The 57,671-nt window shown below is 34.2% G+C and carries 50 protein-coding genes (2 of these 50 cut by a window edge); 19 read left to right on the top strand and 31 right to left on the bottom strand.

Features of this window, described 5'->3' with window-relative positions; all coding sequences use genetic code 11:
* The 3 genes in view from rimO to FLP_RS20440 are tightly spaced (at most 42 nt apart) and all read left to right on the top strand, a layout consistent with a single transcriptional unit that may run on beyond the window.
* Window positions 1-1,248 carry the 3' portion of a 30S ribosomal protein S12 methylthiotransferase RimO gene (rimO, locus tag FLP_RS20450; protein WP_065451358.1) on the top strand. 66 nt of this gene lie to the left of the window's left edge, so 1,248 of the gene's 1,314 nt are visible here — the last part of the coding sequence; its start codon lies off the left edge, out of view; its stop codon occupies window positions 1,246-1,248.
* Window positions 1,249-1,290: 42 nt separating this feature from the next.
* Window positions 1,291-1,848 carry a hypothetical protein gene (locus FLP_RS20445; protein WP_065451357.1) on the top strand — a complete coding sequence of 186 codons (558 nt, stop codon included), beginning with the start codon at window positions 1,291-1,293 and terminating at the stop codon, window positions 1,846-1,848.
* 32 nt (window positions 1,849-1,880) lie between these two features.
* On the top strand, window positions 1,881-2,786 hold the full coding sequence (locus FLP_RS20440) for an N-acetylmuramoyl-L-alanine amidase (RefSeq protein ID WP_065451355.1): 906 nt from the start codon (window positions 1,881-1,883) through the stop codon (window positions 2,784-2,786).
* A 604-nt stretch (window positions 2,787-3,390) separates the two neighbouring features.
* Here FLP_RS20440 and FLP_RS20435 read toward each other — a convergent pair.
* The 9 genes from FLP_RS20435 to FLP_RS20395 form a co-directional block, all read right to left on the bottom strand.
* A complete protein-coding gene (locus tag FLP_RS20435; RefSeq protein ID WP_065451354.1) occupies window positions 3,391-4,485 on the bottom strand; it encodes an outer membrane beta-barrel protein in 1,095 nt (364 codons plus the stop codon).
* A gap of 646 nt (window positions 4,486-5,131) precedes the next feature.
* On the bottom strand, window positions 5,132-6,151 hold the full coding sequence (locus FLP_RS20430; protein ID WP_065451352.1) for a glycoside hydrolase family 5 protein: 1,020 nt from the start codon (window positions 6,149-6,151) through the stop codon (window positions 5,132-5,134).
* A 10-nt stretch (window positions 6,152-6,161) separates the two neighbouring features.
* Window positions 6,162-7,397 (bottom strand): glycoside hydrolase family 27 protein, encoded by a 1,236-nt coding sequence (locus FLP_RS20425; RefSeq protein ID WP_065451351.1) that lies wholly within the window; start codon window positions 7,395-7,397, stop codon window positions 6,162-6,164.
* Window positions 7,398-7,523: 126 nt separating this feature from the next.
* Window positions 7,524-8,486, bottom strand: a complete 963-nt coding sequence (locus FLP_RS20420; protein ID WP_065451349.1) for a T9SS type A sorting domain-containing protein — start codon at window positions 8,484-8,486, stop codon at window positions 7,524-7,526.
* 203 nt (window positions 8,487-8,689) lie between these two features.
* Window positions 8,690-9,943, bottom strand: coding sequence for a fasciclin domain-containing protein (locus FLP_RS20415; RefSeq protein WP_065451348.1), 1,254 nt, complete (start codon window positions 9,941-9,943; stop codon window positions 8,690-8,692).
* A gap of 87 nt (window positions 9,944-10,030) precedes the next feature.
* A complete protein-coding gene (locus tag FLP_RS20410) occupies window positions 10,031-11,095 on the bottom strand; it encodes an IPT/TIG domain-containing protein (protein ID WP_065451346.1) in 1,065 nt (354 codons plus the stop codon).
* Window positions 11,096-11,113: 18 nt separating this feature from the next.
* Window positions 11,114-12,676: a RagB/SusD family nutrient uptake outer membrane protein gene (locus FLP_RS20405; RefSeq protein ID WP_065451345.1), complete on the bottom strand. Its 1,563-nt coding sequence runs from the start codon at window positions 12,674-12,676 to the stop codon at window positions 11,114-11,116.
* Window positions 12,677-12,687: 11 nt separating this feature from the next.
* Window positions 12,688-15,855 carry a SusC/RagA family TonB-linked outer membrane protein gene (locus FLP_RS20400; RefSeq protein ID WP_065451344.1) on the bottom strand — a complete coding sequence of 1,056 codons (3,168 nt, stop codon included), beginning with the start codon at window positions 15,853-15,855 and terminating at the stop codon, window positions 12,688-12,690.
* Window positions 15,856-16,168: 313 nt separating this feature from the next.
* The gene (locus FLP_RS20395) at window positions 16,169-17,047 is read right to left on the bottom strand and encodes an AraC family transcriptional regulator (RefSeq protein ID WP_065451342.1); all 879 of its coding nucleotides are present in this window, start codon (window positions 17,045-17,047) and stop codon (window positions 16,169-16,171) included.
* Window positions 17,048-17,352: 305 nt separating this feature from the next.
* Here FLP_RS20395 and FLP_RS20390 point away from each other — a divergent pair, with 305 nt between their 5' ends.
* From FLP_RS20390 to FLP_RS20370, 5 genes are all read left to right on the top strand, one after another.
* Window positions 17,353-18,483 (top strand): glycoside hydrolase family 26 protein, encoded by a 1,131-nt coding sequence (locus tag FLP_RS20390; protein ID WP_065451340.1) that lies wholly within the window; start codon window positions 17,353-17,355, stop codon window positions 18,481-18,483.
* Window positions 18,484-18,598: 115 nt separating this feature from the next.
* Window positions 18,599-19,990, top strand: coding sequence for an MFS transporter (locus FLP_RS20385; protein ID WP_065451338.1), 1,392 nt, complete (start codon window positions 18,599-18,601; stop codon window positions 19,988-19,990).
* A gap of 28 nt (window positions 19,991-20,018) precedes the next feature.
* Window positions 20,019-21,209: a glycoside hydrolase family 130 protein gene (locus tag FLP_RS20380; RefSeq protein WP_065451336.1), complete on the top strand. Its 1,191-nt coding sequence runs from the start codon at window positions 20,019-20,021 to the stop codon at window positions 21,207-21,209.
* Window positions 21,210-21,214: 5 nt separating this feature from the next.
* Window positions 21,215-22,408, top strand: coding sequence for an AGE family epimerase/isomerase (locus FLP_RS20375; RefSeq protein WP_065451334.1), 1,194 nt, complete (start codon window positions 21,215-21,217; stop codon window positions 22,406-22,408).
* Between the two features lie 312 nt (window positions 22,409-22,720).
* Window positions 22,721-24,007: a glycoside hydrolase 5 family protein gene (locus tag FLP_RS20370; RefSeq protein ID WP_065451333.1), complete on the top strand. Its 1,287-nt coding sequence runs from the start codon at window positions 22,721-22,723 to the stop codon at window positions 24,005-24,007.
* Window positions 24,008-24,126: 119 nt separating this feature from the next.
* Here FLP_RS20370 and FLP_RS20365 read toward each other — a convergent pair whose 3' ends face one another.
* Window positions 24,127-25,083 carry an aldo/keto reductase gene (locus FLP_RS20365; RefSeq protein WP_065451331.1) on the bottom strand — a complete coding sequence of 319 codons (957 nt, stop codon included), beginning with the start codon at window positions 25,081-25,083 and terminating at the stop codon, window positions 24,127-24,129.
* A gap of 114 nt (window positions 25,084-25,197) precedes the next feature.
* Here FLP_RS20365 and FLP_RS20360 point away from each other — a divergent pair, with 114 nt between their 5' ends.
* Both FLP_RS20360 and FLP_RS20355 read left to right on the top strand, forming a co-directional pair.
* Window positions 25,198-25,428: a DUF433 domain-containing protein gene (locus FLP_RS20360; protein WP_065451330.1), complete on the top strand. Its 231-nt coding sequence runs from the start codon at window positions 25,198-25,200 to the stop codon at window positions 25,426-25,428.
* Window positions 25,428-25,763, top strand: a complete 336-nt coding sequence (locus tag FLP_RS20355) for a DUF5615 family PIN-like protein (protein WP_065451329.1) — start codon at window positions 25,428-25,430, stop codon at window positions 25,761-25,763. Before FLP_RS20360 ends, FLP_RS20355 begins: the two co-directional genes overlap by 1 nt.
* Before the next feature lie 114 nt (window positions 25,764-25,877).
* On the opposite strand, the gene bglX is transcribed toward FLP_RS20355, so the two are convergent.
* The 3 genes from bglX to FLP_RS20340 all read right to left on the bottom strand — a co-directional run bounded on the left by bglX (window position 25,878) and on the right by FLP_RS20340 (window position 30,859).
* Window positions 25,878-28,172, bottom strand: a complete 2,295-nt coding sequence (bglX, locus tag FLP_RS20350) for a beta-glucosidase BglX (RefSeq protein WP_065451327.1) — start codon at window positions 28,170-28,172, stop codon at window positions 25,878-25,880.
* Between the two features lie 223 nt (window positions 28,173-28,395).
* On the bottom strand, window positions 28,396-29,775 hold the full coding sequence (locus FLP_RS20345; protein ID WP_065451326.1) for a sialate O-acetylesterase: 1,380 nt from the start codon (window positions 29,773-29,775) through the stop codon (window positions 28,396-28,398).
* Window positions 29,765-30,859 (bottom strand): SGNH/GDSL hydrolase family protein, encoded by a 1,095-nt coding sequence (locus tag FLP_RS20340; protein ID WP_065451325.1) that lies wholly within the window; start codon window positions 30,857-30,859, stop codon window positions 29,765-29,767. Before FLP_RS20340 ends, FLP_RS20345 begins: the two co-directional genes overlap by 11 nt.
* 218 nt (window positions 30,860-31,077) lie before the next feature.
* Between FLP_RS20340 and FLP_RS20335 the strand changes: the two genes are divergently transcribed.
* Window positions 31,078-31,587, top strand: coding sequence for a C40 family peptidase (locus FLP_RS20335; RefSeq protein WP_065451324.1), 510 nt, complete (start codon window positions 31,078-31,080; stop codon window positions 31,585-31,587).
* Window positions 31,588-31,697: 110 nt separating this feature from the next.
* Here FLP_RS20335 and FLP_RS20330 read toward each other — a convergent pair whose 3' ends face one another.
* On the bottom strand, window positions 31,698-33,275 hold the full coding sequence (locus FLP_RS20330) for a L,D-transpeptidase family protein (protein WP_065451323.1): 1,578 nt from the start codon (window positions 33,273-33,275) through the stop codon (window positions 31,698-31,700).
* A 162-nt stretch (window positions 33,276-33,437) separates the two neighbouring features.
* Window positions 33,438-33,854: a DUF1573 domain-containing protein gene (locus FLP_RS20325; RefSeq protein ID WP_065451322.1), complete on the bottom strand. Its 417-nt coding sequence runs from the start codon at window positions 33,852-33,854 to the stop codon at window positions 33,438-33,440.
* 161 nt (window positions 33,855-34,015) lie between these two features.
* On the opposite strand from FLP_RS20325, the gene FLP_RS20320 reads away from it, so the two are divergent.
* Together FLP_RS20320 and FLP_RS20315 are read left to right on the top strand one after the other, a co-directional pair.
* Window positions 34,016-35,278 carry a sensor histidine kinase gene (locus FLP_RS20320; protein WP_065451321.1) on the top strand — a complete coding sequence of 421 codons (1,263 nt, stop codon included), beginning with the start codon at window positions 34,016-34,018 and terminating at the stop codon, window positions 35,276-35,278.
* Window positions 35,275-35,958 carry a response regulator transcription factor gene (locus FLP_RS20315; protein ID WP_065451320.1) on the top strand — a complete coding sequence of 228 codons (684 nt, stop codon included), beginning with the start codon at window positions 35,275-35,277 and terminating at the stop codon, window positions 35,956-35,958. The genes FLP_RS20320 and FLP_RS20315 overlap by 4 nt, the downstream gene beginning before the upstream one ends.
* A gap of 503 nt (window positions 35,959-36,461) precedes the next feature.
* On the opposite strand, the gene FLP_RS20310 is transcribed toward FLP_RS20315, so the two are convergent.
* Window positions 36,462-36,767 carry a GIY-YIG nuclease family protein gene (locus FLP_RS20310; protein ID WP_065451319.1) on the bottom strand — a complete coding sequence of 102 codons (306 nt, stop codon included), beginning with the start codon at window positions 36,765-36,767 and terminating at the stop codon, window positions 36,462-36,464.
* Window positions 36,768-36,863: 96 nt separating this feature from the next.
* Between FLP_RS20310 and FLP_RS20305 the strand changes: the two genes are divergently transcribed.
* Window positions 36,864-37,628 carry an MBL fold metallo-hydrolase gene (locus FLP_RS20305; RefSeq protein ID WP_065451318.1) on the top strand — a complete coding sequence of 255 codons (765 nt, stop codon included), beginning with the start codon at window positions 36,864-36,866 and terminating at the stop codon, window positions 37,626-37,628.
* A gap of 2 nt (window positions 37,629-37,630) precedes the next feature.
* Here FLP_RS20305 and FLP_RS20300 read toward each other — a convergent pair whose 3' ends face one another.
* Complete coding sequence (locus FLP_RS20300; RefSeq protein WP_065451317.1) at window positions 37,631-39,835, bottom strand: B12-binding domain-containing radical SAM protein; 2,205 nt, start codon at window positions 39,833-39,835, stop codon at window positions 37,631-37,633.
* Window positions 39,836-39,958: 123 nt separating this feature from the next.
* Between FLP_RS20300 and FLP_RS20295 the strand changes: the two genes are divergently transcribed.
* Window positions 39,959-42,553 (top strand): T9SS type B sorting domain-containing protein, encoded by a 2,595-nt coding sequence (locus FLP_RS20295; RefSeq protein ID WP_065451316.1) that lies wholly within the window; start codon window positions 39,959-39,961, stop codon window positions 42,551-42,553.
* Between the two features lie 97 nt (window positions 42,554-42,650).
* Here FLP_RS20295 and FLP_RS20290 read toward each other — a convergent pair whose 3' ends face one another.
* Window positions 42,651-43,928 carry an MFS transporter gene (locus tag FLP_RS20290; protein ID WP_065451315.1) on the bottom strand — a complete coding sequence of 426 codons (1,278 nt, stop codon included), beginning with the start codon at window positions 43,926-43,928 and terminating at the stop codon, window positions 42,651-42,653.
* A 270-nt stretch (window positions 43,929-44,198) separates the two neighbouring features.
* Between FLP_RS20290 and bshC the strand changes: the two genes are divergently transcribed.
* From bshC to FLP_RS20275, 3 genes are all read left to right on the top strand, one after another.
* Window positions 44,199-45,788, top strand: coding sequence for a bacillithiol biosynthesis cysteine-adding enzyme BshC (gene bshC / locus FLP_RS20285; protein WP_065451314.1), 1,590 nt, complete (start codon window positions 44,199-44,201; stop codon window positions 45,786-45,788).
* Window positions 45,789-46,015: 227 nt separating this feature from the next.
* Window positions 46,016-47,287, top strand: a complete 1,272-nt coding sequence (locus FLP_RS20280) for an acyltransferase family protein (protein WP_065451313.1) — start codon at window positions 46,016-46,018, stop codon at window positions 47,285-47,287.
* Window positions 47,288-47,503: 216 nt separating this feature from the next.
* Window positions 47,504-47,923: a nucleoside-diphosphate kinase gene (locus tag FLP_RS20275; RefSeq protein ID WP_065451312.1), complete on the top strand. Its 420-nt coding sequence runs from the start codon at window positions 47,504-47,506 to the stop codon at window positions 47,921-47,923.
* 98 nt (window positions 47,924-48,021) lie between these two features.
* On the opposite strand, the gene FLP_RS20270 is transcribed toward FLP_RS20275, so the two are convergent.
* The 3 genes from FLP_RS20270 to FLP_RS20260 are packed head-to-tail and all read right to left on the bottom strand — an operon-like array spanning window position 48,022 to window position 49,242.
* A complete protein-coding gene (locus FLP_RS20270; RefSeq protein ID WP_065451311.1) occupies window positions 48,022-48,492 on the bottom strand; it encodes a hypothetical protein in 471 nt (156 codons plus the stop codon).
* Window positions 48,493-48,524: 32 nt separating this feature from the next.
* Window positions 48,525-48,821: a DciA family protein gene (locus FLP_RS20265; RefSeq protein WP_065451310.1), complete on the bottom strand. Its 297-nt coding sequence runs from the start codon at window positions 48,819-48,821 to the stop codon at window positions 48,525-48,527.
* On the bottom strand, window positions 48,802-49,242 hold the full coding sequence (locus tag FLP_RS20260) for a lipocalin family protein (RefSeq protein ID WP_065451309.1): 441 nt from the start codon (window positions 49,240-49,242) through the stop codon (window positions 48,802-48,804). Before FLP_RS20260 ends, FLP_RS20265 begins: the two co-directional genes overlap by 20 nt.
* A 414-nt stretch (window positions 49,243-49,656) precedes the next feature.
* On the opposite strand from FLP_RS20260, the gene FLP_RS20255 reads away from it, so the two are divergent.
* Window positions 49,657-50,154: a hypothetical protein gene (locus tag FLP_RS20255; protein WP_065451308.1), complete on the top strand. Its 498-nt coding sequence runs from the start codon at window positions 49,657-49,659 to the stop codon at window positions 50,152-50,154.
* A gap of 12 nt (window positions 50,155-50,166) precedes the next feature.
* On the opposite strand, the gene FLP_RS20250 is transcribed toward FLP_RS20255, so the two are convergent.
* The 10 genes from FLP_RS20250 to FLP_RS20205 form a co-directional block, all read right to left on the bottom strand.
* Window positions 50,167-50,763, bottom strand: coding sequence for a Zn-dependent protease (locus tag FLP_RS20250; protein ID WP_065451307.1), 597 nt, complete (start codon window positions 50,761-50,763; stop codon window positions 50,167-50,169).
* A 260-nt stretch (window positions 50,764-51,023) separates the two neighbouring features.
* A complete protein-coding gene (ftsY, locus tag FLP_RS20245; protein ID WP_065451306.1) occupies window positions 51,024-51,977 on the bottom strand; it encodes a signal recognition particle-docking protein FtsY in 954 nt (317 codons plus the stop codon).
* A gap of 180 nt (window positions 51,978-52,157) precedes the next feature.
* The gene (locus FLP_RS20240) at window positions 52,158-52,310 is read right to left on the bottom strand and encodes a DUF4295 domain-containing protein (protein WP_007805819.1); all 153 of its coding nucleotides are present in this window, start codon (window positions 52,308-52,310) and stop codon (window positions 52,158-52,160) included.
* Window positions 52,311-52,408: 98 nt separating this feature from the next.
* Window positions 52,409-52,591, bottom strand: a complete 183-nt coding sequence (gene rpmG, locus FLP_RS20235; protein ID WP_008253902.1) for a 50S ribosomal protein L33 — start codon at window positions 52,589-52,591, stop codon at window positions 52,409-52,411.
* A 27-nt stretch (window positions 52,592-52,618) separates the two neighbouring features.
* Window positions 52,619-52,855, bottom strand: coding sequence for a 50S ribosomal protein L28 (rpmB, locus tag FLP_RS20230; RefSeq protein WP_007805815.1), 237 nt, complete (start codon window positions 52,853-52,855; stop codon window positions 52,619-52,621).
* Window positions 52,856-52,926: 71 nt separating this feature from the next.
* Window positions 52,927-54,180 (bottom strand): CinA family nicotinamide mononucleotide deamidase-related protein, encoded by a 1,254-nt coding sequence (locus FLP_RS20225; protein ID WP_065451305.1) that lies wholly within the window; start codon window positions 54,178-54,180, stop codon window positions 52,927-52,929.
* A gap of 229 nt (window positions 54,181-54,409) precedes the next feature.
* Entirely contained in the window at window positions 54,410-54,754 is a 345-nt protein-coding gene (locus FLP_RS20220; RefSeq protein WP_065451304.1) for an Hpt domain-containing protein, read from the bottom strand.
* A complete protein-coding gene (locus FLP_RS20215; RefSeq protein ID WP_065451303.1) occupies window positions 54,754-55,365 on the bottom strand; it encodes a fumarylacetoacetate hydrolase family protein in 612 nt (203 codons plus the stop codon). Before FLP_RS20215 ends, FLP_RS20220 begins: the two co-directional genes overlap by 1 nt.
* A 92-nt stretch (window positions 55,366-55,457) precedes the next feature.
* On the bottom strand, window positions 55,458-56,228 hold the full coding sequence (locus FLP_RS20210; RefSeq protein WP_065451302.1) for a 3'-5' exonuclease: 771 nt from the start codon (window positions 56,226-56,228) through the stop codon (window positions 55,458-55,460).
* A gap of 216 nt (window positions 56,229-56,444) precedes the next feature.
* On the bottom strand, window positions 56,445-57,671 hold the 3' portion of the coding sequence (locus tag FLP_RS20205) for a dihydrolipoamide acetyltransferase family protein (RefSeq protein ID WP_065451301.1). It continues 93 nt past the right edge of the window; 1,227 of the gene's 1,320 nt are visible here — the last part of the coding sequence; its start codon lies off the right edge, out of view; the stop codon is at window positions 56,445-56,447.

The raw sequence follows: 57,671 nt of genomic DNA, 5'->3' as shown, positions 1-57,671 counted from the left end.
TATGACAGTGAAGTGCTGATGGGACAACTTCGTGCAAACGGAAAAGAAGTTGAACACGAAGCACCAGCAGAAAGAGAAGGAAACATTATCGTAATTAACACTTGCGGTTTTATTGATAACGCAAAAGCAGAATCAGTAAACATGATTTTGGAATATGCAGACAAAAAAGACAGAGGATTAGTTGACAAAGTTTTTGTGACGGGTTGCTTATCTGAGCGTTACAGACCAGATTTAGAAAAAGAAATTCCCAATGTAGATCAATATTTTGGTACCACAGAATTACCTCAATTATTGAAAGCTTTAGGAGCTGACTATAAACATGAATTATTAGGAGAGCGTCTGACTACTACTCCTAAAAACTATGCTTACCTAAAAATTGCCGAAGGTTGCGACAGACCTTGCAGTTTTTGCGCTATTCCGCTAATGAGAGGTTCGCACGTTTCGCAGCCAATTGAAAAATTAGTTAAGGAAGCACAAGGTTTAGCAAAAAATGGCGTTAAAGAATTAATACTGATCGCTCAGGATTTAACTTATTACGGCCTTGACATTTACAAAAAGAGAAATCTTGCTGAGTTATTAGAAGAATTAGCAAAGGTAGAAGGCATTGAATGGATTCGTTTGCATTATGCGTACCCTACAGGTTTCCCGATGGATGTTTTGGAATTAATGAAGCGCGAACCTAAGATTTGTAATTACATCGATATTCCGTTACAACATATTTCAGATTCTATTTTAAAATCAATGCGTCGTGGTACTACACGTGCTAAAACAACACAATTATTGAAAGATTTTCGTGCTGCTGTTCCAGGGATGGCCATTAGAACTACTTTAATTGTTGGATATCCCGGCGAAACTCAGGAAGATTTTGAAATCCTGAAAGATTTTGTACAGGAAATGAAATTTGACAGAATGGGATGTTTTGCTTATTCTCATGAAGAAAACACACATGCCTATTTATTAGAAGATGATGTTCCGGACGAAGTAAAACAAGCGAGAGCAAATGAAATAATGGAATTGCAATCGCAAATTTCATGGGACTTGAATCAGGAAAAAGTTGGTCAGGTTTTTAGATGTATTATTGACAGAAAAGAAGGCGCACACTTTGTTGGAAGAACTGAGTTTGACAGTCCGGATGTTGATAATGAAGTCTTAATTGATGCCTCTAAACATTATGTAAAAACTGGCGAATTTGTTAATATAAGGATAATAGAAGCAACAGAATTTGATTTATACGGAGAACCTGCTTAAATTTACGCTAAACAATTATTAATTTAAGATAAAAACACTTTTATGAAACCTACTCAATCTTTATTTCTTTTAGTTTTTACCTTATGCTGTTTCAATTTTGCTTCGGCTCAATACGGAAACGGATATAATAATGGCTATGGCGGCGGCGGTTACGGAAATGGTTATGGACGCGGTGGCGGAATGGACAGAAGTATGATGTCAGGACCTCAGCCTAATACCAGCAAACCCAAAGAAACGCCTCCCGAAGAAACTGCAGCTAAAATTGTAGAGCAAATGAAACCGGCAGTAAATCTTGATGAACTTCAGGCTATTGCCATTGCAAATGTTTTTACTGACAGCATGAAAGAACAAGGTATTCTTTTGAAAAACGAAAGCAGCAGTCAGGATCAAAAGGTAGAACAAATAAAAGCGCTAAGAGAAAGTACGACTAAAAAAGTAACTGCTTTTTTGAACCCGGATCAAATTGAAAAGTATACTGCCTTTATGGCCGACTTTAAAGAGATAAAAAAACCTTCGAAGTCAAAAAAGAAAAAAGACTCTAAAGATAAAGACACAAAAGAAGTAAAAGAAGATACTGAAGCAACCAAAGTTCAGGAATAATTGTTTCAACCTCATCTTAAAATATAAGCACTATGACAAAAAAACACTTTTGTTATCTAATTTTAGCCCTTGTTATTACCGCTTGTTCGACAAACCCTTATAAAACTACAGAAAAGGTCTACGATCAGCAGCTTAAAACTTTAGAAAATCAAATTACAAGCAAAGAGGTCAAACCGATACCTGCTGTTAGCCCTGTAGTGATCGACACTAGTTATGCTGCTCAATTAGGCATTGTAAAAGACACTTTGTCGAAAACAGGATCTACTTATTTACTAAATGGAGTAAATACTGAATGGGTTGGAACTGTAAATTTTAACTTAAGAAAACCTAGTTTTATTATTATTCATCACACTGCTCAGGATTCTTTACAGCAAACTATAAAAACATTTACCTTGACAAAAACTCAGGTAAGTGCTCATTATATTATTTCTGAAAACGGAAAAGTAGTTCAGATGTTGAATGATTATTTGAGAGCATGGCATGCCGGCGCAGCAACTTGGGGAAAAAACACTGATATAAACTCTTCGTCTATAGGAATTGAACTTGACAACAATGGTTTTAAACCTTTTACAGAAGCGCAAATTAGCAGCTTAGTTGCTCTTTTAACAAAACTAAAAAAAGACTACAACATTCCTACTCAAAATATATTAGGACACTCTGATATTGCACCAGGACGAAAACAAGACCCAAGCGCTTTATTTCCGTGGAAAACTTTAGCAGAAAAAGGATTTGGTATCTGGCCGGATGAAATTCTGGAAGAAGCTCCTTTTGATTTTAAAATTGAGCCTGCGTTGAGAATTATTGGTTACAATACCAAAAATCTTTCGGCAGCAATACAAGCTTTTAAACTTCATTATATTCAAACTGATGTTACGGCTACTTTAGATCGAAAAACAATAGATACTATTTACTCGATTTATAAAAAGCAAATTCAGTAAAAAGAATACAATACCAAAATATATAAAACGCGTTTCTAAATTTAGAGACGCGTTTTTTATTTACTGCCACGTTGCCACAACCAAAAGAAGAGTCTTGCCACAGATTAGAATGATTAAAAAGATTAATACTTCTCTTTATGCATAATTTTTTTACCACAAATTACACAAATTTGCACAAATTGAGAATGTAAAATTTAGCTACTCCTGAGGTCTATGAGAATAGAAAGATCAATACTTCTCTTTATCTATACTCCTTTTTTGCCACAACCCGAGCGACAGCGAACAGGCGAAGCAATTATACCAATTTGCACAACTTGAAATAAAAACTTAATATCAGATACTGCACAAAAAGCTAAAATGATTTTGTTTCACGCAGATTAAAAGAGATTAAAATGAATTTAATTTTTAAACTTTATTAATGAATATATTTGCGCAGATCTGCCCAAATCTTTTTTAAATCTGCGTGAAAAAAGAATTTGCAAATTACTATATCTCTTCTCTATTACTCTAATCTTCACAAAAAGACTTCGAATAAAAAAGCTGCCAAAACATTAGTGTGTTTCGACAGCTCCAAAAAAAAAAAAAAAAATATCAATCTTTATCTCTAGAAAGAGTACGTTGTAGCAATTAAAGCGTAGAATGATCCTCCTGTTGGCAAAGCATCTTTATCTAAAAAGATATCTTCTGAGGCTGAATCGTATCTTAACTCAGGGATTATAGTTAGTTTTCCAACTTTGTAATTTAAAGAAACTGTATTTGCAAGAACACTTGATCCCATTAGCGCTCCTACATTGGCAGCAGCATCCTTAGCATCAAAATATTCTATTCTGTAAGCTAAGCTCAATGATGGTTTGAAAGCATAATTAGCATAACCTACTACTGAAAACCAATCACCATCTAACTCACTATCGAAGTCATTTTTAGTTTTAGCATATGTTGCATTAAACCCTAAAGAAAAAGCATCCGTTATTGTTTTTGATGCTACAAAATCGATTTGCGTCTTATTTTCATCAGACGGGATTACTATAGTTCCCGGAGTAGGATTTGTACTTCCTGATGTGAAATTCAAATAGGCACTTCCTGTTTCGCCAATATAACCCAATTGTGCTATATAAGTTTTTTGAGTTGAACCGGCATCCATAGCTGATTTAAAATCGGTAGGATTTGTAATTCCTGCCATCGCAGTAAACTTTCCTGATGTATACTGTGCTTTTACTCCAGTATTAAAGAACGGCCCATAAGAAAAGGCGTATGACATGCTGTAGTTTTTATTACCTACCGCATCTAATACCTCATATCCTATATGTGTACCAAAACTACCTGCCACTACTTTAAATTCATCTGTTATCTGATAAGTGAAAAACAATTGTTTAATTAAAAATTTTGCATTAATATCTTTATCTGTTGTTTCATTATACGAAAATTCTCCTGCTCTTTTTCCAAAACCTAAGTCTACAAAAACAGAGGCTTTCCCAAATGTGTGTGCTGCCTGAACAGAAGCCATTCCTAGTTCGAATGAATCTTGAGAGTTGGTAAAGCTCGTTAATCCATTCATTTGTTTTGAAAAATCATATTTATAGTAAGCATCTGCGGATCCTCCCCAAGTTGTTGCTGGCGAAGTCGTGGTTTCAGTATCTTCTTGAGCAAAAGCAAAAGAACTCGTTAACATCGCGGCAAAAATGTGTAATACTTTTTTCATGTGTAATTGGTTTTTGGTTATTAATTGATTCTGGTTAGTTAATCTTTTATATATGTATTGTAATACTATAAGTCCCTTTTTAAAACCTCTTTTCTGCCTCTAAAACATCTTCATTTTCATTAGCGAATTTATTAACTTTTGTATGAGTAGAATAATTGAAGACTATTTTTTTGATGTTTTGATAGCAGAATTATGGATTACAAAAATTAAATTAACAATAATCGTGATTTGACATTTATACAGAATATTTTTTGAAAATTCAACAACGAATTTTATCGTGTTTTTAGCAAAAAACACATACTTCATAAAAAATATACATTAAAAATAAAGACAAAACCACCAAAAAACATATATTAAAATAAAATACCCCTAAAAAATTAGGGGGTACTATTGAAAAACAAAATAAAATATAATTAAAAGGAAAATTTATATAACAAATAAAGCAGCACAAGTTATAAAGTCCAAATTCCTACAAAAACACAATGCTAAAAATCTCATTTTGACAGATAACAAAACAAAATTTATAGACGCGAATAGTACCAAATGATCCAAAAAAAGGAACAAAAAAAGGACGCACAATTGTGCGTCCTTATATCGATAAATTACCATTAAAATTAATACCACGAATTTCTTCCTGGTCGCTTACCTATTTTTTATCACTGGAAAACAAATAAATTTGCTTGTGCACAGGTATATATCTACTAAACTCCCATGTATTATATTTTTTGAAATATTGACGGGCAATGATTCCGGATTCTTTTAAGTCTTCCATTTTCCATTTACCGGTAGATTTAGCTGATTTTTTCAATATAGAACAGGTTTCATCTTTATCAGAAACAGACCAGGTAATCCAGCTTAGTTTTCTGGCTTCCATCCAATCGATATATTCCTGCCATGCTTTTAGATCTAATGGGCCATCACCAGTCGCTTCCATTCCGGCAGATTCTGATACAAAAATGGGTAAACCTTTATTTATAGCTGCATCTGTTTTATCTCTAAGTTCCTTGCCATGTGTTGCAGCATAAAAATGCATTGTATACATTATATTGGTATAACCCAAAATAGGATCGGCTGCAGCAAGGTCAACATCCTGATCCCAATGTGGCGAACCAACCAAAATAATATTTTTAGGATCATTTTCTCTGATCACTTTTATTACTTCTTCAGAATAGGCTTTTACTTCAGCCCAGCTTTCGTGATCCGGCTCATTAAATATCTCATATATAATATTAGGATATTCAGAATACTTTTTAGAAATCTCTGCAAAAAATTCTTTGGCTTCTTTTAAATTAATATTATGACTGTGCCAATCTACAATTACATAGATATCAGACTTAATCGCTCCTTTTATAACGGCTTCAATTTTTTCTTTCGAAAATTTCGGATCCTTTAGATATGAATATTCTCCGAGTTCAACTCCCATTGCGGCCCGAACAACATTACAGTTAAAATCTTTTTTTAGCCATTTAACTGCTTTTTCATTATAAAACCTGGGCCACATACTGTGCCAGCCAAAACTCATTCCTCTTAAAACAACAGGTTCATTAGAACTATTTACTAATTGAGTGCCCGAAACACTAAGATATTTATGTGTCTGAACCTGGGCATTTAAAAAGGTAAAAGCTAAAACAAAAGCGACAATAAATAATTTATTCTTCAACTTCATAATAAAAGGTTTAACGATATAATTTTAGTGTAATCACATCATGAGAAGCAAGTTCAGAGACAAAACTCTTCTTAGTATTGCCAATTTCCTTATTCTTCCAAAGATCTTTCAATTTGTAAACTGTTTTACTAAAATCAGCTTCATAACCAAAATCTGTATCTTTTATCAGGTGTTTTTTCCAATCGAAATTGATCTTTTTATTCACTTCACTTCTATTCAAAAAAGTAACTGCCCAATTTCCATCTGATAAAGGTTTTACCCAAACTTCCAATCCATCTTCAGCTGAATATTTAAAACCCTGAATTCCTAATTTATCCTGATTGATTGCAATCAAATCTTTATTGGTTAAAATCGCCAGAGTTTCTTTAGACATTTTTCTGAAATCATTTCCGGCAACAAGCGGTGACGAAAGCATACACCAAATAGCAAAGTGCGATTTATCTTCGGTATCATTCATTTCGTTTCCAACTTCCATCATATCAAAATCATTCCAATGATCAGGACCTGAATATTTACGAATATCTTTTCTCATTTCGGCTATTTTCATGAATCCCCATGATGACCAATTTTCAGGATGTTTGAATTCACAATCAAAACAAGGATAAATATCGCCCGAGATTCTCCAAAGGTTCCCAACTGGTTTCCCCCACTCCCATGGCTGATTGTCTCCCCATTCGCAAAGACTGAAAACAATAGGTCTTCCGGCAGTTTTTAGTGCATTACTCATTGTAGTATAAGCTTCCGGCGCAGTAATTCCTTTTGTATTGCACCAATCATATTTAAGAAAATCAATTTCTAATTTAGCATAAAATCTTGCATCCTGATACTCATAGCCACGAGTTCCCGGATAACCGGCGCAGGTTTGCGTTCCGGCACAATTGTACAAACCAAATTTTAATCCTTTGCTATGCACATAATCTACGACAGCTTTCATTCCGTTTGGAAACTTAACCGGATCCGGAACCAAATCTCCGTTGGCATCTCGTTCTCTGGTCATCCAGCCATCATCGAGTACAATATAATTATATCCTGCTGCTGCCATTCCTGACGAAACCATTATATCCGCGGTTTCTTTTACTAATTTTTCGTCGATACTTGTTCCAAAGGTATTCCAGGAATTCCAACCCATAGGAGGTGTCATGGCCAAACCTTCAAATTTTCCTGCTGTTTGTGTATGTGTATTCCCCTGGCCAAAGCTACAGTTGCACCAGATTGTAAAGGCTAATAGTACGATTGTTTTTTTCATTATAATTTATTTTTGATTTTTTTAATGTTGGAAACCTTTTTTAATTTAATACATTAATAATTAAGGATATAAAAAACTCCAAATCGATTATCTCGAAATGGAGTTCTTTTTAAGAACAACTTTTTTTTAATTCACAACTAAATTTTTAGTTTTTACAATTCCATTTGGATACGTTACCTGAACAATATAAATCCCTGCAGTCAAAGAGGGTCCTACAGCCGTTTTAAGCGGAATATAAGTACTTGGTCCCAGCAATGAAAATGTAATTTTTAAAGCACCTGAACTATTATAAATTTTGCAAGTTGCCGGAGCTTGCGATGAAACTGCAGTTGCTACGATAGTGATATAACCATTACTATATGGATTTGGCGATACCGTAAATTCATAATTTGGCCCCGGATTAGGAGTGTTGTTTAAACAACCTGTTAAGTTTAACGAAACCGAATTACTATATGTGGTTGATGACACAGTATTCGACTGACATCCTGATAGTGATGTTGTACTTGTTACATCATACAAAAAATAAGATTGTCCGTTTAATGGTAGTTTTAGTTCAAATACATTTTTTGAGGTTTGTGTTACTACAATACTTGGATCCGGTACTCTTGGTGTGATTGAAAAATTTGTATTCGGGCTTGGATTTGGATCTGTTGTTACCGTTAATGTTATAATATGATATTGATTGGTACAGTAATCATTTGTTTTGGTTACAAGATAATTGGGCTGTACAGGCACTTCGGGCGCAACGAATGTAATTTGTTTTACTGCTACAACCGTACCGCCGCTTTTAAATTCTACTTTAAGGATTTCTCCTCCGGCAATAAATCCCGGATATTTATACAAAACTTTAAAAAGAGTCAAAGGCGATGGATTTCCTGAAAAGGTTACCAGTGGATCTGTACAAGACCACACTACTTCATCATAAGGTACGCTTGGCGCTACCACTGAATAAGAAGGATTTGAGGCTACACAATAAGGATTTAAGCCTGTAATTTCCTGAGCATTTGACCGATAGCCCATTAAAATTAAAATAAAACTTAATAAACAAAGTTTTAGTTTGGCTGAAAATTGAAAGTCATTTTTTTTCATAAATTCTTTTTTTTGGTTTGTTAATATGAAATAAATTTAACCAGAAAAACAGATAAAAAAAGATACTATTTTCTCAAATAACAGTACTAAACAATCATATAACAAACTGATTATCAATAAATAAACTGACTTTTATAAAAAATATTCCCTAATTGAATGAATTAGGGAATACTTTAAACAAAACTCAAAATAAAAACCTTCTTTTATAAGAAACCAATGTCATCAAGATATACAATTCCCGGAAGTCCCGAGTATTCTTTCATAAATAAAGAATTAAACTCCCCAGTGGTTAGTAATTCAGTATGAAGACTTGAAAATGGTATTGATATATTATTCCATTGTCCCGCTTTAATGTCAACAGCAATTCCTGCTGCATCTTCCTGACCCGCAATTGAGAATAGAATTCTTGTAGAAGCTGTTGAATAAATCGAAAGTTTCAAATACTGATAATCACTAACTTTTAAGCTATTATATCCAATCATAAGACCACTCCAACCATCTTTATTTTCTCTTTTAATTGATTTGGTTCCTCTGCTTACTACTTCAGTATTTTGAAAATCTTCTGTTCCACCCCAATTCCAAGTCCAGCTAGGAGTTGGCGAACCATCAAAATCATCACCAAACAGTAAATGTTTAATACCTAACGTAGCAACATTTGAAGTCCCATAAACTGTTTGTACCGTTACAATCGCATTCGATCCGTAATCTGCCGGAACCGTTACTTGTATTTCTGTTTTAGACAACACTTTAAACGTGACAACTTTACCGTCAAACTTAACATTTTGTACTTGCACAAAATTCAGACCTTTAACAATTATATCTTCTCCAGAAGAAGGAGATGCATTAGAAACGCCTTCAATTACCGGAGCCGGAGGATCTAATGATATTACGTTGTCTAAAACATTTACAAAACCATTTGTACCGTAATAATCTACTCCCGGAGCAGGTTTATCAGATCCGTTTACTTTTAAAACGCCATTTGTAACATTTACACCTAGCAAATAAAGATCTGCATCTTCTGCATTCGCCATTGTAGACAATTCGCCAGTTGTTAGATAATCAGCCTGTACACCATCTAAATAGCTTACTCTCTTTTTTACACCTTTTACAACATGACTTAAAACCACCTCTCTTAAAACATCTACCGGAACCAGTGTGATATCGGGATATCCAAGCGAATTTACATAACCGCTTTTTACCAAATAAGCATCAAAAGCAGCATCTGTAGGAATAAAAAAAGTAAAATCGTCGGGTTTATCAAAAGTCGATTTCAATCCTGCCAAATCTATAGCTTTGGTAAAAGTCGCTAAATTAGTATTGGCTGCGATTATCCCGTAAACTGAGTTATAATTTTGCTGAGCGCCTCCAACATCTTCAATCGTATCATCGCAGGAAGAAGCCATTGCAAGCAAAAGTGCGCCTAATGCAATTTGTTTTAATCTATATAATATTTTCATAAGTTTTCTTTTTAGTAATTTTTACATCTGAAGAATTAAAAAAATCATTTTTATAATTTTAAAATAATTCTTTCAAAAATCTATTAACTATTTTAATATCAGACCCAAATCATCAATATAAATGGTATTTCCTCCCGCTTTGCCTCCAAACTCCTGAAAAGTAATCTTATTTAACTCTGTCGGATTATTAAAAGCACTGAACGGGATTTCAACATAAGTCCAGTCAGATGAAAAGTCATATGAAGGTTTAATTGCGTCACTTCCGTTTAGGAAAACACCAATTTTACCCGCATTTTGTCCTCTTAAACTCACTCTGATTCCTTTATATCTGGAAAGATCAACTTGAGAGATAACGACCATAAATTCTAATCCTCCCCATTGATGAGCGGTCCATGAAATACTTTTTTCACCTTGTTTAGGATCTTTATCATAAGCATCATTATAAGGATTTTCAGCATTCCATAACGCATAACCACCACTTAGCGAAGTATAAGCATCGTCGTAAATAGCACTTCCAAATGATTGTCCCGCAACGGTTGTACCTGAAACATTGGTAACAGATAATCTTTTGTATTGAATATCTTCCGGTACTTTTACCGTAAGTTCTGTCAATGAAGAAGAAATTGGCTCGACCTTGGTTGTTCCGAAATTAACCACCGGACGAAGAAAATAATCACCCTTAATTGTGATTATATCTCCCGGAGTAGGATTAATAGGAAACCCTGTAATACTAGGAAAAGGAGGTCTTACTTTTATTGAATAAACTAATGTTCCAATATTAGTAACCAATTTCATCTCATCCATTTCGTTATAATACGGAGTATCCGAATCGACAGTTACTACAATCGCATTATCCGTAACCAAAGTTGGATTGAATACCGTTTCCAAACCATTAAAAGAGATTGTTTTTAAAGTCGAAAAACCAGAACCTCTAATAATATAAGTATTACCTGCATTGATAACATCTGTTGGTACATCTACCTCTCTGTCACCTTCAACCAAAGGATCATCAATAACCGATTTGCTAATTCCCGTAATGGCCAATGTACCAGAAGAACCTCCGTCGTCATTAGAACAAGAACTAAGTAAGAAAATTGAAATTGAAGCCAATAAATAAAACTTCAATGACATTATATTTTTTATATTTTTCATAATTGTTTTCTTTAAAGTTTATTTAAAAACGTAAGGAACCGGAGCTTCTTTTAATTTTGGATTTTTCCTAACATCATTAGCCGGTTTAGGAAAAATAAAATCAGTTTCTACAGGCGTATAGTGTTTTACTCCTTCATAATCTGAACCTCTGTCTTGTTTCGAAATAATATCAATAGCTTCAGCTCTTGGCAATCTTCCTAAATCATACCAAAATTCCCCCTCAAAAGCAAACTCTACTCTACGTTCCTGAAACAATGCTTTTTTTGTTAACGGAATATTACCATCTAACTCACTTAAGCCTGCTCTTTTTCTGACTTTATTAAAAGATGCTTTAGCCGCAGGGTCACTGGTTTCATTTGCTCCTGCTAAAATTGCTTCGGCATGAATCAGTAAAAGATCAGCATAACGCATAATATAATTACAGTTACTCATTGCTCCCCAATTGTCTGCAGGACCTGTTTCACCTGTTTCCTGACCTACCACATATTTTTTTACCGCTGCACCTGTTGCATCTAAAACACCTGGATATTTTGCTTTATCCAATGTAAACCCTACTGCATCATCTCCTTTTAATGTTGGATAAGTATCTCCGTAAATCATATAAGACTCTTTTCTTCTTACATCTCCTACTTCAAAAGCTTCCTGAATATCGTTACTAGGAATATATACAGCTCCGTAAGATACTCTGTCATTTAAAATATCTAAACCGTATTGCACATTCGAAAAATTCCCTGCCTGATATTCGTTTACAGCACCTGACCACTGCCAGGAATAAATAGACTCTTCGTTATTGTTTTTACTGGTCAAAAATAAATCGGCGTAATTTGGTAAGAGTCCAAATTCTCCTGAATTAATTACTTTTTCAGCCATTAATTTTGCGTTTGGATAATCTTTCTCATAAAGGTATACTTTAGCCAAAAACGACTCTGCAGTTCCTTGAGAAACAAAAACATTCTCTGTACTTCCTCCTCTTAATCTCACTTTTGATTTAAGGTTTGCCGCAGCGTATTTTAAATCATTTTCGATGAATTTATAAACATCTTCGATTCTATTCGTGTTCACCATCGGATTTTTGGCAAGCGCTAAATTATCTTCGATGATAGGCACCGGACCAAATAAACGAACTAAATAGAAATAAGAAACTGCTCTGAAAAAATGAGCTTCGGCAATTGTATTTTTAATTACAGCCGGACTTACACCCTCTTTTGCATTTTTATTTAGATTATTAATTAAATCATTAGATTGTGCAATAATGCTAAAGCAAGATCTCCACGGATCTGATAAAATAAAGCTGTCTGAAGTAAGTTTAAACTGAATCACCTCGTTTCCATCAACATTCGACCAGCAGTTTCCTGATGACAATTCTGAAAGAGCGTAAAAACATTTAGTATAAAATGGCGCCCACATTCTTCCGTACATTCCGTAAGTAGTACGCTGCACTTGCTCATCCGAAGTATAAAAATTTTCACTAACATATCCGTCCTGAACAGGTCTGTCTAAGTAATCATCACTACATGAAGCAGATAAAGCCAGCAAAACAAAAACCGCTAAGCTCTTAAAATTTATTTTATATATTTTCATAATAGTTTTTATTAAAATTCAACATTCATTCCAAAAGTGATGGTACGGTTCGTAGGGTAACGCCCTGAATCAATCCCACTCAATAAAGCATTTTGGTTATAGTCTCCAATTTCAGGATCATAACCTGTGTATTTTGTGAAAGTGTATAGGTTTGTAACACTTGCATAAAATCTAAGTTTGCTTAATTTAGTTTTAGAAATCACATCTGATGGCAAGCTATATCCAAAAGTTAACTGCGCAATTTTCAAATAAGAACCATCTTCTACATAACGGTCAGATATGGCAATATTTGGATGTCCGTCCCCGCCGTCTGGTCTTGGATATTTAGCATTTGGATTGTCCGGTGTCCAGAAATCTGCTGCTTCTGCTAATTGATTTTCGTAAAGACGCTGATTTTTTGTAGCAGCTCTTCTCGTTAAGTTCATTACTTTATTGCCCTGAGATCCTGTTAAGAAAACAGAAAGATCAAGATTTTTGTATCTAAATTGATTGTTGAAACTATAAATAAAGTCAGCTTGCGGATTCCCGATATAGGTTAAATCTTTTTCGTCGATTAACCCGTCTTTGTTTTGATCTACATATTCTACATCTCCAAGAACACTTTTCACCGCTTTGTTTCCTGTATAAGGAATTGGAGCATTTGCCAATTGTTCGTTTGTTCTGATAATTCCAACCGTTTCATAGCCGTAAAATTGTCCAATTGGCTGACCAACTTCACTTTTCGTTACGGTTTTTGTCGTATATCCGTTAACCTGTACGTCTTTAATTAAATCAAAATTATCAACCAGGCTCAACAGTTTGTTGTTGTTTTTAGAGAACATAAGAGTAGCATCCCAGGAGAAATTTTTAGAAAAATTGTTCGAATATTTCAGCGTTGCCTCAATACCCTCATTTCTCATACTTCCTAAGTTTACTGTTGGCGCTGCCAAACCACCCTGATATTGCTCTAAACCTGTAACATAACTTGGCAAAGGCAATACAAATAAAAATCCTGAAGATTGTTTTCTGTACACATCAACAGTAGCAAACAATTTTGATTTAAATAAACTAAAATCAAGACCCAAGTTGCTGTCTTCTGCTTTTTGCCAGGTTAAATCCGGATTGGCAATATTACCCGCTGTAAAGAAATTCCCTAAAGCCGATTTTATTGTTTGAATATTAGAGCCATACAATCCGCCGCTAATGTTTTGGTTTCCTGTTTCACCATATCCAATTCTAAACTTAATATTGTCGACATACTCCCTTGTACCTTCCATAAATTTTTCATTCGAAATTTTCCAGGATCCTGAAATTGAAGGGAAGTAACCCCATCTTTTATCTTCGGCAAAATTCGAACTTCCGTCAGCTCTTATTGTACCTTGCAAAAAGTATTTATTATCAAAGTTGTAGTTCAAAGATCCTAAGAAAGAGTACAACGCATTTTCTCCTTTATATTCACTGGCTACTAATGTTTTTTGATCTCCAAGATTTATAGAATGAACATCATTACTTAATAAACCACTTATCGACTGACTTCCTCCAAACCAATGAGAATCATTTGCTTCCTGAAGTGCCATAACATTAAAGTTATGTTTTCCTAAAGAAATATTATAGGTAAGCATGTTTTTAAGATTCAGTCCGTACCAGGTATTTGATCTTTCCTGAAGCTGATTTACTTTATTTACAGCAGCTCCCCAGGCATATGTAGGCTGAAATCCTTCGAAGTTTTGAATATTGGTCGAACCTCCAAATTCAAAGCGATAATCTAATCCTTTTGCCAATTTTACAGCAGCGTAAAAATTTCCCTGAAAATTCTTTTGTACAAGGTAATTTGTATTCATCAAAGTACTGGCAACAGGATTAATCCACGCGCCTTGCGTACCATCTTTAGGAGGCCCTGCATAAGTTCCGTCTAAATTTTTAACCGCTACATCCGGAGTCGATAATATTGTTGTACCAATGATACCATCACTATATCCTTCAATAGTAATATTTTGATTGGTAATACCCGCATTGATCGTAACACCCATTGTCAGCCAGTCTTTCACTTTAGCCTCAAGATTGGTCTTGAAAGTATATCTTTTAAAATCAGATCCAATAACAACCCCATCCTGATTCAAATATCCTCCTGAAACATAATAACTCATATTATCTTTAGCTCCAGAAAAAGACAATTGATGACTTGTCATTAAAGCTGTTCTGTATATTTCGTCCTGCCAGTTTGTACCTTTTCCTAAAACCGATGGCACAGCAAATTCATCTCTTGGTGCCACACCATACACTTGAGCCAATGCATTTTGTTGTGTTGCATATTGACTTAAATCCATTGTTTTAAGCAGTCTTGTAACATCTTGCGTAGAAAAAGCAGTATCGTAAGTTATTCTTCCTGTACCTTTTTTTCCTTTTTTAGTTGTAATAATAACCACCCCGTTTGACGCTCTTGAACCATAAACTGCAGCAGAAGCAGCATCTTTCAGGATATCCATCGTTTCAATATCATTAGGATTCAAAAATGCCAATGGACTATTGGTTACACTTCCTGTATTGGTACCAATATAACCACTTACAATTGTTCCTCCTGTAGCCTGATTGGTTGCATCTCCAGAAATAGGAATTCCGTCTACAATATATAACGGTTCATTACTACCACCTAAAGAAGCACTACCACGAATCTTTACAGAAACACTTCCTCCCGGTTTACCGGAATTATTTGTTACCACAACCCCGGCAGCCCTGCCTTGCAGTAATTGCTCTACCGTAACTTGTTGAGAATCTTTAAAGTCTTTTGCTGTTACTGACGAAATTGCACCTGTAACATCTTTTCTTTTTTGATTACGATATCCAACGTTTACAAGTACTTCTCGCAAATCCTCAGCACTAAGCTTTAAAATCACGTTTATTTTACCTCCGTTTTTTACGTTGATGGTTTGAGTAACATATCCAATAAATGAAACTGAAATACTTGCATTTGCGGGCGCATCGATAGCATAGTTTCCGTCAAAATCTGTTGAAACTGATTTTTTAGTTCCTGTTACCATGACATTTGCGCCTGGTATAGAAAGTCCCTTATCATCAGAAACTACTCCTGTTACCTTAACCTGAGCTGTAATACAATTACTGGTCAGCAACAAAAATAAAATCAAAGGAACTACTCTGTGGTTAGCGTTCCAATGAATGAAGTTAGTCATTAGTTTTTTCATAATAAATGTTTGGTTAGTTTAAATTTGTTATTCTAATTCAAGTCATAAACAAGGGTTGTATTTATTTCTTAAATTATTTAACAAATCTATAACACAAGTAAACATTAAATCGATAGTATTATATCATTTGATGATAATATTTTTACTATAACGTTTTAAAAAAACATATATGAAAATAAAAAGTATAAATAATTGCATTATTCGCAAAACAACCCCGCAAAACTACTTGATCTTATAAATAAAAATTAGCAAATTTGCTTAAAAGCAAACGATTTCGTTAAAAATAATATTTGTTTGTGCAAAAAAAGTATCACTACAAAATACGTTTTAATCCGGAGAAATCTTCTCTATATTGACTGGGTGTACAATTTTTAATAGTTTTAAAACTACGATTAAAGTTCGCGATATTATTAAATCCGGATTTAAAAGCAACCTCAGAAACGCTCATATCTTTTTCTACAAGCCAACGAGCGGCATATCCAATTCGGATATCATTTATATAATTAACAAAAGTTTTCCCCGTACGTTTCTTTATAAAACGATTAAAAGAAATAATCGACATACTGGCCACACCGGCAACATCCTCTAAAGTTATTTTTTCTGCAAAATGTTTCTGTACATATTCATAAACCAACTTCATTTTATCATAATCATCAAACGTATCATAATCTACTGTATAAGTCGATAGCAAGCGCTGATTTCTGGAATTGGCTAAATCATATAACAAAGAGGTGATTTCTAAAAAATAGTCCATACCATCTAGTTTAGAAAGCTTTACCAGCCTTGGAGTTAATTCTTCGGCTACTTTTTTCGAAAATAAAATACCGTGAATCGATCTATTAAACATATCACGAATTGGATTCATAATACGTCGTGATAATAAAGATTCATGAAAAAGATCGTTATGAAACTGAATCGTAATTTCGTGAATTTTTTTACTCGTACATTTATTCAATTCCCAACCATGGTATAAATTTGGACCAATCAAAACCAATTCGACATTATCAATTTCTTCAATATTATCACCCACGACACGCTTCACTCCTTTCCCGTTTAAAATAAAATTGATCTCAAATTCCGGATGGTAATGCACCGGAAAATCAAAACTATCTTTTACTCTGTCGAAAACTAAAAAACTATCTCCAGCCGAAAGCGGAGCAATTTCTCGATAAAAATTTTTAGCATTACTCATCTTTAAAAACTATTTTAGGAAGTACTATTGGATTTTTTATTTGCAATAATATGATATATAATTGATAAAATAATATTAATTAGACGATAAACATCCGATTATCTTTGAAAAATAGAATTATGATTTTTACAAAAAGAATATTGATAATAAACATTAATCATTTATAATACAATATCTTTTTAAAGTTTTGATAATTTTAATCAAAAATTGATACTGATATATAGATCTTAAAAATTAAGATTTTCCAATAGTTGCTTCAATTGTTGTATTTAAACTTATTGCACTGATAAACAACTACATTCCTAATGAAAAAAAACATACTAATACTATTAACTGCGGTACTTACGGGAATTTCCTGCTCTTCAAAGCAAGCGATTACTAATACTAATTTGTCACTTTCAGATAAAAAAGCTACACCGGAAACAGTTTCTCTATATAAAAAGCTCAATCAATTAACCCAAAAAGGATACATGTTTGGCCATCAGGATGATCTTGCTTATGGTGTAAACTGGAAATATGAAAATGGCAGAAGCGATATAAAAGATGTCGTTGGTGACTATCCTGCCGTTTATGGCTGGGATCTTGCGGGTCTTGAAAAAGACAGTCCTGATAATATAGACGGAATTCCATTTACAAAAATGAAACAATATATAGAAGAAAGCCACGAAAGAGGCGGAATCACCACTATAAGCTGGCATTTTGACAATCCTGCCACCGGAAAAAGCGCCTGGGACAACACCCCAAATTCATTAAAAACAGTTTTACCTGGTGGAGCAAACCATCAAAAATTTACCGTTTGGTTAGATAAAGCAGCGAATTATCTCCTGTCATTAAAAGATAAAAAAGGCAAAAATATTCCAGTGCTTTTCAGACCTTATCATGAACTTACCGGAGGCTGGTTTTGGTGGGGAAAAGGAAATGGTACACCTGAAGAATTCAAATCCGTATGGAAATTTACTTTTGAATATCTGCAAAAAAAAGGAGTTCATAATTTAATTTATATTTACAACACAAGCAGTTTTAGTTCTAAAGAAGACTTTCTGGCCAACTATCCCGGTGATAATTATGCTGATCTTTTAAGTTTTGATTCGTATCAGAATAACGACGACAAACAAGGCGAAAAATTCATTGCCGAAGTTCAGAATCAATTAAAAATCATCAACGAAATTGGTCTTGAAAAACACAAACCTATTGCCATTGCAGAAGCCGGTTACGAAGCAATTCCAGACCCAAAATGGTGGACAGGAACTTTATCAAAAGCTATTGGTGATTATAAAATTTCCTATGTTTTACTATGGAGAAACCACGGCTGGCAGGAAAAAGAACAAAAAATGCATTATTACGCGCCATATACAGGACAAATAAGCGCAAAAGATTTTGTTGATTTTTATAATCTTGACAAAACCTTATTTGAAAAAGACATTAAAAAAAATTAAAAATTGAGAATTAAAAATTAAAAATCTGTTTTTATCCGCGTCAAAAAAAAATCAACTCATAGAAACATTAAAATAACTAACTAAACATAAACCACAACAATTAAAAACACCTGGAATGCACGACAAAATTAGTTTAAAAGAAAAAATAGGTTACGGTCTTGGAGATGCGGCATCATCGATGTTTTGGAAAATTTTCAGCATGTACCTTCTATTTTTCTACACCGATGTTTTCGGACTGGCGCCTGCCGTTGTAGGAACCATGTTTTTGATTACCAGAATCTGGGATTCTTGTTTTGATCCCATTGTTGGAATCATCGCCGACCGGACAAAAAGCAAATGGGGAAAATTCAGACCTTATCTATTATGGGTAGCTGTGCCGTTTGCCGTAATTGGCGTGCTGACTTTTTACACCCCTGATTTTGACGAAAAAGGAAAAATAATTTACGCCTATGTAACTTATTCGGCGATGATGATGATTTATTCCTTAATCAATGTGCCGTATGCATCGCTTTTGGGCGTAATGTCATCTGACCGAAAAGAAAGAAATACATTATCGTCTTACAGAATGGTTTTTGCCTTTGGAGGAAGCCTTCTGGCACTTTGGCTTATTGAACCTTTAGTCAATTATTTCGGCGGAAGCCTAAACTCTAAATCAGGCTGGCTCACTACGATTGCAGTTTTTGGAATAATAACAACCGCTTTTTTCTGGGCCTGTTTTTTCTTTACCAAAGAAAGAGTAAAACCTATTTCAGACGAAGAAAACAATTTGAAAGAAGATTTAAAAGATTTACTAAAAAATAAACCCTGGTGGATTTTACTCGGAGCCGGAATTGGCGCATTGGTTTTCAATTCAATTCGTGACGGAGCCGCCGTTTATTATTTTAAATACTACGTAAGCAGCAATGTAAACTTTGATTTTTCGCTTTTTGGAACCGATTTTCACATGACACCTACTTCTATTTATCTGGTTCTAGGTCAAGCCGCTAATATCATTGGGGTAATTATCGCGACCCCAATTGCAAACAAAATAGGTAAAAAGAAAACCTTTTTTGGTGCCATGGCCTTAGCCGCAATTTTGAGTTTTATCTTTTATCTGTTCGGGAAAGAAGATGTGTTTCTGATCATGAGTTTTCAGGTATTAATCAGTATTTGTGCCGGTTGTATTTTCCCGCTAATCTGGTCTATGTATGCGGATAGTGCCGATTATTCTGAATGGAAACAAGGACGCAGAGCAACAGGATTGGTTTTCTCAGCCTCATCCATGTCGCAAAAATTTGGATGGACCATTGGCGGAGCCGGAGCCGGATGGCTTTTGGGCTATTATGGTTTTCAGGCCAATGTTGAGCAAACTGCCACAGCTCAAAACGGAATTCAGTTAATGTTAAGCATTCTCCCTGCCATTGCAGCTATAATATCAGTTGCTTTTATAGCATTTTATCCATTATCTGAAGATAAGCTTCAGATAATCGAACAGGATTTAAACGAAAAAAGAGACCAGAACAATTAAAATTATACCGATACAGAAATCTATTTATATGACAGCAATAGCCACTTCAACTACATTTCAGGATAGAAAAGTAGCATTAGAAAAAGAACATACACTACTGATCGAGCAAAAAAATGCTCCTCAGGATCATGCCGGAAACGGTATATACGAACGTTACAAAAACCCGGTTGTTACAGCAGCCCACGTACCATTGAACTGGCGTTTTGACCTTAACGAAAAAACCAATCCGTTTTTACAGGAACGCATAGGAATGAATGCCGCTTTTAATGCAGGTGCCATGAAATGGAAAGGCAAATATTTGCTGGCTGTTCGTGTGGAAGGAATCGACAGAAAATCTTTTTTCGCTATAGCGGAAAGTCCAAACGGAGTGGATAATTTTAAGTTTTGGGAGAAACCATGCGTGATTCCGCAAACCGAAGAACCGGATACGAATGTCTATGATATGCGTTTGATTGATCATGAAGACGGTTGGGTTTACGGTATTTTTTGTACCGAAAGAAAAGATCCAAAAGCACCAAAAGGCGACACAAGTTCGGCTGTAGCCAATGCAGGAATTGTACGCACGAAAGATTTGGTAAACTGGGAAAGATTACCTGATTTGATTTCGAATACAGGACAGCAGCGGAATGTAGTTTTGCATCCGGAATTTGTAAACGGAAAATATGCATTATACACACGTCCGCAAGATGGTTTTATTGATGTTGGAGCCGGTGGCGGAATTGGTTTAGGGTACGTTGATGATATGACAAATCCTGTTGTAAAAGAGGAGAAAATTATCTTCGGGAAACAATATCATACGATTTATGAATTGAAAAATGGTCTTGGCCCCGCTCCTATCAAAACCGAAAAAGGCTGGCTGCATCTCGCACACGGAGTTCGTAACACTGCTGCCGGATTGCGTTATACGCTTTATATGTTTATGACAGATTTACACGATATTAGCAAAGTAACTCATGTTCCTGCCGGACATTTTATGGGGCCAGAAGGAATCGAAAGAGTTGGAGATGTGTCGAATGTTTTATTCTCTAACGGATGGATCGAAGACAACGACGGAACCGTTTATGTGTATTATGCATCATCAGATACAAGAATGCATGTTGCCGTTTCATCTGTCGAAAAACTGGTTGATTATGTTACAAATGCTCCAGCCGATACTTTTATTTCTGCAGGTTCAGTAAAAACGATCATCAATCAAATCGAAAAAAACAAAACAATCTAATTATCGTGTCAATACAATTAAAGCAACTTAAAACTGAATTATCAGCTGAACTCGATTCTATTTTAAAATATTGGTCAGAGCATACTTTAGACAACGAAAATGGTGGTTTTACTGGTCAGATTGACTTCAACGATAATTTGATTCCTACTACAGAGAAAGGTTCTGTTTTGAATGCGCGAATTTTATGGTCATTTTCTGCCAGTTATCAGGTCACTAAAAATGAAGAACATAAAAAATTAGCAACAAGAGCGTTTGAATTTCTTTCGGATTATTTTTATGATCCCGAATTTGGAGGCTTATTTTGGAGCATCAATGTTGATAAAACGCCAAAAGACACTAAAAATCAGATTTACGCTTTAGCTTTTGCGATTTACGGTCTGTCAGAATATTATGTTATTGCTAAAGACGAAAAGGCATTAGAAATCGCCATCAATTTATATTTACAAATAGAAAGACACAGTTACGATTCCATAAACGGAGGCTATTTAGAAGCTTTTACCAGAGAATGGAAACCAATTGCCGATTTGCGTCTGAGTGAAAAAGATGCGAACGAAAAGAAAACCATGAATACTCACTTGCATATTGTGGAAGCGTATGCAAATTTATTTAAGGTTTGGAAAGACAAAAAGCTGCAAAACACAATTATTGAATTATTACAAACTATAGAAAAACATTTCATTAATAGTGAGACAGGACATTTGAGATTATTTTTTAATGAAGAATGGATGGAAAAACCAGACGTGATTTCGTATGGTCATGATATTGAAGCAGCCTGGCTTTTATTGCAGTGTGCCGAAATTTCAGGAGATGAAAATCTAATAATCAATTATAAAAAACACGCCATTAAAATGGCCGAAGTCACGAAGGAAGGTTTGGATGATGATGGAGGTTTATGGTATGAATTAGATCCGAAAAATAACGAGCTGATTGCTGAAAAACATTGGTGGGTTCAGGCAGAAGCTTTAATTGGTTTTTATAATGCGTATCAATTAACTCGAAATGAAATTTATTTAGATATCGTTCTGAAGAACTGGGATTTCATTAAAAACAATATTTTGGACACTAAAAACGGCGAATGGTTTTGGGGAGTTTATCGTGATTATTCGTTGATTGAAAAAGATAAGGCCGGTTTTTGGAAATGTCCTTATCATAATAGCCGGGCTTGTATGGAATTAATTAATCGAATTGATTCAATTTAATTTACAATTAAATGCTCCGCCGCCATTGCAAGAAACGAAGTAACCACAGTAACAAAAGCAGTTTTTTTCTCATTTCGACGGAGGAGAAATCACACTAGAAACTCCATATAGAGAATCGTCAATCTTTATCGATTCACGAGTGTGATTTCTCCTCCGTCGAAATGACAAGATTGGGAAAAATTGAAGAAACAAAAGATATCTTAAAACCGTAAACCCCATAGCCCCGATGGGAGGGAAAATCCTTTTGTGTCCGCGGCGGCGGATACAAAAGATTGGAAGGAACAGCGGGATTAGCTCCTAAAAAAATAAACAATGAAAAATAAATTTCTAAAAACCCTCGGATTAGCTTTAATGTTCTCTGTTATGGCTTGCCAGGCGCAGGAAAGAATTACGGTCAAGGGAACGCAATTTTATAAAGGCGATAAACCGTACGCTTATATTGGAACGAATTATTGGTACGGAAGTTTACTGGCTTCGAAAAAAGTAGGCGACAGAAAAAGATTGCTTCGCGAACTGGATTTGATGCAAAAAAACGGAATCGATAATCTAAGAATTCTGGTTGGTGCCGATGGCGGTAAATATGATTTTACGGTTCGTCCGGCGTTGCAATATGAACAGGGAAAATACGACGAAGATTTGCTTGACGGATTGGATTTTTTGATTAGCGAAATGAGCAAACGCAAAATGTATGCAGTTTTATACCTGACCAACAACTGGGAATGGTCGGGCGGAATGTCGCAATATTTAGAATGGAATGGCAAAGGTGTGATTCCGGTTCCGAATATTGCCCCAAATACATGGCCGCAATTTATGGCGTATACCCAACAATTTTACAGTTGCGAGCCTTGTATGAAAGCTTTAGAAAATCATGTAAAATTTATCATTGGAAGAACCAACAAATACTCAAAAAAGAAATATACCGAAGACAACACAATTATGTCCTGGCAAGTTGGTAATGAACCAAGACTTTTTACGGTAGAAAATGAAGCGAAATTTACATCATGGCTCAATACTATTGTGAATTTGATTGATAGTTTAGATAAAAATCATTTGGTTTCCACGGGTTCTGAAGGGAAAAACAGTTCGAATGACAGTATGGAAATTTTTGAAAGAACACATCAAAACCCAAATATTGATTATTTGACGATGCATATTTGGCCCAAAAACTGGAATTGGTTTAAGGCTGACGATGCCGAAAAAACAATACCAACAACACTTGAAAATGCCGGAAAATATATTGATGAGCATATTAAGGTGGCGAACAATCTAAAACGCCCAATTATTATTGAAGAATTTGGTTTGGGAAGAGAAAACGAAAGTTTACTGGCAACGACATCAACAATAAACAGAGATGTTTTTTACAATTATATTTTTGGCAGAGTTGCCGAAAGTGTAAAAAATAATGGTCCGCTACAGGCAGCGAATTTTTGGGGATTTGGCGGCGAAGGCAAACCTGTTACCCAAGACGGAAAATGGAATCCCGGAGATCCTTTAACGACAGATCCTCCGCAGGAACCACAAGGATTGAATTCTGTTTTTTCTACGGATAAATCGACTTTGGATATTGTGAAGAAATATAATATGGAATTGAAGAAATAGCTTAAAGCACCCTCTTAGATTTTGAAACCCGACAATTTTATGATTGTCGGGTTTTCTATGTTTATATACGACAGAGACGCACTGCTGTGCGTCTCTACGATATCTATTTATAGAATATATTATGCTAATATTTTCTCGATCGCATTCAATTCATCCTGTGTAAATTCAAGACTTTGCAAACAATCAATATTATTGTTTAATTGTCTAACAGAACTCGCGCCAATTAAAACCGATGTAATTCGTTTGTCTTTTTGTAACCATGCCAATGCCATTTGAGCCAAAGACTGGTTACGGTTTTGTGCGATATCATTCAGCTGCACTAATTTCGCGATTCTTTCAGCTGTAACTTCATTTTCTTTCAAATGTCCATTTGGATTGTGCGCTCTTGAGTTTTCCGGAATTCCGTTTAGGTATTTATCTGTGAGAAGTCCTTGTGCCAAAGGCGAGAATGCAATACAGCCCACTCCTTTTTCTTCCAGAACATCCAATAAACCATTTTCTACCCAACGTTCTAACATCGAATATTTGGCCTGATGAATCAAACATGGCGTTCCTAATTGTTTTAAAACATCGACGGCAACTCTCGTTTGTTCTGCTGAATAATTACTGATTCCAACATATAAGGCTTTTCCGCTTCTTACAGCGTAATCCAAAGCCAGCATCGTTTCTTCAATTGGAGTTTCCGGATCCGGACGATGCGAATAGAAAATATCAACATAATCAACTTTCATTCTTTTCAAACTCTGGTCTAAGCTTGATAGTAAATATTTACGGGAACCCCAATCCCCGTAAGGTCCATCCCACATGGTGTAACCTGCTTTGGTCGAAATGATGATTTCGTCGCGCAAATTTCCCTGAAAATTATGCCACAGGATTTTACCAAAATTAGTTTCGGCAGAACCCGGAACCGGTCCGTAATTATTAGCTAAATCAAAGTGAGTGATTCCTTTATCAAAAGCCTCTACAGCAATACTTTCTGCATTTTCAAAATTATCTACTGAACCAAAGTTGTGCCACAAGCCCAGAGAAATTTCAGGTAGTAATAACCCGCTTTTTCCACATCTGTTATATTTCATTATTTTAGATTAATTGGTTGGTGTTTTAATAGGTTTTAAAGGTAGAAAACTAACTTCAATAATTAAAAATCTAATTTGTCTTTAATTTTGTAAATTTGTTTAAATAATAAAATTATGGCAAATAACTGGCAAAATTTAATTTCGATAAATCCAGATATCAGATTTGGTAAACCTATCATAGCAGGAACCAGGATTTGTGTATCAGATATTCTTTCATGGTTATCTACAGGAATGTCCTCCGAAGAAATTATTGAAGATTTTCCTGAATTAAAGAAGGAAGATATACTTGCTGCTTTGGCTTTTGCTGCTAATAGAGAAAATATTACAAAGATAATTGCAGCATAATGAAATTACTTTTGGATGCCAATATTTCATGGAGAATTATAAAACTTATTGCGAATGATTTTTTAGATTGTTCGCATGCTAATAATATCAAAGTAAATCAACCAGCAAAAGATATTGAAATTTGGGAATTCGCCATACAAAATAACTTTACGATTGTTACGCATGATGATGATTTTGAAAAATTGTTACTTTTAAAAGGAGCCCCGCCAAAAGTTATTATTTTAAAAACTTTCAATAAAAACACTAAACAAATTGCTGAAATTCTGATTTCAAAAAAGGAGATCATTGAATCATTTATTTTGAATGATGACTTAATGATTTTAGAGATTTATTAAATAAGATAACTCATAAAAAAAAATCGCCACGAATTCACGAATTTTCAAACAATTCATTCGTGAATTCGTGGCGAAAAAAACTTTGTGTCTTAGCGCCTTTGTGGCAAAAAACTTTTAGCCTTTTATTTCAAAACCACTTTCCAATCCTTTGTCAGAACTTCCTCCAACCATAATTTTAAAAGTTCCTTCTTCTACTAAATAATTCCCGTCATTATCATAAAAACCAAGTTCTTTGTCCGTTAAAGTAAAAGTTACGGTTTTCGTTTCACCTTTTTTCAGGTTTACCAATTCGAAACCTTTTAATTCTTTAATAGGGCGAATGATACTGGCGAACTCATCGTGAATGTATAATTGTACCACTTCTTTTCCGTTATAATTTCCTGAGTTGGTAACGGCAACGCTCACCTGAACATTTTCTCCTTTTGCAAAAACCGTTTTATTTACTTTCAGATCTTTATAATCAAATTTTGTATAACTCAAACCAAAACCAAACGGAAATTGAGGCGTTTTCTCAACATCCATATAATGCGACCAAAAAACATTTTTATCACTGTCAATTGGTCTTCCCGTACTGTATTTATTATAATAAATTGGCACCTGACCAACATTTCTAGGAAACGACATTGGCAATTTTCCACTTGGGTTGTAATCACCGTATAAAACCTGCGCGACGGCATTTCCGGTTTGGGTTCCTAATTGCCATGCTTCTACAATTGTTGGGATATTTTCTGCAGCCCACGGAATACTCAACGGACGACCATTATTTAAAACCAAAACTATATTTGGATTTATTTTATAAATTTCTTCCAGTAATTCCTGTTGCAATCCTGGTAAGTTAAGATCGGTTCTGCTTCTGCCCTCACCGCTTTGAAAACCGTATTCGCCTAAAACCATTACGACAACATCAGCATTTTTTGCGGCTGTTTTTGCTGCTTCAAAGCCGTTCTTATCGGTGGTATTAAATACTGTTTCTGTCAAGAAAGTTGCTTTCTGTGACAACAAATCAACTCCTTTTTCAAAAACCAATTGATTGTCTTTGTATTGCTGCATTCCTTCCAAAACCGAAACGGCTGTGTTATCATCGGCAGCAATTCTCCAGCTTCCAAGTGGACTGTTTTTATCGTTTGCCAAAGCGCCAATCAAAGCAATTTTTTGTCCGGATTTCTTTAGCGGAAGTAAATTCTTATCGTTCTTAAGCAACACAATCGACTTTTTCGCCATATCGAGAACGCCTTCATTATTGGCTTTACTGCCAACAACTGCTTTTTCGCGCTTTTCATCACAATATCTGTACGGATCATCAAATAAACCTAGTTCAAATTTCACACGGAGGATTCTGCGAACGGCATCATCAACCAAGGATTCTTTTACTTTTCCTTCTTTTACCAAACCAACTAATTTTGCCACATACAAATAAGATTCCATATCCATATCAGAACCTGCATTTACTGCTTTTGCAGTTGCATCTGCTTCATCTTTGGCATAACCGTGCGCGATCATTTCGCGAATAGAAGCATAATCAGAAATTACAAAACCGTCAAACTTCCATTTTCCTTTCAGAATATCTCTTTGAAGGAAAACATTTCCCGTTGCCGGAACGCCATTCAAAGTATTAAATGAATTCATAAACGTACGAACTCCCGCTTGTACAGTGGCTTCAAAAGGCGGTAAAACAGAGTTGTATAATTTAGAATTACTAATATCAACAATATTATATTCCAGTCCGGCTTCAACATAACCATATGCTGCAAAGTGTTTCGCGCAAGCTGCAATCGTATTTACTTTAGACAGATCAGCAATTGTTTCTCCTTGAAAACCATGAACTCTCGCAATCGCAATTTTACTTCCCAAATAAGGATCTTCACCCGCACCTTCCATCACGCGTCCCCAGCGTGCATCATTTGCAACATCGACATTTGGACCAAAAGTCCAGTTAATCCCGGATGCCGAAGCTTCATCTGCCGCAATGGCCGCCGATTTCTTAATCGCTTCTAGATCCCAACTCGCCGCTTCTGCCAACGGAATCGGACTTAACGTTTTATAACCGTGAATTACATCAAAACCTATAATCAACGGGATTCCCAAGCGGGTTTCTTCAACCGCAATTTTCTGTACAGCTTTAACTTCTTTTACACCACGAACGGTTAACATTGAACCAACCCAACCTTTTCGTAAATGTTCGTATTTCAGCTCCGCACTTCCTCCTTTTGGAGCCGGTCCGGTTACATCCCAAAACCCGTTGTATTGATTCATTTGTCCCACTTTTTCTTCTAAAGTCATCAAAGGCAAAAGCAGATCAATTCGTTGTTCAACAGTCTTATTTTTATCCAGATATGGTTTTTTCTGTGCATTCATATTTCCAACAGTAAACAGGGCAAAAACCCCGATAGTTATTATTTTATTTTTCATTGGTTTTAGGATTGCCACGAAGGCACTAAAGCACAAAGTTTAAAGCTTTGCGACTTTGCGTCTTTGCGAGATTTTGATATTCAAAATGTTATTTATTAATTCAATTTGGCGATTTACTTTGCTGGACTTCGACTTCGCTCAGTCTTACAAAACAAAAAAAATCAGCATCAATCTGTTTAATCCGTAAAATCCGTGGGCAAAAAATCTAAAATCTAAAATTCCTTTACTCAGTAATAAAACAAGAAGCAGGCAAATTCGCTTTATTAAACAAGTCAGATTGTATTGTATTTCCCCATGCAAATCTCACTTTTGCAGGATTTGAAACTTTTTTACTCGACAAAATCACCTGATTATTTTTTATCGAAGCTTCTGCAGGAAAAAAGATTCCATCGGCTCCAGCCAATTCAAACTGGTTTGATGTTTTGTTTTTAAAATACAATCCGTCGGCATAATCAAAAGAAACAATTGCTTTGTTTTTTTCGACTTTAAAATCTTTAAAAAGTGGTCCGTTTACCAAATTATTATTCGTTTTGTACATTTCGGCAAGAGCCAAATTTGCCAAACGAATTCCGACATCTTTTTTATTCTTTGGGTGAATATCAATAGTATCCGAAATATCACTTGTTAAAACCATTCCGGTTTTCGGAACTTCTTTCAGGATTTTTCGTTGAGAATTTCTAACCGTAACATTTGAGAAATTATTATTGCCGGTTTTATATGGTGCAATCTGAACGAAATAAAAAGGGAATTCGTCTTGCCATGCTTTTCTCCAAGAAGTAATTAAAGCCGACAATGTTTTATCATAAACTAATGACCCAACATTAGATTCGCCCTGATACCAAAGCGTTCCTGCAATTTTAAATCCTGTAAAAGGATAAATCATGGCATTGTAAGCACGTCCGGGCTGGCGCGGTCCGTATTCCTGTTCGTTTAGTTTTTTAGCATTTTCTAATAAAATAGGATCATTTTGAACAACTTCTTCCGGCATCCAGATTTCGGCCGGAGTTCCGCCCCAGTTAGATGAAATTAAACCAATTGGGACATTTTTTAAATCTTCACGTAAGCGTTTGGCAAAAAAGTAACCAATGGCGCTAAAGTTTTTCATGGTTTCGGGAGTCGATTCAGCCCAATTTCCAAGTAAATTATTTTGCGGACTTGTAGCGGTTAATTTTGGAACCGTAAAAAATCTGATATTAGAATTTGTCGCATTTTTAGCTTCTTCATCGCCATTATCAATTCCCCAGCTTGCAGACATTTCCATGTTCGATTGTCCGGTGCAAAGCCAAACTTCGCCAATCAAAATGTTCTTCAATACAACTTCGTTATATCCTTTTATAGAAATAGTAAAAGGTCCTCCGGCTTCGGGCGTTTTGATATGCAATTCCCATTGTGCCTGATTATTCGCCACAACTTTATATTCCTGGTTGTTCCAGCTAGAAACCAATTTGATTTCTTCTTTAGGATTCGCCCAGCCCCAAATTTTAACTTCGGAGTTGCGCTGTAAAACCATATTATCACCAAAAATATTCGGAAGTGTAACGTTTGCCATCATAGTACTGGAAATCATCAGAATGAAAACAAACTTAAATATATTATTTTTCATTTAGTAACTTTTTTAAAAACGGAGCATATTCCTGAGCCAAAACCTTATGATCAGCCACATCCGGATGTCCTGAACAGCCATTTGGCGTCATAGGTTTAAATTTGAAAATCAAGATGGATTTATGCGTTTTATCTTCTGCGAAAGCGTTCTTTACTTTATTCAGGCATTCTTCAAAAACAATCGCGTTCTGCCCGTTTATCATCGGACTATTGGTAATGACAATTTGGGCTTTTGGATTATGTTTATACAACATTTTTATAAAATTGATATAATTTGAAACGTATTTTTCAGCATTAAAAGGCAAACGTTCTTTTTTACCGTCTCCACCAGAAAAATCATTGGTTCCTAATGCAATACTTATAATGTCAGGCTGAAAAGCAAAATCATATTGAGGTTTAGAATTGTCTTTCGTTAAATACAAATTCTGATAAACATCGGGCATAATTCCTTCTTCTTTATTTTCATCATTCCAGTTTCTGTACATGCCAATTCCAGAAACTGAACTCATCAAATAATCAACGCCAATTGCTCTCGAAAGCACTGGCCCATAAGCATAATAGCCATTATGATGATCAAAATACTCCCCTTTGTCACAAGGAACATCTGATGGATCGCTTGCCGCGCCACAAGTAATTGAATCTCCAATAAACTCAATTTTCTTTTTCTTTTTGGTCGAAATCGAAGTCAGTTTTGCAGTTGTTCCCGCAAATAAAATTCCACCGCTGTGCGCTTCTGTCGTTTTATAAATTTCTAAAGTATGTTCCTTTTTATTTACAGTTGTTTTTATTGGAAAAGATTGCGCTGCTCCTTTCTCAATTCTCAATTTCCCAATATATTTTCCGTCTAAAACCAAAGAAACATAATTATGATGTTCCCATGCATCAACACTTTGAAGAGAAATCGAACATTCATTACCTGAAAAATTAAAAGAAACCGAAGAAGCCGTTCCTATTAAAACCACTTTATTATCCGGAAGTTTTTCAACACGGCCCTGATATAGAAAAGTATTTGTTTTGTTTTGTGAAATCGAAACAATCGAAATCAGCAAAAACGAAATTAAAAACATTATTTTTTTTAGAAACATAATTTATTTGTTAAAATATAAATGCGATTCACAAATATATTTGAAATACGATAACACTAAAGATACTAAAACATCAAAAAGCAATAAAAAAACACCAAAATAAAAAGATGTATCTTCCGTTCTTGTTATTCAACAATTCCTTATTTGTATAACATTGTTTTAATATTCAAAAGCAACGTTATACATTCATAAATAAAATCTTATAATTATACTTAAAAATGAAATTAACCCTATATATCGCATTTGCATCTATGATTCTATGTTCTTCTTTTACTTTACCAAAAGAAAAAAAGTCCGTTAGTTATCCAACCGAAAAAATACGGACTGCAATAGATCGTGATTCTATTATTACTTATGCGAAACAATATTTAGGAATACATTATTTGTATGCAGGAAATGATCCCAAAAAAGGTTTTGATTGTTCAGGCTTTGTCAATTATGTTTTCAAACATTTTGATGTTAGCGTACCCAGAAGTTCCAGCGGATATAAAAATTTAGGAGTTTCAAAAAAGCCTGAAGATTTTAAAGTGGGAGATGTTCTGGTTTTTTATGGCTATAAAAACAGAACAATTGTTGGGCATGTGGGTATTATTTGCGAAGCCAACGGTATGAGTTCTAAATTTATACACGCCTCATCCGGAAAAGCCGGCAGCGTAACGATTAGTGATTTAGATTCTGATCATTACAGCAAACGTTATTATAAGTGTGTTGATGTATTACCGAAATAAAGTTTTTTTTGCCACGAATTACACGAATTTTCGCGAATTAATTTTTTTAGCATTGTAAATAAAAAATTTGTGAAAATTTGTGCAATTCGTGGCGAAATCTCTCTTAGCTTTTATTCTTCGGTAAGTAATTTTATCAGACTTTCATCTCTTTTATAAACATCTTTATAAAAGTTCAAATTGCCATCACGATCTACCCAGGCGGTAAAATAACCTATGTAAACCGGAATTTTCTTTTTTAGACTTACCCAGTTTTCTTTACCGGCATGCATGGCTTTATCGATACGTTCCGTAGTCCAGCTTGGATCTTGTTTTAAAATTTCGATGGCTAGTTCTCTTGGTTTTCCTACCCTAACGCACCCGTGACTAAAAGCCCTGCTTTCTCTTTCGAACAAACTTTTGGAAGGCGTATCGTGCAAATAAATATTATTTGAATTGGGGAATAAAAATTTCACTAAACCAAGCGAATTGTTTTTTCCTGGCAACTGACGAACTGCTCCATTATTCCACTCCAGATTTTTCTGTGCTAAATAATTCTTATTTCTGGCCATTCCTGGTTTTATTTCGCTTTTAATGATACTTGTTGGCACATTCCAATACGGACTAAAAACAATATTATTCATCATTCCGCTAAAAACTACGGTTTTGGTCATTGCTCTTCCTACTACCACAGGCGATACAAATGCAATTTCATGATTGCGAATTAAATACAATCTAAACTCTGGAATATTAACTTCGATGTATTCTTTCCCTTTTTCGAGTTCAGGATCAATCCATCTACAACGCTCCATATTGGCAATAATGGTTTTAATTCTGTCTGAAACAGGAATGTTGAGCTCCGCAATATGTTCCGGTAAAATGGTATTTTTTGGTGTTAATCCGTGGTGCAATTCGTAGCTTCTGATTCCTTTTATCAAAGTCGAATCACAAATATTACTTTTGCTGTTTTCTTTAAGATCTCCGGTTATATAAAGTCTTTCTCTGATTTGTCCAATTGTTGCAACAGAATCTCCCAGTTTCAGACTTTTAACACCTTCTTCGGTTTCGATAGTTTTCCATCCACCTTTTTTCTCAATCTCTCTATATCGATGAAGCGCATCGCGAAGCTTATAATATTGACTGAACATTTTGCTTTTCTTGTCGTCGCTAATCGTCGCTTTTTTATAAATCGAATCTGAAAAAACCTGATAATTTACTTTTTTTCGAGGTAAAAGCCATTCTAATGAGCGGGTTGTTTTTTCGTCTACGCCGGAAACTTTCTGTACATAATAAAAATATAAATTGGTAATCATCAAATCGGTATCTGCTTTTGATAATTTGTTATCGGCTGTATGTTCAAAAATAGGATTGATCTTTTCATTATAAGGAAAATTAGCTTTTAAACCTTCCTGATCTAATCCTTTGTATTTATTAAATAAGGTATTTGCATATTCTACGACACCTTTATTATCCAGCCATAACTGGGTAGATTTATTTTTCTTGTACAAAGCCTGAACCTCGCTCTGAAATTTAATCAATTTAGGATACGCCTGATAAAATGTGGAAATGCCGGAACTGTCAATTGTAATTTTAAGTTCAGGAACCACTTTTTCTGAAGTCTTTGATTCTTCTGTGTTCTTGTCTGCTTTTTTATTACAGGAAACAGCACTAATAAGAAGTACTACAGCAACAAGCGGATACAAAATTTTCATAATATTTTTTTTAATAAAAATAGAAAAGTTTTGGCGAAATCAAAGCGTTTCCAAAAAAATTAATACTGCTTTAAAATTCTTATTTTTACTTTATAAAAAACAAAAAAAAACTCCGAATACATTACATATCCGGAGCTTCTGCTTTATAACCAACCTTTATTTTTAGATTACTGTACCTTTTAAAGTAAGTACTTTTGGAGTTGTCTCCGCACTTGTTGTTACAGTAACTGTTTTTGTAAACCCACCTTTGTTTGCTGCATTATAAGTTGCTGTTACTTTAGCTGATTTTCCAGGTAAAATAGGCTCTTTTGTATAATCTGTTGCAGTACAACCACAAGATCCCTGAACGTTTGTAATTACAACGGCAGTTTTTCCTGTATTTTTAAATTCGTAAACAATTGCTTTTGGCGTTCCTTGCGGAATTTGACCTACATCAATAGTTTCTGCTTTCCATACAATTGTAGAAGCTGTTGCTGCTTCAACTTTTGTTTCAGATGTCAAAGACTGTATTGGTGCAATTGCCGAAAAAGACATTAAGCTTAAAGCTAAAGCTAACATCGAAATTTTAATCATTTTCATAGTTATATAATTTAATGGTTTATAGTTCTATTTTCGTTTTACAAAGATATTTCAGACAAAACCAAATCGCTGTTAACCGCTTTCAAATCTTTGTTAATGACTTGTTAATCGGTGTTTTTAAGCCTAAATTTGATTAATATTACACTCTAAATACCGATTTCTTGAAAATAAATAAACTCAATAGTATTATCCTTCTGGGACTTGTCGCCATTATTAGCATATTGGTGGCGCAGTTGCTTTGGACGAAAGAGGCTTTTACTTTAGAACAAAAGAAATTAAGCCAGAAAGCCAACATAGCCTTGCTGGAAGTTGCCCGCAAATTATACGAAGGAAAAGATCATGAATCGTCTTGTCTGAATCCTGTTCAGAAAATTTCAAACGATTATTATATTGTAAATATCCAGAACGATTTTGAACCGGATATTCTAGAATTTTATTTGAGATCAGAGTTTAAAAAAATGAACATCACAACTGATTTTGAATACGCGGTGTACAATTGCCAAAGTGATGAGATGGTTTACGGGAAATACATTTCGTTTGCTGAAAAAGAAAAAACAAAAAAAACAGTTTCTTTTCCAAAGCATAAAAATTTAGTATATTATTTTGCCATTCGTTTTCCTAACGAAACGACTTACTTATTCAGTTCGATGCGATTTTGGTTTATACTTTCGATCGCTTTAATTTTGATTTTATTGATTTACGTGTATTCGATTTTTACGCTTTTGCAGCAAAAGAAATATTCTGAACTGCAACGGGATTTCATCAATAATATGACGCATGAATTCAAAACGCCTTTGTCTTCTATTTTAATTGCATCAAAATATTTAAGTGAACAAAATCCTATCAAAGACGATAAAAAATTGCACACCTACACCAATATCATTATCAATCAGAGTCATAAACTGAACAATCATATTGAAAAGATTTTAAACGTTGCCAAATCAGATTATGCTCCTTTGGAATTAAAAAAAGAAACGGCTTTAATTGTTCCTATTATCGAAGAAACGATCGAAAATATTCAGTTAAAATATCCTGAAGCTTCTATTAAAATCGAAACATTGTCGAATGAATATCAAATAGAAACTGATGTTTTTCATTTCTCTAATTTGGTTTATAATTTACTGGATAATGCTATAAAATACTGTAATGAAAAACCGGAAATCACGATTGAAATCTCCGCAGAAAATTCAGTTATCAAAATAGCTTTTAGTGATAACGGAATTGGAATTTCTTCTAAAAATATGTCGTTTGTATTTGATAAATTTTACCGTGCCCAAAACGAAAAAAGTAATGAAGTGAATGGTTTTGGACTTGGTTTGTATTATGTAAAAGAAATTTGCAACTTGCACAACTGGAAAATAAAAGTACAAAACAACCCAACAAACGGTATTACGATAACTTTGTCAATTCCTTATAAAAAATGAAACAATTCAAAATACTTTATACCGAAGACGATGAAACATTAGCTTTTTTGACCAAAGATAATTTGGAACAAAACAATTATGAAGTTATTCATTGTTGCGACGGACAATTGGGATTAGAAACCTTTAATAAAGAAAATTTTGACATTTGTATCTTTGATATCATGATGCCAAAAATGGATGGTTTTGAACTGGCAACGGAAATCAGAAAATTAAATACTAATATCCCGATTATTTTTCTTTCGGCCAAAACCTTAAAAGAAGACCGTATTAAAGGTTTGCGTCTAGGCGCCGATGATTATTTGGTAAAGCCTTTCAGCATTGAAGAATTGCTGCTAAAAATTGAAATATTTCTGAAGCGTTCCCAGAAAAATATCTCAATAGAAAAATCGGTATACGAAATTGGAAAGTATCAATTTGACACCAACAATTTTATTTTATTTAATGAAAGTGAAAAAATCAGCCTGACACAACGTGAAGCCGAGTTATTGAAATTATTTCTGGACAATAAAAATTCGGTTTTAAAAAGAGAACAAATTCTAACTTCGCTTTGGGGAACTGATGATTATTTTATGGGACGCAGTCTGGATGTTTTTATTTCGCGACTGCGTAAAATTTTAGTGAATGAAGAAGGTATTTCGATAGAAAATTTGCATGGAATTGGGTTTAGGTTTACGGTGTAAGCGCTCGTTTCTTTCCATATAACAACCTCAAAGATTCTCCTTTCTTCACACTGTTTGTCCTTCCGACGGAGGAGGAATCTCCACGATAATTTTCGCCAACAGTAATTTTTCATTTCAGCTAATGAATAGCAAAACTGTATAGAGTTACTTGTGGAGATTCCTCGTTCCTCGGAAGGACAAACGTTGTGGCAACTTGTTAAAAACAAAACTACGTCGAGTTTCTTGTGGAGATTCCTCGTTCCTCGGAAAGACAAAGCTTGTGAGAACTTTGTGCAAAACAAAACTATGTCGAGTTTCTTGCGGAGATTCCTCGTTCCTCGGAAGGACAAACGTTGTGGCAACTTTATGAAAAACAAAACTATGTCGAGTTTCTTGTGGAGATTCCTCGTTCCTCGGAAGGACATACTGGTGTCGAAAACCTATCAACAAAAAGTAACCACAAAGTTTGTCCTTCCGAGGAACGAGGAATCTCCACGATACTATTCCGCACGAGTAATTAAAGTTTAATATTCTAAAAACTTTAATTCAGGATTAATTATTTTTATAAGAGCTAATTTTTTCTCTCTTCTCCAACCTTTTATTTCTTTTTCTCTTGCAATCGCTTCTTGAATCCAAGTAAATTTTTCATAATAGAGTAAAAACTCCACATTATATTTTGAAGCAAAAGTCTTGTTTTTTGATACAATATTATTTTTATGCTGAAGTAATCTACTTCTTAAATCATTTGTAACACCTGTGTAGAAAACAGATTTTGCTTTATTTGTAATAATATAAATGTAATATGTATGAAACCCAACCTCTAAATGCATAAAATTTAATAATAACAATTCTGCTAAAAATATAGAAAAAACTGTAAAATTAATTTTAAAAAACTTTCGTATTTTTAATATCTAATTTTCCTAGATATGAAATTACATCATTTACGTAACGCCACTTTAGTTATTGAAACTGAAACCGATGTTATATTGGTTGATCCCATGTTAGGAAAGAGAAAAACGATTCCGCCTTTTACGATTTTTCGTTATAAACCCCATAGAAACCCGCTTGTTGCTTTACCCAAAAATACCAGGGATATTTTAAGCAGGGTTACTATTTGCCTGATTACACATTTACATCCTGATCATATTGACAAAGCCGGTGAAGTTTTTCTTCGACGAAAAAGTATTCCGGTAATTTGCAGTGCAAAAGATGAAAATGCTTTGAGTGCAAGAGGATTAAACATTCTTCAAACTTTAAATTATTGGGAACCGCAGGAATTTCTTGGAGGTAAAATTATAGGTATTCCGGCTATTCACGGTTACGGATTTATTGCAAAACTGATGGGAAACGTAATGGGTTTTTATATCGAATTACCTAACGAAAAATCAATTTACATAAGCTCAGATACCATTTTTACTGAACATGTACAAAAAGTACTGATTGAGTTTAAACCAGAAATTGCCGTCGTAGCCTGCGGAACAGCGAGATTAGATATTGGTCAGCCTTTATTAATGAGAATGAATGATATCCTGAAATTTGTCGCCTTGGCGCCTAAATATATTTTGGCAAATCATTTAGAAGCTTTAAACCATTGCCCGACAAAAAGAGCTGAATTAAGATTAGCCTTAGAGCAAAATGATCTTTTAAATAAAGTTTCGATTCCGGAAGATGGCGAAATTGTTTCGTACTAAAGTTATAAAACCAGTAAACCAAATTCGCGTAAAGTATTAATAGGTTTTGAATACCAGAACAATTCAAAATCTTCTAAACTCATTTCAAAATCGGCTTTTACTTCCTGAAAAGTATAATTTTTAGCATTTGAGATTGTGATTTTAGTTAAAATCTCAACCAGCCATTCTCCTTCTTCTTTATTGGTCTGAATATTGAAACTTTCCTTTTTATCATGAAAAGTAAAAGTCATCATTTCCCAGGATCTCCCTTTTTTAGATTTTGTAAAATGTTCTGTAAAAGGCTTTCCTCCTAACCAAACTACTTTTGCATTTGGTTTTGTATTGAAGTCATTTCCTTCTTCAAGTGCATTAAAAATAAAATCAGGATCTATTTTTGTTTTCGGAATTTTAAAATCAAACCAATCCTGCAATTCGTAGTCAAAACAGATTCCGTGCATGAAATTAAAGAGCGATTTCTTTAATCCGAAACTAAATTTATCATGATTGATTCCTGTAGAATCTGTATAGTCGATATCGTTATTGGCAAAAGTTCCAATGGCTTCGGTCTTTTTTGTTACGCCAAATTTCTCGGGGTATAATCCAACCGGACTATGAGCCGTCATGGCAAACTGATGCCAAAATCCGGATTGCAAAATTCCCGCTTCGAATAACTGACGTACCATTTCAAGACTATCTACGGTTTCCTGAATGGTTTGTGTTGGATATCCGTACATTAAATACGCATGAACCATTATTCCGGCTTCGGTAAAATTTCGGGTTACTTTTGCAACTTGTTCCACCGTTACGCCTTTGTCAATTAATTTTAATAATCGATCTGAAGCTACTTCTAAACCTCCGGAAACAGCTATACAACCAGAAGCTTTTAGTAACAAACATAAATCTTTAGAAAAGCTTTTTTCAAATCGAATGTTTGTCCACCACGTAACAGCCAGTTTTCGACGTAAAATTTCCAACGCCAAAGCACGCATCAAAGCAGGCGGTGCAGCTTCATCGACAAAATGAAATCCATTTTGCCCTGTTTGCAGCATCATATCTTCCATTCGATCGCACAATAAATTGGCTGCAACCGGTTCGTATACTTTGATGTAATCTAAAGAAATATCACAAAAAGTACATTTTCCCCAATAACAACCGTGTGCCATGGTGAGTTTATTCCAGCGTCCGTCGCTCCACATTCTGTGCATTGGATTTACAATTTCGATAACCGAAATGTATTTATCCAAAGGCAAATCAGAATAATCGGGCGTTCCTACGTAGGATTGTTTATAATCGTGTTTTAGAGAATTGTTTTTGTACACTACTTTTCCATCTTCTAATAAAAAAGTTCTTTTATAAGAATTGGAATTTGGATTTTCTAAATTGAAAATTAATTCTTCTATTGGAACTTCTCCATCATCTAAAGTGATAAAATCGAAAAATTCAAAAACACGTGCATCCGAAAGTGAACGTAATTCGGTATTAGGAAAACCGCCTCCCATCGAAATTTTGATTTCGGGATGATTTTGTTTGATCCATTGTGCACATCTGAAAGCGCTGTATAAATTTCCCGGAAAGGGAACAGAAATCAGGAAAAATGTAGGCTGAATCGTTTCAATCTTCGCTTTTAAAATCGAAATTAAAATCACGTCGATATAAGTTGGTTCTTGCTGTAAAGCCTCGTACAATTCATCAAACGAATTAGCGCTTCGGCCCAAACGTTCAGCATATCGGCTAAATCCAAAATTTTCATCGACGCACTCAACAATATAATCGGATATATCTTCAAGATACAATGTTGCTAAATGTTTTGCTTTATCCTGAGTTCCCATGGTTCCAAATGCCCAATCGAGTTCTTCTAATTGTGCAAAACGAGAAGCTTCCGGCAGAAAATCTTCCTGACAAATTTGCAAGGCTAATGTTGGATTTTTTCCCTGTAGAAACTGAATAACAGCATCAATAGTTTTGATGTATTCATCCTGTAAAGCAAAAATACGTTTAGAGTTATCAGATGTTTCAGAACCTGAAACTTGGAACCTGAAACCTGAAACCTGAAACAAATCAATCAAACCTTTTTTCGAAAACAATTCTAAAATCACATCAATACCCAAATCAGCCTGAACCGATTCGATATTTTTTGTATTTAAAAATCCTTTTATATACGCTGTCGCCGGATACGGAGTATTCAGTTGGGTAAAAGGCGGCGTAACAACAAAAAGTTTGGTTTTCAAGACAAGATTATTTTTTTGCAAAAATACGTGATATTTAGAGACTTTTGAGGAAAAGATTCAACTTGTAATTTTAGTTTTATTTTGTAGATATTTAATTACATTTGTGACAACCAACTTCTTTATATGAAACAAAAATTACTTATATTATTTTTACTTTTTTTATTATTTTGTAATCGTACTAACGCTCAAGAGTTTCAGTGGGTAAGACAAATAGGAAACCAACAAACTGATGAAGCAGAATCAATAGAAGTGGATAATAGTGGTAATTCTTATTTTATTGGTGTTGCACAATCTTACACATACGATCTTGATCCAACTCCAAATGGAACTCAAATTATTGATAATCGTAGTACCCCATTTTCTCCATATGCAGATATTTATTTAGTAAAGCTATATGACAATGGTGATTTTGCCTGGGGAAAAACTTTTGGAGATCTAAAATCAAGTCAGTATGCATATAAAATAAAGATTGGAACTGACGGCAATCTTTATCTTTTTCTACAAACTACAGAGTTGGTTTCTAATCAAATCGACTCCTTCATCACAATTATAAAAATTTCTCCTGAAGGAAATGAATTATCAAAAATTAAAATTAAAAATCCCGGATCATTTTTTACCAATAACTTTGACATTGATAATCAAAATAATTTTCTAATCAGTGGATGGTTTGTAAACTCAAAAACTTTAAAATTCAACAATACGGATGTAAAATTTGAGTCACAAAATATCGCTTCCTACATTTTAAAGCTGGATAATTCCGGAAATTTTATTTGGAAAAAAATATTTGAAACTCCTCAATTATCTGATGTTAGTATTAAGACGAAACCAGACGGAAATATTATTGCTGTATTAAACACTTCAGACAATGGTTATCCCATGTGTTCGATATTAAATATTAATACAATCAATGCAAATGTTATTTGGGAAAAAAAATTATCGCAGCAAGCTATCAATACTTTTCATCTTGATCTTCAAGGAAATATCATTATCGCTGGAGCTAATGGGACTTTTCAGAGAACTATAGATGTTGATCCTTCACCAAATTTAGTAAATACTACTTCGCAAAAGTTTTTATTATGGCTTGACCGTGATGGTAAATTTCTGGATTTAAAAGAATATTTTGTTGCACAATTTTCTGCAGACTTTCGAATGTTGAAAATAGAAAATGATGCACAAAATAACATTTATTTGGTTGGTGATTTTGCAGGAAAAGTTGATGCTGATCCTTCGCCAAATGTTTTTTTCTTAGAAAATCCCCATGGGTCTATTCAATATGGATCTGGCTACGCAATAAAATTTGATTCTAATAGAAATTTTAATAAAGCTTATATGTTAATTTCTAATTACCGTTCGTTAGTAAAAGATGTTAAAGTTAAAAATAAAAGCATATATCTTTTAGGAGACTTTAACTCGGAATGCGATTTTGATCCTGGAACCGGTACTCAAATATTAAGCACTTTACATGGAGGAGTTGTAGTTACAACTGATGGTTTCATCGTTAAACTTAGCCCATGCGACCCATCGAAGCCTGATGGTGAAGAAAGTCAGCTTTTTTGTGCAAGTCAGAATGCAACAATTAATAATTTGGTTCCAAATTTTAGCGGAATAAAATGGTATGATAATGCTGTAAATGGAAATCTTCTTTCTTCCACAACAATACTTCAAGATGGAAAAATTTACTATGCTTCTCAGACATCAAACACTTGCGAAACTGAAAGATTAGCCGTTACTGTAACTCTAACAAATACTCCAACTGCACCCGTTGAAAATGAAAGTCCTATATTTTGTAAAAGCGAAAATGCAACTTTAGCCAATATCCAAATTTTAGGACAAAATATAAAATGGTACGAAACTGATATATCTAGTGCCAATTTACCCGTTACTACTCTATTAGAAAACGATAAAACATATTATGCTTCGCAAACTATTGGATGCGAAAGTGTAAAAACACCTGTTTTAGTTCAAATTTATGATACAGAGCAACCATCGGGAAATAACACCCAAACTTTTTGCAAAAATGAATTTAAAACTGTTAAAAATCTTACTATCGACGGAAGAGATCTTAAATATTATGATTCTCAAATAGGCGGAAATATCCTAGAAACAACAGATTTATTACAAAATGGCATTTATTACGCTACACAAACATTAAATAATTGTGAAAGCCCACGATTTGCCATAACAGTAAAAATACAAGAAACCCAAAATCCAATTGCTGATTCTCCGCAGACATTCTGTGTACAACAAAATGCTTCAATAAAAAGCATTAACATTACAGGGCAAAATATAAAATGGTATCAAATTACATCTTCAAATAATACTTTGTCTGAAACAACAGTTCTTCAAAACGGAATCACTTATTATGCCTCACAAACCATAAACAATTGCGAAAGCGACAGAATTCCCATTACCATAAATATTTTGGAAGCAACTCAGGGAGATTGTATCAATTTTGTAGACGAACTTCCTTTTCCTAAATTCTTTACACCAAATAATGATGGCTATAATGATACCTGGACAATAGATTTCGCTTATTTGAAACCGAATACAAGAATCAAAATATTTGATCGCTACGGAAAATTCATCAAGGAACTAAATTCTAATACTTCCTGGGACGGAACTTATCTTGGTACAAATGAACCCGCGTCAGATTATTGGTTTGCTGCAACAAGATTGAACGGGGAAGAATACAGGGGCCATTTTAGTTTGAAGAGATAGATTTAACTACAAAGTCCGCAATCACGATAATTATCAAGATTGCGGACTTTATATATATCTTTTGTTCCCGATAGCTATCAGGATTGCTATTAAACTTTTAAAATTTATGTTCCTCTTTACTAATGACCAAAAAGGCAAATAAAGAAATACATGCGGCGATTGTTAAATACAAACCTACATAACTTACGCTATAAGTTGAGGCAAGCCAAATTGCTATCATAGGCGCAAAAGCAGCACCCAAAATTCCTGCCAAATTAAAAGTTAAGGATGCACCAGAATAACGCACATTTGTTGGAAACAACTCTGACAAAAAAGTTCCCAATGGCCCATAAGTAAAGCCCATTAAAGCCATTCCGATACAGGCAAAAGTAGTTACTAACACCATATTTCCCGAACTTAAAAAATAAGAAAAGAAAAATCCGAAAATCGCGATCGCCACTGTAGCAATAATAAGCATTTTACGTCGGCCAATTTTATCTGCAACTACAGCCGAAACTGGAATAAAAATGGCGAAAAACAATACCGAAAACAACTGTATTAATAATCCGTCTCTTTTCACAATTCCTAAATCTGAAGTCGCCCAACTCAACGTAAAAACTGTCATTAAATAAAAAACCAAGAAAGTGGTAACAGCGGCAAAGGTTCCAAAAATAAGTTGATTTTTATACGACTTCACCAGTGTTAAAAAAGGAACTTTTACTTCTTCCTGTTCTTTTTTAGAATTTTCGAAAGAAGGAGTTTCGGTAATTTTTGTTCGAATGTAAAAGCCTATTACTACCAAAAGAGAACTAGCAATAAACGGAATCCTCCATCCGTAATCCATAAAATCTTCATTGCTCATAGAATCGGTTAAGAATAAGAAAGTGCCTCCTGAAAGTAATAATCCTATTGGAGCGCCCAATTGAGGAAACATTCCATACCAGGCACGTTTATTTGGTGGTGCATTTTCTATAGCCAATAAAACAGCTCCTCCCCATTCGCCTCCTAAACCTACGCCTTGTCCAAATCGGCACAGCATTAATAATAACGGAGCTGCAACGCCAATGCTGGCATAACTTGGTAAAAATCCAATGGTAACTGTCGAGATTCCCATTGTTAATAAAGCGGCAACCAAAGTAAATTTACGACCTATTTTATCTCCATAATGTCCAAAAAAAGCGGATCCTAGAGGACGTGATAAAAAAGCGATCGAAAAAGTAGCTAAAGATTCCAAAGTCGCTATCGTCGAATTAGAACCGGGGAAAAATAATTGTGGGAAGACCAATACTGCGGCATTGGCATAAATATAAAAATCAAAAAATTCAATTGTGGTTCCTATTAAAGAACCAAAAAGAACGTGTTTTAGTGAGTTCTTCTTTTTCGGGGTAGTTTCCATGTAAAATAGATATATCTTTTTTGATTACAAAAATAGAATTTAGCTATTAATAATTCATCTTTAGAACAAATACTTTTAAATGATCATCCATTTTTAACAACTTTACCGAATTTTCATTTTTATTTTAATACTGAAAAAACTCAACATTAAAAACTTGATTAGAGGAGCTTTAAAATAAAATTGAAAAATCAAATCATAAGCTATCGTTAAAACTGTTTTTCACTGCATATTTTCATTAAATTTACAGCTGTCAAAAATAAATTTAAAATTATGCCAACCGACTGTATCAGCTACCAAACTTCAGGATATTTCTCTAAATTGATGCAAGATTATTTAGATCAAAAATTAGAATTGAAGCCGCTGTACAACAACTTTCCAACTTTGGAAAACTTCGAAAAACAAATTGCCGAAAAAGCAGCCAACTTTGATAACAACAACCGAATCCCACTGGTTGAAACTTTGAGGAAGCAATACCAGAACATCGAAATTTCTGATTCGACAAAACAAAACATCGAACTTTTAGGGCTTCAAAACACGTATACCATTACCACCGGACATCAGTTAAATTTATTTAGCGGTCCCTTGTATTTCTTGTATAAAATTATCTCGACGATTAATCTTACCAAGGAATTAAAATTAAAATATCCATCGAATAATTTTGTGCCTGTTTATTGGATGGCGACAGAAGATCATGATTTTGAAGAGATCAATTATTTTAATTTTAAAGGAAAAAAATTCCGTTGGAATAAAGAAAGCAATGGTCCAGTTGGAAGACTTTCGACAGAAGGTTTAGCTGAATTTTTCGAAATTTATTCGTTAGAATTAGGATCAAGCACCAATGCCAGCGTTATAAAAAAACTGTTTGAAGAAGCGTATTTAAAACATAAAAACCTTGCCGATGCTACGCGATTTCTCGCCAATAGCTTATTTTCAAATTACGGCTTGGTAATTTTAGATGCAGATGATGCCAATTTAAAACAAGCTTTCATTCCGTACATCAAGGAAGAATTAGAGCAACAAACTTCTTTTAAAGCAGTTCAGGAAACTATAGAACAACTAAAGGATTATACGGTTCAGGTAAATCCTCGTGAAATAAATTTATTTTATATCGAAGATGATTTGCGTGAACGCATTATTTTCGAAAATGATAAATATTTTGTCAACAACACTAGAATGTCATTTTCTAAAGATGAAATTTTAAAAGTATTAGAAAGCAATCCCGAGAAATTTAGTCCAAACGTGATCATGCGTCCGTTGTATCAGGAAATTATTTTACCAAATTTGTGCTACATTGGCGGAGGCGGAGAAATTGCGTATTGGCTGGAATTAAAATCATTTTTTGAAGCTGTAAACATTACTTTTCCAATGCTTTTGGTTCGTAATTCTGTACTTTTAGCAACAGAAAAACAAGGTAAGAAAGCAGACAACCTAGGTTTAAGCTGGGCAGATTTATTCACAAAACCAGATAATTTAATAAACGCTATTACACATAAATTATCTGCATTTCCGATTGATTTAACACCTCAAAAAGAAATATTAGAAAAACAATTTGAATATCTTTATGAACTTGCGCAACAAACCGACAAATCATTTACGGGAGCTGTAAAAGCGCAGGAAGTAAAACAAAAGAAAGGATTAGACAATCTTGAAAAAAGATTATTAAAAGCCCAAAAACGAAAATTAGAGAACGAATTGCAACGTGTAACAGATTTACAATTCGAATTGTTTCCTAATCAGAGTTTACAGGAACGCCATACTAATTTCTCAGAATTTTATCTGGAAAAAGGTGAACAGTTAATTCCGCTTTTAATTCAAAAACTAAAACCATTAGAAACGAATTTTAATATAATTATGATATAAAAAAAAGTTTGCCACGAACTACACAAATTTCCAAGAATGTAAATTCTCAAAGGAAAAACATATTGCTTTTCCTTAAAAATTTAGTGTAAATTCGTTTAATTCGTGGCAAACAAAAACAATAAAGTAATAATCCTCAGAAACAAATAACCACCTCTTCTGAAATTATTGCCTCTCTAAACCAAATAGCAACTTTTTTAAACACAAAAATTAACCTATTTACCAAAATTATGACCAGAGAGCGCTTGATTTCATTGGATGTCTTTAGAGGACTGACTATTTTATTGATGACAATTGTAAATAACCCCGGAGACTGGGGAAATGTTTATCCTCCATTATTACACGCCGAATGGCACGGCTGCACCCTAACCGATTTAGTTTTTCCATTTTTTATTTTTATCATGGGAGTTGCAGTTCCTTTAGCAATGCCAGATAAATTTTATGACGGTACAACTTTCAACAAAATTTTAGTTCGTTCCTTACGAATGCTTTGTTTAGGAATTTTCTTCAACTTTTTCGGAAAAATACAGTTGTTCGGCCTTGAAGGTATACCGCTTCTTATTGGCAGACTTGCTATTACCATTGCCGTTGGTTATGCTTTAATGGGCAGTTTCAGTTCAAAAATCAAAAATATTTTAGCCTTTTCGATTCTGTTTATTTATCTGTTACTTGCTTATAGCGGTATCGAAGCATATCAAGACGTAAGACTTCCGGGAGTTTTACAGCGTATTGCAATTGTATATTTTGTTGTTTCTCTTTTGTATTTAAAAACATCCCAAAAAACGCAGATTATAACTGGAATCGTTTTATTGTTAGGTTATTGGGCCATAATGACATTAATTCCTGTTCCCGGAATTGGCGAAGCAAATCTTGAGAAAGGAACCAACTTAGCTTCATGGCTTGACAGTATTTTACTAAAAGGGCATATGTATCGAGGAACCGTAACCTGGGATCCGGAGGGAATTTTGAGTACGATTCCGTCAATCGTAAACGGAATTATCGGTTTATTGATTGGGCAACTTTTACAAACCAATATGATCAAAATTCAAAAAGCACAAAGAATGGGTATTATCGGTACAATACTTATCTTTTTTGGATTAATTTGGGATATCATTTTCCCTATCAACAAATCACTTTGGACCAGTAGCTACGTTCTGTACACGACAGGATTAGCGACAGTAGTTTTAACCATCTTATATTATATAATAGATATTGCTAATTATAAAAAAGGTTTCAAGCCTTTCCTGGTCTGGGGAGTAAACCCAATGATTGTTTTTTTTACCTCACAAATTATCCCGCAGGCTTTAGTAATGATCGAGTTTCAAAACCCGCATCATCCTGCAGAAAAAATAAATCTTTTAAATTATTTATATACTTTCGGAATTGCACCATTTTTCAACAATCCGATGACTGGTTCTTTAGCCGGAGCATTGGTTTATGTTGGCATTTGGACTTTCATATTGTGGGTATTCTACAAAAAGAAATTGATTTTTAAAGTTTAAAATTATCTCACCATATGTAGAGACGCACAACAGTGCGTCTTTTTTTACATCATTAAATGTTTTGCGCGAGATGCACTGCGGCGCATCTCTACCTATATGGTTTTAAAAAACAGCTTCTATTAGTCGAAACATCATTGTACCGTGTTTTAATTACGAATTAATTAAAATCAATTCATAAAAAAAGTATACTTTTGCACAAAATTTAATAAATATAAAATGGCAACTAATAGAACTTTTACAATGATTAAGCCAGATGCAGTTCAAAACGGACACATCGGTAATATCTTAGCAATGATTACTAATGGAGGTTTCAAAATCGTTTCATTAAAATTAACTCAACTAACTGTAGCTGATGCTCAGGCATTTTATGCAGTTCACTCAGCAAGACCTTTCTACGGAGAATTAGTTGAATTCATGTCTCGCGGACCAATTGTTGCTGCAATTTTAGAAAAAGACAACGCAGTAGAAGATTTCAGAACTTTAATTGGAGCTACAAATCCAGCTGAAGCTGCTGAAGGAACTATTCGTAAAGCATACGCAACTTCTATCGGAGAAAATGCAGTTCACGGTTCTGACAGCGACGAAAACGCTGCTATCGAAGGTGCATTTCATTTTGCCGGAAGAGAGCAATTCTAATATTAGTTTTCAGTCTCAGTGGCCGTTTTCAGTCACAGAAACGCATAAAAAAATCCTGTTTGCTTTACACAAACAGGATTTTCTTTTTATTTTCATTTTTACTTAAACAGCTCAGTACATTCGCCAGTAAAACTAGATTCTCTTTCACCCATATCGTTTAGCTTATCACTCAAAATCGATTTTAACTCTTCAAAATTACTGTGATAAAAACTTGAAATACTACCAATTCTTTTTCCATTTTTAAGAATAAAAAGAGATTCATAAACACCTCCTTTTGCTGATTCAATCAAAGTTATAAAACCATCTAAAGTCGTAAAATCGTAAACTACAGATTTTCCTGCTCCAAAATAACGTTTTACAATTACACTATCATCGTCAATCTCAACTTTATAAGCTCTCGTTCTAAAAACTGTCAGCCAAAAAAAGATAATAAAAGCCACAAACAGAACAGGCCACAACATACCTGCAACCCGAGATGTAGCCGAAAGATAAACAACCAAAAATGGCAATATAGTTATCCAGCAAATGATAAAGATTGCAAAAAAATTAAATTTAGATTTTATATTCATAATAAAAACTTCATTATCAACTCAAAAAAAGTCTATCTCAAAATTACATCTTTTACTACCTCGCGTCCCAACTCTTCATTGATCATTTTCACGATTTTAGTTTTTCCGTGACTTAGTTCTTCTCTCAACACTGCCGATGCCAGCTCTACATATAAAGTACTTCCCTTCAGGACAACATTTTTCGTATAAGTATTTACACCATTGCCCATCAACTGTCTCCAAGCCTCTTTTACATCAATCTGATCCATTCCGGGACCTAATTTATTCACCTGGATAATCTGTTGTAAAACAGCCCCAATCGTACTCTGATTATTTAGTCTTTTTGCCATCGTCTAATAAATTTACCGGTCCTGCTTTTTTATAATGATATTCTTTTTTCTCCTGATTTTTCACCACTAGCTTCTCGTCTGTTATTGAAATCAATTCCTCATTCCATTTTGCATAATCTGTTTTATAATCTAAGAAAACCTGGTCATCTTTAAACCGAACCGAAACATTTTCAAAAGAATCACTGGTCAAGAAAGTGCCATCAAGTTGTGGCATTACCTTCTTTCTAATTCCTTTATTATTTTTTATGTCAAAATAATCAAAACTTTCATTCATTTTGTAATCTTTGTCCTCGCCCTTATCAAAAACTACTTTTTCAATTTCCCAATAACCGTTTAATTTCGCAATATCTTCTGGTTTAATTTCCTGCTTACAGCTCACAAACAAAAGCGATAAAACCAAAACCATAAAAGTGTTTTTCATACTATATTTTATTAAAATTCAATAATTGTTACTCATAGCTTTCTTAAGTTTCAGTAGCAGAATTAGGAGCTATTTCCTGCTGTCCACTATATCTCTTGTGTCTCCCGATAGCTTTCGGGAACACCACAAAAGGATGCTGCTCCCATCAGGGCTAGGGGCCCTGTTTTCAAAAGAAAATTTTGCATCACAAAGTTAACTTTATAAAATTCAAATGAAATATTTATCTCTTAATTTTTACAGGATTTACAATAATAAAAAATAAAAAAATAACCTTATTAAAAACTTATTCTACCTGAAATTTGACTTTTACTGGCTATAAGAAAATTTAACATATCGCATCTTTGCATTTAATTTTTTTACTTTTTTTTATCACAATACTAAATACCAGATATTAAAGCTCATACAATAAACAAAATGAAAAAGATAGCACTATTTATTATCTTGATTTTAGTTTCCTGCACCAACAAAAGAAACAACATAACCGAGGCCAAAATCCAGGAATATAATCCAACTACAAATACAGTAGAAAAAACACTAACAGATTCCGTAAAAAACAACTTCTTAGATACAGAAAAAACGAAGAATTCACCCGTTAAGATTATTTCAGCAAGTTTGCTTAAAAATCAATATTCTGATCATAAAGACATAAAACTAACCTTCAAAAACACCACACCAAAAAACATTAAAGCCATTAAATTTGAATGGTACTGTGAAAATGTTTTTGATAAACCGGCAAGCGGACAGTTTTTCTTTGTAAAGGGAATAACAAGAGGACACACCGATGTCCTACTGAAGTCAAAAAAAATAGAATCTAAAATATGGGAAGATTTTTCGACAGATGCCTACACTATTCTAGCAGTAAGAGCCTATTACATTGCTTTTGCCGACGGGACAAAATGGGAACTTAAATAAAAAACATCTTATTTAAATCAAATTCCATCCCTTTTTTACCAGAAAGCTTTTGCAGCTGTCACAGAAATCATTTTCTTCATCGAGATGATTTCCACCTTCAGCGTCTCTCATTAGGCAGGTTTTTGTTTTACAATGAGACAAACCTTCTGTATGACCCAATTCATGAAAAACAACTTTATAAAATTGTTGATCTCTATTTTTCTTTGCCATTCTAAAATCCGAAACTACACAGGATTTACCAGGGCGGTAACCCAATCCCATAATTCCCCAATCTTTGATTCCGTTTTTAGTAGTACTAACATCAAAGTTTGACAAACCCACAATAACAGAATCGTTCCCAATATTATTACGAAGAGATTTTATAATACTATCAGCACGATACCTATTTCGAGGTTTATAATAAGAGTTTTCAGGAAAAGAAATATTAGGTCTTAAAATGACATTAGGATTAATTTCCTTAATTTGAATCAAAACTTTATTAGCCTGATCTAATTTAAAATTACCCAATGGCTGGATAACAATTACCTTACTTTTTGTAATTTCATTCTCATTCTTTGTATTTGTACAGGAAATCAAACCACAAATTAAAACAAGAAAAAAGTACTTCATAAGAAATAAGGATAAAACTCCAGTATTCAGTTTTATTTGCAATTAACTGTACAAAAACAAAAACGATTACTTCGTACGCAATCTTTTTAAGACTCCCATAAAAAAGAAAATCACTCCTAAAACCAATAACACATAGTAAAAAGACAAATTTTTATCTCGTAGTACATTTGCCAGTACAAAACAAACAACGCTTGCAAAATAAAAAGTAAGAGGCGTCATATTTTTTAAAGAAGAAAAACTCATTGAATTAGTTCAAAAAATTATTTAAAAAAACTATCTACAAATTCATATTTATTAAAGACCTGTAAATCCTCAATCCCCTCACCAACACCAATATATTTTACAGGAATCTGAAACTGGTCAGAAATACCAATTACAACACCACCTTTTGCAGTTCCGTCAAGTTTAGTTACAGCAAGAGAAGTTACCTCAGTTGCAGCAGTAAATTGCTTCGCTTGCTCAAAAGCATTTTGACCGGTAGAACCATCTAAAACTAGTAATACATCATGAGGCGCATCCGCAACCACTTTTTGCATCACACGTTTTACTTTAGTAAGCTCATTCATCAAATTAACTTTGTTGTGCAAACGTCCAGCAGTATCAATAATAACAACATCGGCATTTTGCGCTACAGCAGACTGCAAAGTGTCAAAAGCAACAGAAGCAGGATCACTTCCCATATTTTGTCTCACAATAGGCACATCTACACGATCTGCCCAAACTTGCAATTGATCGATAGCAGCAGCACGAAAAGTATCTGCAGCACCTAAAACAACTTTATAACCCGCTTTTTTAAACTGATAAGCCAGTTTACCAATTGTAGTTGTTTTACCAACTCCGTTTACTCCCACCACCATTAAAACGTATGGTTTTTTATCTTTCGGAATTTCGAATTCGGTCGCTTCTCCAGTATTGGTTTCAGATAATAAAGCACCAATTTCTTCACGAAGAATCTGGTTCAGTTCCTCTGTTCCTAAATATTTGTCTTCAGCAACGCGTTTTTCGATTCTTGAGATTATCTTAAGTGTTGTATTTACACCAACATCAGAAGCAACAAGAATTTCTTCCAAATCATCCAGAACGTCGTCATCGACTTTAGATTTTCCGGCAACGGCTTTGCTTAACTTTGAGAAAAAAGTAGTTTTTGATTTTTCAAGACCTTTGTCTAAAGTCTCTTTTTTATCAGTAGAGAATAATTTTTTAAAAAAACTCATTTTTTTGTAGATTATTAGATTGTTAGACTTCTAGATTTTAAATTATCTGAAATCTTAATCTTTAAAGAAGGCCTATTAAAAAAAACATATTGTTCTCCTTCTTTAAATTTCTAGACAAATATAAAAAATAAAAAAGCTACTTCCGAATGAAAGTAGCTTTTCTATATAATGTAATTGTAATTATTTCTTTTTCAAGAAAGTATCAACTTCTTCAGGAGCCATAATAGATTCTACGAATGTATATGCACCAGTTTTAGGAGATTTCACCATTTTGATGGCTTTTGATAATCTCTTAGAAGATGTTTGTAACGATGCTACGGTTTTCTTTGCCATGATTCAAATGTTATTGAAATTCAATAAATCTTCAAGTATTACCTACTATAACTAAATAGTAACGTATTACTTTTGAGATCTACAAAAATCTCTAATTATTACTTAATTTCTTTGTGAACAGTTACGCGTTTCAAGATTGGATTAAATTTTTTAATCTCTAATCTGTCCGGAGTATTTTTTTTGTTCTTAGTTGTAATGTATCTTGAAGTACCTGGAACACCAGAAGTCTTGTGCTCAGTACATTCTAAAATTACCTGGATTCTATTACCTTTCTTTGCCATCTTGCTATATATTTATTTAGGAAAAGATTATTTGATAAATCCTTCTGACTGCGCTTTTTTCAAAACAGCAGAAATTCCATTTTTATTAATTGTTTTTATCGTAGATGCTGCTACTCTAAGAGTAATCCATCTATCTTCTTCTGGAAGATAAAAACGCTTTTTAACTAAGTTTACAGAAAATTTTCTCTTAGTTTTGTTCATAGCGTGAGAAACGTTATTTCCTACCATCGCTCTTTTACCTGTAAGGTCACAAACTCTTGACATTATACTTATCTTTTATCGTTATTCAAAATCAGGGTGCAAAGAAAAGAAAAATAAACGATTGAAACAAAAAATTATAGCACATTTTTTAAAATTTCTTTCTGTAATATTTCTAAACTCTTAATCACGGCTCTATCTATCACTTTTTCACGTGGTTGGCCAAAATTAAATTCTTCAACAATTATACCGTTTGGAGTAGCCAAAGCGATAAAAACAGCTCCAATTTCAGCATCAGAGTCACCTTTTGTCGGTCCGGCGTTCCCGGTTGTGGCAATTGCATAGTCTGTTTTGAGTATCTCTTTCACATTCAAAGCCATAGCCGATGCAACCTCCGCGCTAACTACCGAAAATTGGTCGACTAAATCCTGCGAGATACCGAGAACACTAACCTTCGCCTCTGTTGCATACGAAACTACACTGCCCTTAAAGTAGTTAGAAGCTCCGGGAACAGCAGACAGAACAGCAGCTATTTTTCCGCCTGTAAAACTTTCCGCGGTTGCAATGGTTTTATTTTGTTTTGTCAATATTTTACCCACTACAGATTCGATCGTTTCATTTTCTTCGTATCCCACTATAATATCATGAATGATAGCATCTAATGATTTTACATTTTCTTCTATCGCTGCTTCTAAAAGTTCTTTATTCGTTCCTCTGGCAGACAAACGCAGCCGCACCCGGCCCGGATTTGGCAAATAAGCCAACTTAATGAATTCAGGCAAATTATTCTCCCAATGTTCGATACGCTCTGCCACTAGACTCTCGCCCTGACCATAGGTTAAAATAGTTTTATGAATAATATACGGGCGCTTGTATTCACGAACAATTTTAGGAATTATTTCTTCCTCTACCAAATATTTCATTTCGTACGGAACTCCCGGAAGCGATATAAATACCGTATCTTCTTTCTTCATCCACATTCCCGGCGCAGTTCCCATTTTGTTGTGCAAAACGGTACATTTTGACGGAACCAGTGCCTGATCTTTATTTAATTGTGAAATAGGTCTCTTATAAAAACCTTCGATCAATTCGGTCACGTGAGCCAAAACTTCGGGATTTACGACTAATTCATCATCAAAATAATCGCAGAATGTTTTTTTGGTAACATCGTCCTTTGTTGGCCCTAAACCTCCTGTTACAATCACAACATCAACTTTGTTTTGCAATTGTGCAAAAGTGTCTAAAATGTGTTTTTTATCATCGCTTATCGAGATCATTTCATGAACTTCGACACCGATTCGATCGAGTGATTTAGCGATAAAACCTGAATTTGTATCTACAATCTGACCTATTAAAATTTCGTCTCCAATAGTAATGATAGTTGCTTTCATAGCTGTGGAATATTTTTACTTACTTATTGTAAGTCATTATTATAAAGTAGGTTTTTTGCCGCAATGATTATGCGTGAGGGGTAGTAGCGGCATTCTTTTGTTACGAAAAGAAACGCCTTTTTTAAATAAAAAATTTCCGAAACAAAAGATATAACGTCCCGAAACGTTGGGATCGACCCTGTTTTTGTATTAAATTAAAAAAGAGCAAAAACAGGGGCACGCCCAAATTTTACAAATCGAAATCTTTTTTAATTTCCTTGATAGCATCTTTTACCTGCACTCTTATACTTTTAAAAGTTTCGATAATTTCTTTTTTCTTGCCTTCTGCCTTTGTCCAGGCTTCGACTTGCAGAATTTCTTCAAAAGCAACATTTAAACCCATCAAATCTAATGTTGGTTTTATTTTGTGTGCATAAGAATATGCATATTTATGATCTTTTTTCTTGATTCCTTCTTTGATTTGTTTTAAATCCTCCGGAACTTCGGTAACAAATAATTTTAGAATTTCGTTTACAAATTCAGGATCATTGTCTGAAAGCGCATACACTTTCGAAAGGTTGTATTTTAAAGCCATTATTTTACTTGTATTCTAAATAATTTTTTATCTTCTAAAAAGCCTTCTAAAACATCATTTGGTTTAACCGAAGCTACACCCTCAGGAGTTCCTGTAAAAATAATATCGCCTATTTTTAAAGTAAAAAATTGCGATACATAAGATACAAGCTCATCAATTTTCCAGAGCATGAAACTTGTATTCCCTTTTTGAACTGTTTCAGAATTGTTTGTTAACTCAAATGTAAGATTTTCCATCGAAATAAAATCTGTTTTAGGTAAAAAATCTCCAATTACCGCAGATCCATCAAAGGCTTTTGCTTTTTCCCAAGGTAACCCTTTTGCTTTCAATTTATCCTGTAAATCCCTGGCAGTAAAATCAATACCTACACTTATCTCGTCATAGTATTTGTGCGCAAACTTAGGCTCAATGTACTTTCCTACTTTGTTAATTTTAACAATTATCTCTATTTCGTGATGAATTTCTTCAGAAAATTCAGGAATTACAAATGGATGCTGCTTTAACAAAACTGCCGAATCCGGTTTCATAAAAACCACCGGCTCTGCTGGCCGCTCGTTTTTTAATTCCTCAATATGATTGGTATAATTTCTACCGATACAAATAATCTTCATTTCTTTTATGAGTTGCTAAGATGCTAAGTCGATAAGGATCTAAGAAAAATGCAAAAAAACTTAGCATCTCAGAACCTTAGTGACTTAGTACCTTATTTAGTATTTAACTTTCTTAATTTAATTGCTGTTAAAACCTTTTTAGTATACAATGGAAAATCAGCATTTTGAATCCAGCTAAAATATCCTGGTTCTGTTTCAAGAATTTTATCAACCTTGGCTCCTTTGTGTTTTCCGAAGGTAAAGATTTCTTCGTTGTCTTTATCAAAAGCAATCATTCCTGCAAAATCGGCGATTTTTTTACGGGTTGTAAATTCAGACAATGATTTCATGTCATTCTCTAAATCAGGGTAACGATCTAGTTGTGCTTTTAAAATTTCATAGGTTGCCATTGTATCTGCTTCTGCAGAATGCGCGTTTTCTAAACTTTTTCCGCAGTAAAATTTTAGTGCAGCACTTAGTGTACGTTCTTCCATTTTATGAAAAATAGTCTGCACATCTACCGACACTTTATTTTTCATATCAAAATCTACTCCGGCACGAAGTAATTCTTCAGCCAAAAGCGGAATATCAAAACGATCTGAATTAAAACCTCCCAAATCACTATCCTTAATCATATTATGAATTTGCGCTGCCAATTCATTAAAAGTAGGTTCGTTGGCAACTTTTTCATCGGTGATACCGTGAACGGCGGTTGTTTGCGGCGGAATTGGAATTGTTGGATTCACCAACCAGGTTTTACTTTCTTTATTTCCGTTTGGAAAAACTTTGAATATCGAAATTTCTACGATTCGATCTTTACCAATATCAATTCCGGTTGTTTCAAGATCAAAAAAGCAAATTGGTTTGTTGAGTTTCAGTTCCATTTTTTAATTTTATAAGATTACAAATGTAATTTTTAAAGCCGAATTTCCTCTTTTATTCTTGATTTTTTTAAACAAAAATCAACTCAATTTTATGATTTTAACTTTTAAATTCATTCTTAGAGAATAGCTTTCTTCATTTCTTAACCTTTTCTTACAAAACAAAAAACCCGGAAAATCATTAAAATTTTCCGGGCTTGAATTTACTTTTATATGATTTTAATAATCTCTGTCTACATCAAAAGCTTCTAAATATTCAGCTACTCTTTTTACAAAACTTCCACCCAAAGCTCCATCTACAACTCTGTGATCGTAAGAGTGTGATAAGAACATTTTTTGACGAATTCCGATAAAATCACCTTCAGGAGTTTCGATAACCGCAGGCACTTTACGAATTGCACCAAGGGCAAGAATTCCAACTTGTGGCTGATTGATAATTGGCGTACCAAAAACACTACCAAAAGTTCCCACATTCGTTACAGTGTAAGTTCCGCCTTGTGTATCGTCTGGTTTTAGTTTTCCTGCTTTTGCACGGTTTCCTAAATCATTAACCGCTTTTGCCATTCCAACCAGATTCAACTGATCTGCATTTTTAATTACCGGAACAATTAAGTTTCCGTTTGGTAAAGCCGCAGCCATTCCTAAGTTTATATTTTTCTTTTTGATGATATAATCACCATCTACAGAAATATTCATTCCCGGGAAATCTTTTAATGCTTTTGCAACCGCTTCCATCATAATTGGGGTAAAAGTCAGCTTCTCGCCTTCTCTCTTTTCGAAAGCCGTTTTTACTTTTTCTCTCCATTTTACAATATTCGTTACATCAACTTCAATAAAAGATTGTACGTGAGCTGAAGTTTGCACCGAAGCCGTCATGTATCCTGAAATCAGTTTACGCATTCTGTCCATTTCGATGATTTCGTCACCTCCATTTACAGAAACCGGAACCGCTTGTTGACTTTTTTGAACCGGAGCCGATACTGGCTGTGTTGCTTTTGGAGCTTCTACAACTGCTTTTGGTGTTTCAACACCTGATTTGCGGTTTTCAATATATTTTAAAATATCTTCTTTTGTTACTCGGCCATCTTTTCCTGAACCTGCAATACTTTCCAATTCAGCAATAGAAATCCCTTCTTCTTTTGCAATATTTTTTACTAATGGAGAAAAGAATTTATCTGACGCTGTAAAATCCTTAGGAGTAGTGAAGGTATCTTTAACTGTTTCGATCGTGTTTTCAATTTCTGCAACTTCGGCAGCAAAGGCTTGCTCTTCAACTGCTTTTACAGCCGGAGCATCACCTTCAGTTTCAATAATCGCAATGGTTTGTCCTACCTGAACCAAATCATCTTTGCCAAACAATTGTTCAACCAAAATTCCTGAAACTTCACTTGGCACTTCACTGTCAACTTTATCAGTTGCAATTTCCAGTACTGCTTCGTCAGCTTC

The organism is Flavobacterium piscis (assembly GCF_001686925.1).
GTDB classification, from domain to species: domain Bacteria; phylum Bacteroidota; class Bacteroidia; order Flavobacteriales; family Flavobacteriaceae; genus Flavobacterium; species Flavobacterium piscis.
This window is presented reverse-complemented; position numbering and strand designations above follow the sequence as displayed.

Coding starts and splice junctions, on each gene's coding strand:
- FLP_RS20445 (WP_065451357.1), top strand. CDS start 1,291: ATGAAACCTACTCAATCTTTATTTCTTTTAGTTTTTACCTTATGCTGT.
- FLP_RS20440 (WP_065451355.1), top strand. CDS start 1,881: ATGACAAAAAAACACTTTTGTTATCTAATTTTAGCCCTTGTTATTACC.
- FLP_RS20435 (WP_065451354.1), bottom strand. CDS start 4,485: ATGAAAAAAGTATTACACATTTTTGCCGCGATGTTAACGAGTTCTTTT.
- FLP_RS20430 (WP_065451352.1), bottom strand. CDS start 6,151: ATGAAGTTGAAGAATAAATTATTTATTGTCGCTTTTGTTTTAGCTTTT.
- FLP_RS20425 (WP_065451351.1), bottom strand. CDS start 7,397: ATGAAAAAAACAATCGTACTATTAGCCTTTACAATCTGGTGCAACTGT.
- FLP_RS20420 (WP_065451349.1), bottom strand. CDS start 8,486: ATGAAAAAAAATGACTTTCAATTTTCAGCCAAACTAAAACTTTGTTTA.
- FLP_RS20415 (WP_065451348.1), bottom strand. CDS start 9,943: ATGAAAATATTATATAGATTAAAACAAATTGCATTAGGCGCACTTTTG.
- FLP_RS20410 (WP_065451346.1), bottom strand. CDS start 11,095: ATGAAAAATATAAAAAATATAATGTCATTGAAGTTTTATTTATTGGCT.
- FLP_RS20405 (WP_065451345.1), bottom strand. CDS start 12,676: ATGAAAATATATAAAATAAATTTTAAGAGCTTAGCGGTTTTTGTTTTG.
- FLP_RS20400 (WP_065451344.1), bottom strand. CDS start 15,855: ATGAAAAAACTAATGACTAACTTCATTCATTGGAACGCTAACCACAGA.
- FLP_RS20395 (WP_065451342.1), bottom strand. CDS start 17,047: ATGAGTAATGCTAAAAATTTTTATCGAGAAATTGCTCCGCTTTCGGCT.
- FLP_RS20390 (WP_065451340.1), top strand. CDS start 17,353: ATGAAAAAAAACATACTAATACTATTAACTGCGGTACTTACGGGAATT.
- FLP_RS20385 (WP_065451338.1), top strand. CDS start 18,599: ATGCACGACAAAATTAGTTTAAAAGAAAAAATAGGTTACGGTCTTGGA.
- FLP_RS20380 (WP_065451336.1), top strand. CDS start 20,019: ATGACAGCAATAGCCACTTCAACTACATTTCAGGATAGAAAAGTAGCA.
- FLP_RS20370 (WP_065451333.1), top strand. CDS start 22,721: ATGAAAAATAAATTTCTAAAAACCCTCGGATTAGCTTTAATGTTCTCT.
- FLP_RS20365 (WP_065451331.1), bottom strand. CDS start 25,083: ATGAAATATAACAGATGTGGAAAAAGCGGGTTATTACTACCTGAAATT.
- FLP_RS20360 (WP_065451330.1), top strand. CDS start 25,198: ATGGCAAATAACTGGCAAAATTTAATTTCGATAAATCCAGATATCAGA.
- FLP_RS20355 (WP_065451329.1), top strand. CDS start 25,428: ATGAAATTACTTTTGGATGCCAATATTTCATGGAGAATTATAAAACTT.
- bglX (WP_065451327.1), bottom strand. CDS start 28,172: ATGAAAAATAAAATAATAACTATCGGGGTTTTTGCCCTGTTTACTGTT.
- FLP_RS20345 (WP_065451326.1), bottom strand. CDS start 29,775: ATGAAAAATAATATATTTAAGTTTGTTTTCATTCTGATGATTTCCAGT.
- FLP_RS20340 (WP_065451325.1), bottom strand. CDS start 30,859: ATGTTTCTAAAAAAAATAATGTTTTTAATTTCGTTTTTGCTGATTTCG.
- FLP_RS20335 (WP_065451324.1), top strand. CDS start 31,078: ATGAAATTAACCCTATATATCGCATTTGCATCTATGATTCTATGTTCT.
- FLP_RS20330 (WP_065451323.1), bottom strand. CDS start 33,275: ATGAAAATTTTGTATCCGCTTGTTGCTGTAGTACTTCTTATTAGTGCT.
- FLP_RS20325 (WP_065451322.1), bottom strand. CDS start 33,854: ATGAAAATGATTAAAATTTCGATGTTAGCTTTAGCTTTAAGCTTAATG.
- FLP_RS20315 (WP_065451320.1), top strand. CDS start 35,275: ATGAAACAATTCAAAATACTTTATACCGAAGACGATGAAACATTAGCT.
- FLP_RS20310 (WP_065451319.1), bottom strand. CDS start 36,767: ATGCATTTAGAGGTTGGGTTTCATACATATTACATTTATATTATTACA.
- FLP_RS20305 (WP_065451318.1), top strand. CDS start 36,864: ATGAAATTACATCATTTACGTAACGCCACTTTAGTTATTGAAACTGAA.
- FLP_RS20295 (WP_065451316.1), top strand. CDS start 39,959: ATGAAACAAAAATTACTTATATTATTTTTACTTTTTTTATTATTTTGT.
- FLP_RS20290 (WP_065451315.1), bottom strand. CDS start 43,928: ATGGAAACTACCCCGAAAAAGAAGAACTCACTAAAACACGTTCTTTTT.
- bshC (WP_065451314.1), top strand. CDS start 44,199: ATGCCAACCGACTGTATCAGCTACCAAACTTCAGGATATTTCTCTAAA.
- FLP_RS20280 (WP_065451313.1), top strand. CDS start 46,016: ATGACCAGAGAGCGCTTGATTTCATTGGATGTCTTTAGAGGACTGACT.
- FLP_RS20275 (WP_065451312.1), top strand. CDS start 47,504: ATGGCAACTAATAGAACTTTTACAATGATTAAGCCAGATGCAGTTCAA.
- FLP_RS20270 (WP_065451311.1), bottom strand. CDS start 48,492: ATGAATATAAAATCTAAATTTAATTTTTTTGCAATCTTTATCATTTGC.
- FLP_RS20265 (WP_065451310.1), bottom strand. CDS start 48,821: ATGGCAAAAAGACTAAATAATCAGAGTACGATTGGGGCTGTTTTACAA.
- FLP_RS20260 (WP_065451309.1), bottom strand. CDS start 49,242: ATGAAAAACACTTTTATGGTTTTGGTTTTATCGCTTTTGTTTGTGAGC.
- FLP_RS20255 (WP_065451308.1), top strand. CDS start 49,657: ATGAAAAAGATAGCACTATTTATTATCTTGATTTTAGTTTCCTGCACC.
- FLP_RS20250 (WP_065451307.1), bottom strand. CDS start 50,763: ATGAAGTACTTTTTTCTTGTTTTAATTTGTGGTTTGATTTCCTGTACA.
- ftsY (WP_065451306.1), bottom strand. CDS start 51,977: ATGAGTTTTTTTAAAAAATTATTCTCTACTGATAAAAAAGAGACTTTA.
- FLP_RS20240 (WP_007805819.1), bottom strand. CDS start 52,310: ATGGCAAAGAAAACCGTAGCATCGTTACAAACATCTTCTAAGAGATTA.
- rpmG (WP_008253902.1), bottom strand. CDS start 52,591: ATGGCAAAGAAAGGTAATAGAATCCAGGTAATTTTAGAATGTACTGAG.
- rpmB (WP_007805815.1), bottom strand. CDS start 52,855: ATGTCAAGAGTTTGTGACCTTACAGGTAAAAGAGCGATGGTAGGAAAT.
- FLP_RS20225 (WP_065451305.1), bottom strand. CDS start 54,180: ATGAAAGCAACTATCATTACTATTGGAGACGAAATTTTAATAGGTCAG.
- FLP_RS20220 (WP_065451304.1), bottom strand. CDS start 54,754: ATGGCTTTAAAATACAACCTTTCGAAAGTGTATGCGCTTTCAGACAAT.
- FLP_RS20215 (WP_065451303.1), bottom strand. CDS start 55,365: ATGAAGATTATTTGTATCGGTAGAAATTATACCAATCATATTGAGGAA.
- FLP_RS20210 (WP_065451302.1), bottom strand. CDS start 56,228: ATGGAACTGAAACTCAACAAACCAATTTGCTTTTTTGATCTTGAAACA.